Here is a 57,671-nt window from a genome sequence, read left to right as displayed (position 1 = left end):
ACCGGAAGGCGCGGTTCTCGCGTACCGTGTCGGCGCCGGGAATGAAGCCCGACAGATTCTTCAGCGACGATTTCGGTGAGGTCCCCGGCGTCCGCTCGGTGAACATCGGATCGATGTCGCCGCGGAACGGGATGAACTCGCCCAGCCGCATGCCTGCGAGACGTTCGGGGCTCGCCAGCCCGGAGTCGTCGGGCGTAGTCGCGTAGTGCCCGGTCTGGTAGTCGATCGGGACGCGGACAGCTGTACCGTCCACCGCGCAGCCGGCGAGCAGTGCGGCCGAGGCCACAGCGACCACGGGCATGAGGGCGGAGAGTCGATATCGCACGTGCAGAGCGTAGTACGTCGTGTTCCTCATGTATGTCGTTGAAGCGGCGTCCGCCGACGAGTTCGCGGCTTCGCAACCACGTCGATTGGAACCACCGCGATTTCATTCATCGACCTGTGGCACCTCGGCGCGCAGACTCCTTCCATGACCGCATCACCGTGCAGACGATGTCTGTGACTGTTTGACTGCTCGGCCGCCACGGCCGCCACCAGATCCACCACCAGGCCTTCAGGAGGTCTATTCCGTCATGCCCGAAATCAGTTCACAGCGGCTCGAAGCCGCCACCGCACCGTTGCAGTTCGCGTACTGGGTGCCCAATGTCAGCGGCGGCCTCGTCGTCTCCACGATCGAGCAGCGCACCGACTGGGGATACGACTACAACCGCAGACTCGCCGTCCTCGCCGAGAACAACGGATTCGACTACGCCCTGTCTCAAGTCCGCTACATCTCGTCGTACGGGGCGGCCTACCAGCACGAGTCGACGAGCTTCTCGCTGGCGCTGCTGCTGGCGACCGAGCGACTCAAGGTGATCGCGGCCGTCCACCCCGGACTCTGGCATCCCGGTGTCCTCGCCAAGTTCCTGGCGACCGCCGACCATCTGTCCGGTGGCCGCGCCGCCGTCAACGTCGTGTCGGGTTGGTTCAAGGACGAGTTCACCAAGCTCGGCGAGCCGTGGCTCGAACACGACGAACGCTACCGTCGCGCCGAAGAGTTCATCACGTACCTGCGCAACATCTGGACCGACGACCACGCCGAACTGTCCGGCGACTTCTACCGGCTCCATGACTTCGACCTCAAACCCAAGCCGGTCGACGTGCCGGGACGAGCGCACCCCGAGATCTTCCAGGGCGGCAACTCGACGGCTGCGCGCACGATGGCCGGTCGCGTCTCCGACTGGTACTTCAGCAACGGCAAAGACTTCGAGGGTCTCTCCGAGCAGGTACTCGACGTCAACACTGAAGCCGCGATCGCAGGCCGGACCGTCAGATTCGGGTTGAACGGCTTCCTCATCGGACGCGACTCCGAAGCCGAGGCGCGCGACGTGCTCCGCGAGATCGTCGACAAGGCCGACCGTGACGCCGTCGCCGGATTCGGCTCGGCCGTCAAACAGGCCGGCACCTCGACATCGGACGGCAAGGGAATGTGGGCGAGTTCCGAGTTCGCCGACCTCGTCCAATACAACGACGGATTCAAGACGGGACTGATCGGTACTCCAGAGCAGATAGCCGAGCGGATCGTCGCGTACAAGACGCGCGGCGTGAACCTCTTCCTCCTCGGATTCCTGCACTACCTGGAAGACGTCGAATACTTCGGCACCCGCATCCTGCCGCTCGTCCGCGAGCTCGAAGCCGACCTCACTTCCAGCGGACGTCTCGAAACCGAACTGGCCCGCAACGGGGTCCTGACCACCTGATTCGCGCTGGAACCGCTCTCACCTGCTCCGTGCGAGCAGCAGGACGAGTCCAGCCAACCCACGAAGCCCGCCCCACACCTTTCCGGGAAAGAGAACGATGACCATCACCAACGACACCCGCAGCACCGACCTGTTCGCCGACGCCCTCACACGCGCAGACATCGTCGCATCCGAGTTGCGCGCGACCGCGGCCGAGCGCGATCGCGCGAATGCCGATCCGACCGCGGAGATCGCGCTCCTGCGCGAGCACGACCTGCTCCAGGTCGGCGAGCCCGTCGAGTACGGCGGGTCGGGGCTCGACTACGCCCAGAGCCAGCAGATCACTCGTCGCATCGCCCGCGGCGACACGTCTATCGCACACCTGATCGGCTACCACTATGCGCAGCAGCGGATCCCCCACCTGTTCGGCACGCCCGACCAGGCTGAGGCGCTCTCCCGGCGTAACGCGGAGGAGAAGCTGTTCTGGGGCGGTGTGCAGAATCCGCGGGGCGCCGACGGCCTCGTTCTCACCAGAGTCGACGGTGAATACCGCCTCAACGGTCGTCGGACGTTCGCCTCCGGGGCGAGCGTCGCCGACTGGCTGTCGGTGACCGCGGCGTACGGCGACGCTCTCGTGTTCCTCACGCTCCCGACCGACCGTGCGGGATTCGCACCGCAAGGCGACTGGGACAACATCGGGCAACGCCTGACCGACTCGGGCGGCGTCGTCTTCGACGACGCCGTGGTCCACGCGAGCGAGATCCTCGGCGATCCCGACTCGCCGCCGACCTTCACCCCGTACGAGACTCTGGTGACACCGCACTGGCAACTCGCGTTCGTCAACTTCTACATCGGCACCGCCGAAGGAGCACTCGACGAAGCCCTCGACTGGACCCGGCTGAACGCCAGCGCCTGGGAGACGTCCGGGCTCGACCGTGCGGGCGACGACCCGTACATCCTCGAATTGGTCGGCGCGCTCCGCGCCGAGATCACCGGTGCGGCCCTCCTCGCCGACCGGGCAGGCGACGCACTGCAGGCCGCGCTCGACTTCGGTGACACGCTCTCGGCCGAGCAGCGCGCCGACACGGCGATCGCCATCGCCGAAGCCAAGTACGTCACCACCAAGGTGTCACTGGAGGCCGCGTCACGGCTGTTCGAGATCCAGGGGGCGCGAGCCACGACCTCCGCGTACGGCTTCGACCGGCACTGGCGCAATCTGCGCACCCACACCGTCCACGACCCGGTGGCCTACAAGGCGCGCGAGATCGGCGACTGGGTGCTCAACACCCGTGCGCCCCAGTTCACGCTGTACAGCTGACTCGTGACCGACACCATCACCGATCACGAGTCCGCGGCGGCCGCTGCCCGTGCATTCGCACCCGCTGTCGCCGCGGGTGCGAGTGCGCGGGACGCCGGACGTCGTCTCCCGTTCGACGAAGTCGCGGCATTGTCGGCGACCGGGCTCCTCGCCGTCACCGTGCCGACCGACTTCGGCGGCCCTGGACTGGGCGCACGCACACTCGCCGAGGTCGTCGCGATCGTAGCGGCCGCCGATCCGAGCCTCGCGCAGATCCCGCAGAGCCATTTCGTCTTCCTCGACTCGGCACGACGTGTCGGGTCGGACGTGTTGCAACGGCATCTGTTCACTCGGGTGCTCGACGGCGCGCGGATCGCGAACGCTCAGACCGAACGCGGCGGGAAGACGGTCGTCGACGATGCGACCACGTTGCGACGCCGGGACGGACGTCTGAGTCTGTCGGGGATCAAGTTCTACGCGACCGGGGCCGTGTTCGCCGACATCCTCGCCGTCCGCGCGCTCGGCCCCGATGGTGGTTCGGTGGTCGCGTACGTGCCCGCCGACGCGCCCGGTGTGACGATCGACGGCGACTGGGACGGCTTCGGACAGCGCACGACGAGCAGCGGGACCGTCGTGTTCGACGACGTCGACGTGGACGGCGACCTCGTTCTCGACTACACGCGGCTACTCGCGACGACCAGTACATACGGGACTCGCGCACAGCTCGTGCACGCGGCGATCGACGCCGGGATAGCGCGCGGAGCGCTCGACGCCGTTCCGGGCCTCGCACAGCGCGCGCGACCGTGGTTCGAAGCCGACGTCGAGCGCGCGGCCGACGATCCCCTGCTCGTGGCACAGGCGGGCGACCTCGAACTCGCGGTCCGCTCCGCCGAAGCGCTCCTGCGCGCCGCGGCGGAACGGATCGACGCCGCCGACGAGTCGTCGAGCGCGGACGCGATCGCCGAAGCGGCGCTCGCCACGGCGGCAGCGAAGGTCTCGGCGGGCCGCGCCGCCCGCCGTGCGGGCAGCGAACTGTTCGACTTCGGCGGCACGCGCACCGCATCGGACAAGGCGAACCTGACCCGGTTCTGGCGCGACGCCCGCACGCACACCCTGCACGACCCCGAGCGCTGGAAACTCCAGCATCTCGGGCACTGGGCGATCGGTCGGCGACGCCCACCGAGCCACGGAACACTCTGACCGTTCGAGCCGACCTCCTCGGTTCTCGACCTCTCCCCCGAAAAGGATCATCGACGAATGTCTGTAAAGCTCCACTGGTTCCTGCCGACGTACGGCGACTCGCGTTTCATCGTCGGCGGCGGCCACGGCCTGCCCGCCGGAATCGCGAGCGGCGACCGCGACGCGTCGATCGGCTATCTGTCGTCGATCGCACGGGCCGCCGAGGACTTCGGCTTCACCGCCGCACTCACGCCCGCGGGCGCATGGTGCCAGGACGCGTGGCTGACCACGGCCATGGTGGCACGCGAGACCGAGCGGCTCGGCTTCCTGGTGGCGTTTCGCCCGGGCCTCATCAGCCCTACGCTGGCCGCGCAGATGACGTCGACGTTCGCCAAGCACGCGCCGGGGCGCATCCTGCTGAATGTCGTGACCGGCGGCGAGCCCGTCGAGCAGCGCGCCTACGGCGACTACCTCGACAAGGCCGCACGCTACGCCCGCACCGATGACTTCTTGTCCATCGTGCGACGCCTGTGGGATGGGGAGACGGTCACCTACCGCGGCGAGCACATCACCGTCGAAGACGCGACGATCCCGACGCTCCCGTCCCCCGTGCCGCCGATCTATTTCGGCGGGTCGTCCGCGGAGGCCGGCCCGGTCGCGGCACGGCACAGCGACGTCTACCTCACCTGGGGTGAGCCGCCCGCCGCGGTCGCCACGAAGATCGACTGGATCCGGTCCCTCGCCGAGCAGCAGGGGCGGACGGTGCGCTTCGGCATCCGGCTGCACGTGATCGCCCGGGACACGTCCGAGCAGGCGTGGGCCGAGGCGGGACGTCTGCTGTCGGCGCTCGACGAGGACACGGTGGCGAGCGTGCAGTCCGTGTTGGGCCGCAGCGAGTCGACCGGCCAGGCTGCGATGCGCGCACTGCACGAGTCCCATCGCGCGGACGGGTCGTGGACGGATCCGCGGTCGCTCGAGGTGTATCCGGGACTGTGGTCGGGTGTCGGACTGGTTCGCGGCGGCGCGGGCACCGCGCTCGTCGGCTCCCACGCCGAGGTCGCCGACCTCATCGCCGAGTACACGGCATTGGGCATCGACGAGTTCGTGCTGTCCGGCTATCCGCATCTGGAGGAGCTGTACTGGTTCGGTGAAGGCGTCGTCCCCGAGCTCACGCGACGCGGCCTCTTCGACAATCCTCGTTCGTCTCTGTCGACGACAACCGGCAACCCGTTCGTCCCCGCAGGCCGCTGATCGCTGATCGCCGCCATTCGCCACATCACGAGAAGTCTGGAGACCATGACTGTCACAACTGATTTCACGACCGTCGGCGACCAAGCCGAGTTGCGTCGAGTGTTCGGACACTTCCCGTCCGGGCTGGTGGTGATCGCCGCACTCGGCCCGGACGGACCGGCCGGTCTGCTCGCGTCCTCGTTCACGTCGGTGTCCTTGGACCCCGCCCTGGTATCGGTGAACGTCGCCCGCACGTCGACGACGCTTCCGGTCCTCCGACGCGCCGACCACTGGGGCGTCACGGTGCTCGCGCACGATCAACGCAACGTCGCCGAACTTCTCCGACGCCCCGCGTCCGAGCGGTTCGACGGCATCGACTGGTCGGCTACCGACGACGGGGCCGTCCACCTCGACGACGCTGCCGCGGGCTTCCACACCCGCGTCGACCAGGTGGTCCCGGCAGGCGACCACGTGATCGCGCTGCTTGCGGTTCACGGCCACTTCACTGCGCCGAGCGTCGACCCGCTTGTCTTCCACCACAGCCGTTTCCGTCATCTGGAACAGGAGAACAACGCATGAGCACACCACGCATCGCCGTTCACGGAGCAGAGAGCGTCGCGGCGGATTGGATCGAACTCACCGACGGCGACGTCGACGCGCCGGTCACCCGGGTCCGCGCATCGAGCCTCGGCGAAGCCGCCCAGGCGACGGCGCGAGCATCCGGTCCGGTGTTCGTCGATCTCGACGTCCACCTCGCCGACACCGTGAGGGCCGCGTACGCCGAGTACGCGGCCGCACACCCCGGTTGGACGCCCGGCGCGCGGACCGGGACACTCGTCCACCCCGGAACCGTCGCGACCCTCGTGGGGCTGCTGCGCGACATCGCCGTCACGGGCGTCGCCGACGGCGTCACCTTGCGCGGACCGGATGCTTCCGTGCTGATCAGGCAGGTCATCGAAGACGTCGCTCCGATCCTGGGAGTCCGCGTGCACGATTGGCAGGTCGTCGCTGGCTGAGCACCCGATCGCCGGGGCATCGCTCGACGCCTGATCCGGTGATGCCGATCCGCCTGACTACTCCTCGACTCCGACTTCGGTCAGCCCTTCATCTACCGACGCCAGCAGTTCCCGCGCCTCCGGGCGACCGTCAAGAACACGCCCCACCCGTCGAGCGCACTTCCATCCTTCCTCGGTGCGGATCAGTTCCCAACGGTTCGCCGTTGCGCGCAGCACCGAGAAGCCGTCGTCGCCGTGGACCACCAGCATCGACTTCCCGGTCGCGACCGCGGTATCGCCGTCGATACGCACGCGTCCGGGCTCGACGATGTGCGCACACCCCTTCTGCACGAACCCCTGATGCATACCGCCGCGCACCATCGCGGAGATCTCAGCGTGCCCGCGCATGACTCCGGTGTCCACGTCGTAGACACCGTCAGAAGTCCAGATCTCCGCGACGGCGTCCGCACACCCCGCGTCGATGGCTGGACCGTATGCGGCCACGAGGTCCGTGATGGTCTGCCTGTCTTCCAGATAGGCGACGCGCGTGGCCAGTTCGGCGATCAAGCGTGTGGTGTCGGACAGTGTCAACTCGATGTCATTCATGCCTATAGTCGGCCAGATCCTGCGAATCCGACCGGCGGTTTTCCCGCTGCACGGGAATCATCGGCTACATGATCTCGGTGCGATGTGAGCATCGTCTCACCACGCACTTGAACGGCAGCGGCGCACAGCCCGCCACGATCGGAGAGACGAATGCCGAACACGGTTCTCGATTACATCAACGAGCACGCAGACGAATTCTTCGCGCAAGGCGCCGAAGCCGAGCGCATCGGACGACTCACTGACAAGACGGTTCGTCTCCTGAAGGAATCGGGAGCGATGAGGATGCTCCAGCCTGCCGACTACGGCGGCTACGAATACCACCCGCGAGAGTTCGCGGAGGCCGTGATGAGGTTGGCGTCGCTCGACCCGGCCGCGGGTTGGGTTCTCGGTGTCTGCGGCGTTCACCCGTGGCAGCTGGCCTACAACGATCGCCGAGTACAGGACGAGGTGTGGGGCGAGGACAGCAGCATCTGGATGGCCTCCCCGTACATGCCCGGCGGCATTCTCGTTCCGCAGGACGGTGGCGGTTACCGCTTCAGCGGATCCTGGCAGTTCTCGTCCGGCACAGACCACTGCGGCTGGGCTTTCCTCGGCGCGATGATGGGCGACCCCGACGGGAACATGGTGCACCCGCCGCAGATGGTCCACGTGATCATCCCGCGCGCGGACTACACCATCGTCGACGACTCCTGGAACGTCGTCGGACTCCGGGGCACCGGCAGCAAAGACCTGATCATCGAGGACTGTTACGTACCCGAGTACCGAGCGATGACCTGGGAGGACGTGTCCAGCGGTGACGGCCAGCGTCAGTCGGACCGAACACAGACGCTGTACCAGATGCCGTGGTCGAACATGTTTCCGCTCGGCATCACCTCGGCCACCGTCGGAATCTGCGAGGGCCTGCTGCGCCTGGCTTCGGATTACCAGGCGAACCGAATCGATGCCAACGGTGTCAACGTCAAACACGATCCCTACACCATGTTCGAACTCGGCGAGTACATGGCGGATCTGCGTGCGGCCCGCGGCGAGTTGATCGACAACGCCCAGTACTTCTGGGACATCACCGAGCGAGGCGAGGTCGCGTCGTTCGCTGATCGTGCCGCCGGCCGTGCCACCCAGGTGCGAGCGGCGTGGCGTGCCGCTCGAGCCGCGAACGAGATCTATGCCCGCTGCGGCGGCAACGCCCTCCGGATGGACCAGCCGATGCAGCGATTCTGGCGCGACAGCCAGGCCTGCATCCATCACGCGATTCACACGCCCAACACCGTCTACCACGCGGCGACGCTCAGCTCACTCGGCGCCGAAGCTCCCGGCCCACTGCGCAAGATGATCTGACTGTCGCGCAACCAGCCAGCCAACCACCAGCCAGCCAACCACCAGCAAAGGACGATCGATGACTCCCCGACTGTATGACTCCGATATCAAAGCGCTCGGCTACGTGGAGGTCCAGACCAACGACATGTCGCGTTGGCGCACGCTCGCCATGGACATCCTGGGCTTCGCGGAGGGATCGGGTCCCGACCCCGACTCGCTGTACCTTCGGCTCGACGAACGAGCCGCACGGATAGTCGTCCGCCCCGGTGACACCGACAAAGTGAGCGTCGTCGGCTGGGAGGTTCGCGACCGCGAAGCAATGGAGCGAGTTCGCACCGCAGTCGAGGCCGCCGGCGTCGACGTACAGGACCTGACCGCGGAGGAGTCCGACGCCCGTCGAGTCGAGGCCGCCATCACCTTCTCCGATCCCGCGGGCATTCCGCTCGAGGTGTTCTTCGGGGCGGTGCTGGACCACAGCCCAGTGGTCACTCCGTTCGGCGCACGCTTCGTCACCGGTGCCCAAGGGCTTGGCCACGTAGTGATTCCGGTGCCCGACCAGGGCAAAGCGTACGACTTCTACGTCCAGACACTGGGCTTCCTACCGCGCGGCGCGTTCCGGCTCGACACGCCGCCGGAAGTCGGGCCGATGCGGATCCGCTTCTTCGGAGTCAATCAGCGGCACCACAGTCTCGCGATGATGCCCGCACCCAAACAGGGGCCGGGCCTGATCCACGTGATGGTCGAGGTGGACGACCTCGACACCGTCGGGAGGGCGCAGGACCGCGTCATCGCCGAAGGAGCGTCGCTCTCGTCGACCTTGGGCAGGCACACCAACGACAAGATGCTCTCGTTCTATGTCCGTGCGCCAGGAGGGTGGGACATCGAGTTCGGCACCGACGGCATATTGGTCGACGAGGATACGTACACCACCGAAGAGATCACCGCAGACAGCTACTGGGGGCACGACTGGTCCGGCGGCGAACCCTTGGCAGTCGTCTCATGACGAGCCAACGCAACAGCTCATATCCCGATTTCACATGACCCCGAAGGCTGATGACATGACATCGATCGACAGTGACAAGTATGGGCCGTGGGCCGTGATCGCCGGCGGGTCCGAGGGGGTCGGCGCCGTCTTCGCCGACGAACTGGCCATGGCTGGACTGAATCTGGTGCTGATCGCACGGAAGGAAGATGCGCTCGAGGCGACCGCGGAACAGGCCCGTCGACACGGCACCGAGGTCCGCACCCTGGTCCAGGATCTACTCGCGCCCGACGCGGTGGCGAACATCGCGGCCGCGACCGCCGACCTCGAGGTCGGACTGCTGATCTTCAATGCAGGCGCCAACACCTACGGCAACGAGTTCGTCTTCGGCGACATGGAGCGGTTCCGCAGTGTGATGACGTTGAACATCGACCGTCAACTCGATCTGGTGCAGATGTTCGGGAGACCGATGGCCGAACGCGGTCATGGCGGCATCGTTCTGCTCGGCTCGGTCACCGGCTTCGTCGGCTCCGGACACCAGAGCATCTATTCGGCGGCTAAGGCGTTCAGCCGAGTATTCGCCGAAGGCCTGTGGTGGGAGCTGCGCGATTACGGCGTTGACGTCGTCGAACTCGTCCTCGGCGTCACGCGCACCCCGGCGATGGCGCGTGCCGGTCTGAACTTCGACGCGCCAGGGCTTCTGGTGTCCGAACCCGCCGATGTGGCGCGCGAAGGATTGGCGCACATCGGCGACGGGCCGGTGTGGGTGATCGACGCGGAGAAGGAGGGGGCAGTGGCCCGGTCGCAGTTCCCGCGTGATCAGTGTGTACGGGCAGAAGCTCACGCTGTGGCAGCCATGATGGGCCGATAAGTAGCGGCGAACGCGCCGACGACGGCTACCGTATCGAAGTCCGACGTTCCGTCGGATGACTTCGACCGTGATCTCGCTGGAGGCGGCATGAACGATGACCGAGAGTCCGAAACTCCACCGTCGATGCTCGATCGGATAGATCTGATACTCGACGCCGTCGAGGAAGCAGGCTTTCTCACCCTGTCCGGGGTGATGGAACGTACCGGGCTGGCCCGCTCGACGACACACCGGCTGCTGCTCCAGATGGAGCGCCGCAGGTGGCTCTTCCGCGTCGGCACCAACTACGAGCTCGGCGTGCGGTTGTTCGGCCTGGGTACCAGCGGACTGCGCACGCACTGGTTCTACCGGCGGGCCATGCCGACACTGAGTTGGTTGCAACTCCAGACCGGCTACATCGTGCACATGGCGTACCTCGACGGCGCCGACTGTGTGTACTGGGAGAAGCTTGGGTCGGGTCGGTTCCAGTGGGAAGTGCCCACCCGGATCGGTGCGCACCTTCCCGCGCACACCACAGCCGTCGGAAAGTCGCTCCTCGCAGTCCAGTCCGACGATTACCTTCACAGCATCGAGCCGTATGCGGAACTGACGCCGAACACCGTCACATCGACGACCGCTCTCCGCCAAGAGATCGACGAGATCCGCAAACGCGATTATGCGGTCGATCGTGGCGAGAGCATCCCGAATGTGGGCTGCTTCGGCACGACGGTCAGCGCAGCCAGCGACGACTCGTCGACCGCGCGCCGGACATCCGCCGCGATCTCCATATGCGTGCCGCTCGCCGAGCTAGACAACCGGCTCATCGCGATTCTGCTCGCCGCGAAGAAGCGGATCTCGCAGAACATGCGCGTCAACCCGATGATCGAGACCGCCGACGACGACTGAACTCGATCGCCGGTGATCGTGGTTCCCGCAGAACGGGAATCTGTTCCACGGGCTCCGACCGCGCTGGAAGTGTGAGGGGAAGCACACCGCCAAACGATATGGTGAGGAGTCCCCGTTGTGAAGAACAGTACGACCTCGACAGCCGTGCAGGTGACGACACGATGACCGCGGCGGGAGACCCGTTCGCGCCCGGACGTCTCGGTCCGGTGCGACTTCCGAATCGGATCATCAAGTCCGCAACATCCGAGGGACGTTCCCCGGAGGGACTGGTGACCGATTCGCTGATCGACTTCCACCTCGACTACATCCGCGGCGGCGTCGGGATGACGACCGTCGCCTACTGCTGCGTGACTGCGGAGGGAGCCTCGGCGCCCGGACAGATCCTGATGTCGGAGCGAGCGGCACCGGGCCTGGAGCGGCTGACTGCGGCGGTGCACGCCGACGGCGGTCTGATTTCCGCACAACTCGGGCACGCCGGTCCCGTCGCGTCGAAGAAGATCACCGGCGTCACCGCGACGGCGCCGAGCCGTATGGTGAATCCGACCTCGCTGGAGTACTGCCGGGCGATCAGCGTCAGCGAGATCGCGCGCGTCATCGAGGGCTTCCGCGACGCCGCGGTGTTGGCCGCCGACTGCGGGTTCGACGCCGTCGAACTCCATTTCGGACACAACTATCTGCCGAGTTCGTTTCTGAGCCCGCTGTTCAATCGGCGTACGGACTCGTACGGCGGCGGAATCGACGCCCGAAGTCGGCTCGTGCGGGAGATCGCGGCCGAAGTCCGCACGGCGGTCGGCGACTCGATCGCCGTCACCGCGAAGATCAGCATGGACGACGGGGTGCCCGGCGGCATCACCCTGGCCGAGTCGATCCGGACCGCGCAACTGCTCGACGCGGACGCGAACCTGGACGCGCTCGAATTGACGCAGGGGTCATCGGTGATGCACCAGATGTTCCTGTTCCGCGGCGATGTCCCAGTGCGCGACTTCGCGGCGGTGATGCCGCAGCCGTTCAAGGCCGGCGTCTATGCGTTCGGCCGGAAGATGCTCGGCGAGTACCCGTACTACGACCTGTACATGCTGGAATCGGCGCGCCAGTTCGTACCGGTCATGAACAACACTCGGCTGATCCTGCTCGGCGGGATCACCGAGTACGAGCACATGGTCACAGGTCTGAACGAGGGGTTCGACTTCGTCGCGATGGGGCGTGCACTGTTGCGCGAGCCCGACCTGGTGAACTCGATCCGCGCCGACCGCACGAAGCAGACGCTCTGCACGCACTGCAACCGGTGCATGTACACGGTCTACGGCCGAACTCACTGCGTCCTGGATCCGGAGTCAGCGTTCGGGCCGATCCCCTCGGCCGAGGCCACCGACCTCGGTGTTCCGACCGCGGCTCGGCGCGCGGCCGCGGTCGGCTCGACTGCGAAGGTGGTGAACCGTGCCTGAGCCGCGCGGAACGGAACTGTCCGGTGCGAGGGCGCTGGTGACCGGGGCCGGACAGGGAGTGGGACGCGGCATCGCATGCGCTCTCGCCTCGCGCGGGGCGGCCGTCGCCGTCGTCGGGCGGACCCCGGCGAAGGTGGAGGCAGTCGCCGATGAGGTCTGTGCCCGCGGCGGGCGGGCACAGGCGTTCCGGTGCGACGTCACCGATCCGGAGGATGCGGCGAGACTCGTCGACGACGTCGTCACCTCGTTCGGCGGTCTGTCGATTCTCGTCAACAACGCCCAGAGCACATACAACCGCCGGCTCCTCGATCTCACCGAGAACGAGTACCGACAGATCATGGACTCGGGTCCGCTCGCCACCTGGCGCATGATGGCGCTGTGTCACCCGCATCTGTCGGGTGACGGAGCGATCGTCAACCTCGGTTCGGCGGCTGGCGTCCGAGCCGACCCTTCGGGGTACGGCGTCTATGCAGCTGCCAAGGAGGCCATCCGGTCGCTGACGCGGGCCGCCGCGTGCGAATGGGCCGACGACGGGATCCGCGTAAACGCGATCCTGCCGCTCGCGATGTCGCCCGGCCTGGAACGGTGGGCGCAGGCGCGTCCGGCCGAAGCCGACGCGTACCTCGACACCGTCCCACTGCATCGCTTCGGTGATCCGGAGGACGATATCGGTGCAGCGGTCGCGTTCCTGTGCGGCGACCAGTCGAGCTACATCACCGGGCACTCGTTGCCGGTCGACGGAGGCCAGGTCCTGATGCGCTGACGGGTGCACCCAGACGATGTGTTCCGGCAGGTACGTCACCGCGGGTGCGGCGGATCAGTCGAAGACGACGCCTACGTCGCGGCCGACCTCGGTGAGTCGCGCCAGCTGGTCGCAGTAGTGCGCCGCGCTCTCCGCACGAACCGTGACAGTCGCGATGGTGGCGCCCGCATCACGAGTGGACGCCAGTGCGGCCATGCACGCCGACGGGTCGCCGAGCGGATCGAGGACCTCCCGTGCCTCCAGGACGAGGTCGAATCCCGGCGGTACCGTGTGACCGGCCAGCATAGCCGCCAGGCGTTCGTGCGACAGCCCAAACGGCACCCAGCCGTCTCCGAGAGTCAGCGCGCGTCGCAACGATCTCGTCGACCGGCCGCCGACCCACAACGGCACATCGGTTCGCAGTGCGTGCGGTTCGACGCGTATCCCGTCGAAGCGGAAGTGCGGGCCGGAGTAGACCGGGGCCGACCGGCCGAGCGAGGCCCTCAGCGCCGACATCGCATCGTCGGCGATCGCGCCCCGATCGTCGAACTCCGCCCCCAATAGGTCGAATTCTTCGCGGAGGCTGCCGACGCCGACACCGAGCACCAGACGCCCGCCGGTGACGAGGTCGAGCGTGCCGTAGCGTTTGGCGATCTCCAGCGGATGGTGGTAGCCGAGCACCAGCACCTGGGTGACGAACGTGATCCGGTCGGTCCGCGCCGCCAGGAACCCGAAGGTGGCGAGAGGATCCCAGTAGGTGCCGCCGCGCGATCGTGCGACGGCGTCCGGAACAGCGACATGCTCACAGCAGGTCAGATGGTGATAGCCGAGCCGGTCCGCGGCTGCGGCGATCACCGCCAGGTCGTCGACTCCGGCAGTGCGCTCCCACGGGCTCGAACCCCGCGGCTGAGCGACGACTGGTGTGAACAAGCCGATTCTCATCAGATCCTCACTACTCGGTGCGAGCCGTCTCTGCCGGCTCAGCTCTACACCAAGCCTCCGCTGCTCGACCGGCTCGCCGCTTCGTGTTCCCGCCAGACGGGAACGATTCGAGACACACGACTACCGCTCGCCACTGTGATTAGCAGCACATCAATTTGCAGCACAGCCCCGACATCGTGTGAGGAGACGCAGACACATGACGATCACAGAACCAGCGAACGCGACGGAAGACGTCCGAGAGATCGAGAACGGCCACAATCCGGAGCGATTCGCCCGCGGTTGGCACTGCCTGGGACTGGCCGACTCGTTCCGCGACGGCCGACCGCACGGCATCGACGCCTTCGGCGTCAAGCTCGTCGTCTGGGCGGATTCGACCGGCACCTTGAACATCCTGGACTCCTACTGCCGACACATGGGCGCCGACCTGTCGCAGGGGTCGGTCAAGGGCGACGAGATCGCGTGTCCGTTCCACGACTGGCGCTGGGGAGGCAAGGGCCGTTGCAAAGCGGTGCCGTACGCCAAACGCGTGCCACCCCTGGCCAAGACGAGGGCGTGGACGAGCATGGAGCGCAACGGACAGCTCTTCGTGTGGAACGACCCGGAGGGCGGTCCGCCTGAGGACTACATCCCGAGCATCGAGGCCTACGGTTCGGACGAGTGGACGGAGTGGAACTGGAACTCGGTGACCATCACCGGATCCCACTGTCGCGAGATCGTCGACAACGTCGTCGACATGGCGCACTTTTTCTACGTGCACCTGAACCAACCTCTTCATTTCCGAAACATCTTCGAAGATCAGGTCGCGACCCAGGAGATGTCGTTCAAGCCGCGCGCCGACATGGCGGGGATGGACTATGTGAACTTCGGTGAGGAGAGCGTCACCCAGTCGTACGCCTCCTACTACGGCCCGTCCTACATGATCAACCGCCTCGCGGCCCAGGACGGCCTGGAGGTGGTGCTCATCAACTGCCACTATCCGGTCCGTCCGGACTCGTTCGTCCTGCTGTACGGCGTCATCGTCAAACGCGCACCGGGGATGACCGCTGAGGAGGCCGATGCGTTGGCCGCCCAGTTTGGCCAGGGCACGATGGACACTTTCGAGCAGGACGTCGTCATCTGGAAGAACAAGGCGCGCATCGACAATCCGCTGCTCTGCGAGGACGACGGCCCGGTCTATCAACTGCGTCGCTGGTACGAACAGTTCTACGTGGACCGCGCCGACATCCGCGACGACATGATTCGTCGATTCGAGTTCGACGTCGACGTCACCAAGGCCAACGAGTTCTGGGACAGCGAAGTCGCCAAGAACCTCGAACTCGCGGCCGCGAAGGGGTGAGGCGCCGTGTTACATATCGCCTGCGACCAGTGCGGCACCGTGGTCCTCACCGAGAAGTACAGTCCGCGCCACACCAGTGTGCAATGGCTCGGCCATGCGCGTGAACAGTGCCCGCACTCCGCCGAAGCCGGGACGTCGGGCTGTTCGACGAACCGCAAGCGTCTCTGTCCGGCGCTGCACGCCACCATCGACGCCGCCGCGCGCGACGGCGCGTTGCCGATGACCAGACGCAGCGAACCGACTCCGGGAGTGCTCGGATGAGCGGCGGGACGGACAGCGTCACCGTCGAGGTCGACCTGCTCGTCGTCGGCTCCGGAACGGGTATGGCAGCGGCGCTCGCCGGCCATGATCTGGGGCTCGACGTCCTGATCGTCGAGAAGACCGACAAGATCGGCGGGTCCACCGCGTTGTCCGGTGGCGCGTTCTGGATCCCGGGAAACCCGGTGATCGCCACCGACGGCGGCGACGACTCGGTGGACCGTGCGCGCGAGTACCTATCCGACCTCGTCGGCGACATGGGTACAGCGGAACGATGGGAGAACTACCTGCGTTTCGGTCCCGCCACCGTCCGGCTGCTGCAGCGGCTGACACGTCTGGACTTCATGTGGTCCAAAGGTTACTCGGACTACCACGCCGAGCGCCCTGGCGGATCGGCGGTCGGACGCACCTGCGAATCGAAGCCCTTCGATGTCGCACTGCTCGGGCCCCACCGCGACGAACTGCGATCGGGCAGCATGGCCGCTCCGATCCCCATGCCGATCACCGGCGTCGACTACCGGCTCATCAACCTCATGGCCACACTTCCCCGACGCGGACTCGGCCGGGCCATACGTCGATTGTCGCAGGGGCTCTGCGGGAAGGCCTTCGGCCGCGAGTATGTGGCGGGCGGTCAGGCATTGGCGGCCGGACTGTACGACGCCGTGCTTCGCGCCGACATTCCCGTGTGGCGCAACACCCGCCTCGTGCGGCTGGTCACCGAGGGCGGCCGAGTGACCGGCGCCGTCGTCGATCGCAACGGGACCGAGGTCACCGTGACCGCGACGAGCGGCGTCATCCTGGCTGCAGGCGGCTTCGATCACGCGTCGGACCTTCGTCGGCGACATCAGCTGGGCGATCTGCCCGAACTGTCGCTCGGCTCCCCCGGCAACACCGGTGACGCTCTCGCCGCAGGCGCCGATGCGGGTGCAGGCCTGGATCTACTTGAGCAGGCCTGGTGGTTCCCGGCAGTCGCCCCGTTACCCGGTGGTGTACCCAAAGTGATGCTCGCCGAGCGTTCTCTACCTGGCTCACTGATGGTCGATCACGTAGGCGATCGGTTCATCGACGAGGCGACCGACTACATGAGCTTCGGGCAAGAAGTGCTCGCCCGGCAACACGCGAACCGACCGACCGGGCAGATGTGGATCGTGTTCGACCAGAGGTATCGCAACAGCTACGTCTTCGCAGGCGAACTCTTTCCCCGCGCCAGAATTCCCCAAGCATGGTTCGACGCCGGAATTGCATACGAGGCCACGACTATCACCGGACTCGCCGAGGCGACCGGGCTGTCACACCTGACCAGCACAGTCGATCGATTCAACGAGTTCGCGGAAGCAGGGATCGACGACGACTTCCGTCGCGGGGACAGTGCCTACGATCGCTACTACGGCGACCCCAGTAACCAACCCAACCCGTGCCTGCGGGCGTTGACACACGGCCCCTTCTTCGCCGTCAAGGTCGTCCTTTCCGATCTGGGGACCTGCGGTGGGTTGCGCGCGGACCACATGGCGCGAGTGGTCGCCGACGGCGGGGACGTCATCGACGGGCTCTACGCGATAGGCAACACTGCCGCGAACGCCTTCGGAGACCGCTACCCGGGAGCGGGAGCGACCATCGGCCAAGGCCTGGTCTACGGCTACATCGCCGCCCACCACGCCGCCGACCGTCTGAGCATGTCCGAACCCACTGAGCGGGAATCTCTCGCACCCGGCCGGGTAGCGGGGCGATCATCGAGTGACCTTTGACCATCACCAGCGATGCCTGGAGACCGACCATGGGAGCACGCATGCACAGCACCCTCACCACAGTTCCGACGCCTGAATCGACGACTGTCGCGCCGGCAACCCAGATCTCATCGGATCTGCTGCGAGAGGTCATGGGCCATTTCGCGACGGGTATCGCAGTCATCACCGCCTACGAAGGACGGGATCCCATCGGGCTCACTTGCCAAACAGTCGTATCGGTCTCGCTCGAGCCGCCGCTCGTGGCATTCTGTCCGGCCAAGACATCGACGAGTTGGCCACGGCTTCGACGCGGCGGAAATGTCTGCATCAACGTGCTCGCCGACCAGCAGGGAGACCTTTGCCGCCAGTTCGCACGATCGGGGGTCGACAAATTCGCCGGTGTCGACCACCGGCCGGCGCGCAATGGCGCACCGCTCATCGACTCCGCGCTCGCACATGTGGAGGCTACCGTCCAATCCGAGCACGACGCAGGCGACCACACCATCGTCGTGTGCCGGGTGACCGGCCTGTCTGCGAATGCAACAGGCGGCCCACTCCTCTTCTACCGCGGCGCCTTCGAGAATCTGCACGACCCGAGTCGGCGATCGGCTCGCGACACCACCGCATACCGAGCACAAGACGTCCCGAAGGAGGACTCGTGACCGCGACTCCGGTCTTTCCCGATTACGACGCGACTCTGCGTGAACTACCCACTCACAATGGCGTTCTCCGCTATCACGAGTACGGGGACGGCCCGCCGCTCGTGCTGCTCCACGGCTCGGGCCCGGGTGTGTCGGGCTGGCGCAACTTTCGCGGCAACATCAGTGTGTTCGGTGAGCATTTTCGATGCCTCGTTCTGGAGTTCCCCGGCTTCGGAGTCAGTGACGATTGGGGCGGACACCCGATGTCCACTGCATTGAGTGCGCTGGAGCTATTCGTCGACGAACTCGAGTTGGAGACGTTCGACGTGGTCGGCAACTCAATGGGTGGGGGCGTCGGCATCGGCTATGACCTCGCGCATCCCGGCCGGATCGGCAAACTGGTGACGATCGGCGGCATCGGTCGCAACATCTTCAGCGCCGGCCCGGGCGAAGGAATCAAGCTGCTGCAGGAGTTCGCCGAGAACCCGACACGAGAGGCGCTGACCCAGTGGCTGAACTCGATGGTCTACGACCCGGCGGTCGTGACCGAGCAGCTGATCGAGGAGCGCTGGCGACTCGCCGTCGATCCGATCGCGCTGGAGAGCGCGCGTCGAATGTACGGCCGGGTCGCGTTCACCGAGATGATGCGAGCGATGCACGAGTCGGACGCTCCCCCACAGTGGTCCATGCTTCACAAGGTGCGGGCCAAGACGCTCATCACGTGGGGACGAGACGATCGAGTCAGCCCGCTCGACATGGCGCTCATTCCCATGCGCCTCATCCCGAACGTCGAGCTCCACGTGTTCCCGAACTGCGGGCACTGGGCGATGATCGAAGCCAAGGCAGACTTCGAACGCACGGTCCGGTCATTTCTCCTCCAGAAGAATTGACCGGACCGCCCGTAGTCTTCGTCGGCAGTTCAGTCGATCCCTACTCGGCGAACGCGTCCAGCGGCGGGCAGCTGCACACCAGATTGCGGTCCCCGAACGCACCGTCGATCCGCCGTACCGCAGGCCACACCTTCACGCGCCCGCCCGCGGACGGCAGCCCCGTCGGGTACACCGCGGTGAGCCGGTCGTAGCCGTGAGTCCACTCCCCGACCAGGCATTCCGCTGTGTGCGGCGCACCGGCGAGCGGGTTGTCGTCGACGCTCCACGTACCATTGGCGACCTTGTCGATCTCACCTCGGATCGCGATCATCGCGTCGATGAACGCGTCGATCTCGGCTAGGTTCTCGCTCTCGGTCGGCTCAACCATCAGGGTGCCCGCCACCGGGAAGCTCATCGTCGGCGCATGGAACCCGTAGTCGGCCAGACGCTTGGCGACGTCGTCGACTGACACGCCCGTCTGCTTCGACAGATCACGCAGGTCGAGGATGCACTCGTGTCCGACCCAACCGTTCTCGCCCGAGTACAGCACGGGGTAGTGCGCACCGAGGCGCCGTGCGATGTAGTTGGCAGACGCGATCGCCGTCAACGACGCGGCGCGTAGACCCTGGGCGCCCATCATCGCGATGTACGCGTAGGTGATCGGCAGGATGGACGCCGACCCGTACGGCGCCGCCGAGATCGTGATGCCGGTCTGGTCGAGTTCCGACGCGAGCGGATGGCTCGGCAGGAACGGGGTGAGATGCTCGCGGACCGCGACAGGCCCCACCCCGGGTCCGCCGCCGCCGTGCGGGATGCAGAACGTCTTGTGCAGATTCAGATGCGACACGTCACCGCCGAACCGCCCGGGACGCGCCAGACCGACGAGCGCGTTCAGGTTCGCGCCGTCGACGTACACCTGACCGCCCGCCTCGTGGACGGCGTCGCAGATGTCGGTGACCTCGTGCTCGAACACGCCGTGCGTCGACGGATAGGTGATCATGATCGCGGCGAGTTCGTCACGGTGCTTGTCGATCTTGGCGCGCAGGTCGTCGGTGTCGACGTCACCCGAGTCCCGGCTGGCGACGACGACCACACGCAGGCCAGCCATGACGGCCGATGCCGCGTTGGTGCCGTGCGCGCTCGACGGGATCAAGCAGACGTCGCGGGCATCGTCGCCGCGCGACCGATGGTAGTTCCGGATCGCGAGCAGGCCCGCGTACTCGCCCTGCGAACCCGCGTTCGGCTGCAGACTCACCCGGTCGTAGCCGGTGACCGCGACGAGCCAGTCCTCCAAGGTGGTGATGAGCTCACGGATGCCTTCGGAGTCGCCGAGCGGCGCGAACGGGTGCAGCCCGCCGATCTCCGGCCAGGTGATCGGCTCCATCTCGGTGGCCGCGTTCAGCTTCATCGTGCACGAGCCGAGCGGGATCATGCTGCGATCGAGCGCGATGTCCTTGTCCGACAACGCGCGCAGGTACCGCAGCATCGCGGTCTCCGTCCGGTACGAGGTGAACGCCGGGTGCGTCAGGTACTCGCTGGTCCGGTTCTCGATCGATTCTGCGAACGACGTCGGAGCCGCGTCCTGTGCCCCGAATGCCCGCACGACGACCGCGACGTCGTCGGGGGTGGTCGTCTCGTCGCACGCGAGGCTCACCCGGTCGGCGTCGACCAGTCGGAGGTTGACGCCGTCGGCCTTGGCTGCCGCGACGACGTCCGCGGCGCGTCCGTCCACACGCACAGTGATCGTGTCGAAGAACGACGCGTTCTCGACCGTCAGTCCGGCGCCGGTGAGTCGGTCCGCGAGATCGGCCGCGGTGCCGTGGACCCGCTGCGCGATCGCCTTGAGTCCGTCCGGACCGTGGTACGACGCGTAGGTCGCCGCGATGATCGCCAGCAGCACCTGTGCGGTGCAGATGTTGCTGGTCGCCTTCTCCCGGCGGATGTGCTGTTCCCTGGTCTGCAATGCCAGCCGGTAGGCGAGGTTGCCGTCGGCGTCCTTCGAGACGCCGACGAGTCGGCCCGGAAGTTGACGCGTCACCTTGGTGTGCACGGCGAGGTAGCCCGCGTGCGGGCCGCCGAAGCCCATCGGGACACCGAACCGCTGGGTGGTGCCGAAGCACGCGTCGGCCCCGAGTTCGCCGGGGGCGGTGACGAGGGTCGCCGCCAACAGGTCCACACCCGCGGCGACGAGCGCGCCGCGCTCGTGGGCGGCGGCGATGATCGGACCCGCGTCGACGAGTGCCCCCGACGCGCCCGGCGTCTGCAAGATGACACCGAAGAACTCACCGTCGGGAAGGCCCGCGTCGTCGGCGCTCGGGTCCAGGCGCGCTTCGACGACCTCGATGCCGAGCGGCTCGGCCCGGGTGTCGATGACGGCGCGGGTCTGCGGGAAAAGATCGACGTCGACCACGACACGCGGCGACTTCGATTTGCCTGCACGACGGAGCAACGTCATCGCTTCAGCGGCGGCCGTGCCCTCGTCGAGCATCGACGCGTTGGCCACCTCCATGCCGGTCAGGTCGGCGACCATCGTCTGGAAATTGAGGAGCACTTCGAGGCGCCCCTGGCTAATCTCCGGCTGGTACGGCGTGTACGCCGTATACCAGGCCGGATTCTCGAGGATCGTGCGCTTGATGACAGCAGGTGTGTTCGTGTCGTAGTAGCCGAGGCCGATCATCGACCGCGCCACCACGTTCCGGTCGGCGAGTGCACGCATCGCGGCGGTCGCCGCGGCTTCGCTCAGCGGAGCGGGCAGCGCGTCCAGTCCGACGGCGAGCCCGTTGGCGTCCAGCCCGTCGGCGATCGTCGCGGGAACCACATCGGCAGCGAGCTCGTCCAACGACGAGACGCCCAGGACATCGAGAATGCGGGCCAGCTCGGCCGCGTCGGGGCCGAGGTGCCGTTGCGAGAACGGCGAGTCGGGGGCAAGATTCGGCAGGGACGTATCCGTCACGGGCAGGACCTAACTGTCTTCAGGTCCGAGCGCTGCGCCCGGACTGGGCCCTCCCCCTCTGTCCATGTCGCCGGGCGACGCCTGAGAGATTCGGCTGCGGGTGGCCGCGGCCTTTCACCGTGGGCGGACGGGCGGACCCGTCGCTTTCCAGAGACGCCGTCCATGCCACGGTCCGGGTGCCTGAGAGTTTGACGGAGAGGTGTTGCTCCTTCGGCGGCCGCCCGAGGTGATCGGACGACGCTCTCCCGTGGCCTAGCGACGCACGGCCAGGATACCAACACTCGGCGACGGGCCTCCGCCCACCGCGAGCCCACCCGAACATCGAGCCCATCCGAACGTCGAGCATGGCCCGCTCGGCGAGCGGTCGTCTCCGCACCCGCCGGCGCGGAGACGGTTAACCGGTCTTGCGGGTGCGATTCTTGCGGCGAGCAGCCAGTTCGTCTTCGGGCGAGGACTCGTTGACGCCACCGTCGGCGCGCTCGGCCGGGAAGTCGGCGATCGTGCCGGTGAGTTCACGCATGGCGCCGGAGACGGCGATGCCGAACACGCCCTGGCCCCCCTGCAGGAGGTCGACGACCTCTTCGGCCGACGTGCACTCGTAGACGGTGGTGCCGTCGGAGAAGAGGGTGATGCGCGCGAGGTCCTCGACTCCGCGACGGCGGAGGTGATCGACGGCGACTCTGATGTTCTGCAGCGAGATGCCGGTGTCGAGCAGGCGCTTCACGATCTTGAGGACGAGGATGTCCTTGAACGAGTACAGCCGCTGCGTGCCAGATCCGCCCGCACCACGGATCGACGGCACGACGAGTTGCGTGCGAGCCCAGTAATCGAGCTGGCGGTACGTGATGCCTGCGATCTGGCATGCGGTGGGGACCCGGTAGCCGACGAGTTCGTCGGGGACGGTGTCGTTGGGGAACAGACCCGGGGCGATGTCATCCAGACCGCCCTGAACGGGCTCGGTGACACCTTCGGTCCGAAGATCGGTCGGCTTGTCGCCCACGGTTACTCCCTCGCGCAACTGGACCCTGGCCGTGAGTCCTTCTGCAAGGGTACTCCCGCACACGGTCGATGTGTGTTGTACCGGAGCGAAACCGCTCCGGGGTCGAGTAAGAAACTATGAGGAATACGAGGCCCGATCAACGCAACACACCGTAAACCTCAACTTTAGGTTCAGCCGTACGCCAACGGTGATCCTGCGGTGACTATTCCGTTACCAAAGGGGCTGGTGTTACTCGTGTGACTGGAGTGGCGGCAGATGGCGGCATTAGTCGCCTTCTCGCTGGTCGCGCTCCGCGGCCGGCTCCGGCGCACCGAGCCCCGCCCGTCAGCCCGCAGCGGGACCGTCCGGGCCGAGGAAGTCTTCCGGAGAGATCTGGTCGAGGAACTCGCGGAACGCTTCGACTTCTTCTTCGCTCGACTCCTCCGCCCCGCCCTCGACGGACGCGTCGTCCTCGTCGGGGATCAACAGGCCCGCGTCGTCGAGCACGTCGTCGGCGGCGACGATGGGCGCACCCATCCGCATGGCGACAGCGATCGCGTCCGACGGCCGGGCTTCGACGACGACGTCCCCGTCGAAGACCATCTCCGCATAGAACGTGCCTTCGCGCATGTCGACGATCCGCACCTCGACGAGAGTCTGGTCGAACGCCTCGACGATCCGCTCGATCAGGTCGTGGGTGAGCGGGCGAGGCGGCTCGACGCCCCGCTGCTCGAGGGCGATCGACGCCGCTTCGCTCTGACCGATCCAGATCGGCAGATACCGGGAGCCCCTCACTTCGCGCAGCAGCAGGACAGGCTGGTTCTGCGGCGGCTCCACCCGGATGCCGACGATTCGCATCTCGCCCATGATCGTGTCTCCTTGAAAGTCGTTCCGTGAACGGTCAGTCGAGCGCGGAACGCACGGCAGCCTTCACGAGCTGCGTGTGCAGCGTCACCGACAGTGCGGCCATTTCACGGACGAGTTCTTCGGCTCGATCGCGCGCACCGGTCCCCTTGCCCTTGGCGATCGGTCCCGCGATCTGAGCGACGAGCCCGGCTTCACGGTCGGCGCTCACTTTGAACGCCCGCAGATGCCGAGTCTCGACACCGAAGTTCGCGAGCGCCGCAGCAGCCTCGACCAGACGCACCGCATCCTCGTCGAAGAACCCGCCCGGCCCCGCGGACAGCAGGCCGTTCCGCATGAGTTCGGCGATGAACGCCGAGTCGACGCCCGTCCGCTCGATGAGTGACTCCCGGGAGACACGGCCGCCACGCGAGGAGAAGTCCGTCGCCGGAGCGACCGCCGTCCGTGCCGACGAGAGCAGCCGAGCTCCGCCCGTCGTGTCCATCGCCTGCGCGTCGATCGCATCCAGCTGCTCGCGGATCACCTTGAGCGGAAGGTAGCGGTCCCGCTGCGCGGTGAGGACGAAACGCAGCCGCTCGCAGTCTGCGTCGCTGAACCGCCGGTAACCCGACGGCGCGCGGTCCGGTGTGACGAGCCCCTCCGCTTCGAGAAAGCGAATCTTGGAGATCGTCACGTCCGGAAAGTCTTCCGACAAGACCGCGAGAACGGCTCCGATGGACATAGTCCTGTCGCCGCGCGCGTCCGACCGTGCAGCCGAGGAGGTCACGATGCGGCGGTGCCGGCTTCCCCGGCGCGCGGGCCGGCCAGGAACACCAGTCGGAACTTGCCGATCTGGACCTCATCGCCGTTGGCGAGCGTCGCGGTGTCGACCGGCTCGCGGTTGACGTACGTACCGTTCAGGCTGCCGACGTCGACGACCTGGAAATCGTCTCCTTCACGGCGGAACTCGGCATGGCGACGGCTGACCGTCACATCGTCGAGGAAGATGTCGCTGTCGGGGTGGCGGCCGGACGAGGTCGCCGCCTGGTCGAGCAGGAAGCGCGAACCGGCGTTCGGTCCTCGCTTGACGATGAGCAGCGCGGTCCCGGGCGACAAGCGCTCGACACCGGTATCGCCTGGCTCAGCCGACGTCGCCGGCGCGTCGATCTCCTTGATGAACTCTTCCCGGAAGACCGAAGTCGTCTCCACAGGCGCCTCATAGCCGTTGTCGTTACCGGTCACCACATCTCCTTAACCACTGCGGTCGGCGCCCGGGATTCCGGGGTCGGCGACCACTTCGCCATTTCTCATATGCGTTCCAGATGCGCTTCGCCGCTGAAACGCACGTCGTACGGCAGGACGAACGTTCGCTCTCGAACCTACCGTCTTCTGCTCGATCGCCGCCCGGGTTGAGCGCGATTGAACGAACTACAAAATCATATCCGCCCCCGCCGACAAACGGCGGGCTCGTCGACGCTGACGTGACGGATCGTTAGCGAATCGTTCAGCTTCCGACCACGGCCGCATAGCCCGCGGCATCGAGCAGATCGGCGAGCAGCGCGTCGAGGTCGACACCGTCGGCGACGGTGATCTCGACGAGCCATCCGTCGTCGTACGGCGACGAGTTGACGAGTTCGGGCGCCCCCTCGAGCGCGTCGTTCGCCGCCGCGATCGTGCCGTCGAGCGGACCGAAGATGTCTGAGACCGATTTGGTCGATTCGACCTCTGCGAACGACTCCCCGGTCTCGACGACCGAGTCGGTGTCGGGAAGCTGTACGAACACGACGTCACCGAGTGCGTCCTGCGCGAAGTCGGTGATGCCGATGCGGACCGTCTTATCGCCGACCTTGGTCACCCACTCATGCTCGGCGGTGTACCGCAGGTTCTCCGGGATCTTGGTGTCGCTCACGGAATCTGCCTTTCTGGTTCGAGAGGAACGTCAACGCCAGCCGAAGGAGCCCCCCAACCGGATCGAGCTTCGATCATATCGCCCGGTCGGAGGTTCGCCCGCATCAGGCTGCCGAACGCCTGTCCACACGGGGCATCGTGCGGACCACGTCGATCGTCTGGACCCAGTAGAGGACGAGGGACCACACGTACATGGCCACGCCCCAGATCAGGAACGCCCACCCGATCGGGTAGGTGATCGTGCCGATCAGCCCGTCGATGTGCCCGGCGAGGAGCCACGGAAACGAGCTCATCAGGGCGAAGGTCGCAGCCTTGCCTACGTACAGAGTCGGGAGTGCGGTGACACCGCGGGCCGACAGCAAAGGCGCGGTCAGGAACAACAGGACGTCGCGCGCGATGATCACCCCGATCAGCCACCACGGCACGAAGTCTCTGATGCCGAAGCAGATCGGGACGACGATCACGTACAGCCGATCGGCCGCGGGGTCGAGGAGAGCCCCGAGCTTCGACGACTGGCCGAGCCAGCGGGCCAACTTCCCGTCGAGCCAGTCGGTCACTCCGGAGACGAACAGGACGACGAACGCCCATCCGGCCGACTCCTCCACGAGCAGCAGCCAGATGAAGACCGGGACCAACAGCAGGCGTGCGACAGACAGTGCATTCGGCACCGTCCAGATCGCATCGCTGCGCCCCGGCTCCGGTACGCCGGAGTGCCCTGAACCTTTCTCGTCGGGGTCGGGCCCGTCGGCCGAGCCCGAGGCGGACGTCACCGGAAGATGCCCACGATGCCCTGGATCGCCTGTGCACCCGCCGACGCGAAGTGGTTCTCGTGCACCAGGTAGGTCCAGGTCATCGTCGACCTGTGCATGTCGGCGTCCGCGAAGTCGATCCCGTCCGCGGTGATCGTGGCTGTCGTGAACGTCTCGCGCGACGCGGTCATCGCCTCGTCGACGAGCTTGGTGAACTCCGCGAAGATCAACTTGTGGAACTCTTCGAGGGGGCTCTGCTGACCGAGAGCGCGCAGATGGATGCTGGCCTGCACGTCGGCCACGTACGCGAGATGATCGGCCCACGCGCGGTCGAGGTGGTAGAGGACGATCTGTCGAGCGACGTCTTGCAGGACCGTGTCGTCGACTGTCTCGGCCAGTTCCTCGTACCGCTCGGCTTCGAGCTCCTTCAGATCACTGAGCGCCTGCTCGGTGGTCAGGATCGTCATGCGGCGTCGGACGATCGAGTTGCGCTGTTCGTTGACCTGCTTGTTGTAGTCCCACGTATTGGCGTGCAGTTGCAGCATGGCGCCCTCGGCGATGCGCTGCGACTGCTGCACGATCTCCACGCCGCGCGGCCCCGTCGAACCGTCGCTGTCGATCGGGCGGATGTCACGCAGGTGCGTCTGGTTCTTGGTGACGAGCGGGTCCTCCAGGCTGGAGAAGAACACCGAACGGCCGGGGTCGCCCTGCCGGCCTGCCCGGCCGCGGAGCTGATTGTCCAGCCGTTCGGTCTCGTAGCGTCCGGTGCCCACGACGCACAGACCGCCGAGCTCGACGACCTCCTCGCGTTCGTCGTCGTCGCCCTTCGAGCCACCGAGACGGATGTCGGTGCCGCGGCCGGCCATCTGCGTGGACACGGTGACCGCGCCCTTGCGTCCGGCCTCGGCGATGATCGCCGCCTCCTCCGGATCGTTCTTCGCGTTGAGGACCACCGACGGGACCCCTGCGCGGTCGAGGAAGTAGGCGAGCTCCTCGGACTGCGCGACGTCGTGCGTTCCGATGAGGACCGGCTGTCCGGTCTCGTGCGCATCGCGGACGTAGTCGACGACGGCTTCCATCTTGTTGGCCTTGTTGTCGAAGACCCGGTCCGGTTCGTCCTCACGCACGTTCGGCATGTTCGACGGGATCTGCGAGACGCCGAGGCCATAGAACTGGCGCAACTGTTCGCCCGCCGCGATCGCGGTGCCGGTCATGCCCGCCACTCGCGGATAACGGCCCATCAGCGCCTGCACCGTGATCGTGTCGATCACCTCACCGGACGCGGTCGGCTTGAGGCCTTCCTTGTACTCGACGGCCGCTTGGACGCCGTCGGGCCAGCGCTGCAGGCGTGCGACCCGCCCTCGGGCGGCGTTGATCAAGTGGACGCCGCCGTCGCGCACGATGTAGTGAACGTCGCGTTCGAGCAGGTAGTACGCGTACAGCGCGACATTGACATGGACGAGGGTCGTCCCGACGTGCTCGGCGTCGTAGAGGTCGATGCCGCCGAGCGTCTCCTCGACGAACCGGGCGCCCTCCTCGGTGAGCGACACGTTTTTTTCGTCGGTGTCGACGTCGTAGTGCTTGCTCTTGAGGTGCGAGACGACTTCGTGGATCGCGCTGTTGGGCGTGTCGGCCTCGGTCGAACCCGCCAGGATGAGCGGGACGAGCGCTTCGTCGACAAGCACCGAGTCGGCCTCGTCGACGATGACCACCTCAGGCGCGGGCGAGACCAGCTCATTCTCCTGGAGCGCGAGCTGATCGCGGAGCACGTCGAAGCCGATCTCGTTGACCGACGCGTAGGTGACGTCGCACGCGTACGCCGCCTGCCGTTCCTCGCGAGTCGAGTGCTCGGAGAGCGCGCCGACGGTGACGCCGAACAGCTCGTAGAGCGGCTTCATCCAGTCCGCGTCGCGACCTGCAAGATAGTCGTTCACCGAGACGACGTGCACGTGCTTGCCTTCGAGCGCGTAACCGATGGCCGCGATCGCACCCGCGAGGGTCTTGCCTTCGCCGGTCGCCATCTCAACGACGTCGCCGTCGAGCATCCGGAGCGCACCCTGCAATTGGACATCGAACGGAGTCATCGACACCGTGCGTCCGCCGGCCTCCCGGATCAGCGCGAGGAACCGCGCTCTACCCTCAGTCGTCTCAACCTCCAGATCGGCTGCGGCGTCGGCGAATTCGGCGTCAGTGAGGCCTTCAGCCCACTCTGCGTGTTCGTGCGACTGCTCGATCAGGGAGATGGACTGCGACTGATTGCGCGACGCCTGTGCGCCGAGCATGCGCCACATGGCGTTCGTGAGCTTTCCCACTAGCTACCTGTTCCTCACGTGAATTTCGTTGGCCGATCGTGATCTACCGTACGCGGCGAGCCATCCGGCCTGCCGGACCGACTGCACTACCGTGGCCGGTATGTCCCGCAGACGCCGCGCCAGCCCCCGCCGAACCGCACGCGTGCGCGTCGTCGCGACCGGAATGGTCCTCGCCGCCGCACTCGCCGCCTGCGATTCGGGCGACGAATCGGACCCCGACCCGACGCTGCTCACCGGCAAGACCTACGTGTCGACCGATACGACGGATGCCACGATCCCCGGCGGCGGACCACTGGTCCTCAGCTTCGGAGCACAGAACCGGATCAGCGCGAACGCCGGTTGCAACGGTCACGGCGGCACTGTCGAATTCGATGGCGACAAACTCACCGCGGGTCCACTGATGGGCACCATGATGGCCTGCCCGCCACCGCGCGACACCGTCGACAAGTGGGTGGCCGATCTGTTCGGCGGGCCGCTCACCTGGTCGCTGAAAGGCCGGACGCTGACGTTGTCACGGGGCAAGCTCGAAGTCACACTCGACCAACGGGTCGACCGCGCGGTCGCGGGCACGAACTGGCGCGTCAAATCGTTGATCTCCGATAAGGGCATCACGACCTCCCGCGCGCTGGAGTCCCTCGCACCGACCATCACCATCGGAGCCGACGGCACGCTGCGCGGCTTCACCGGATGCAACCAGATCAGCGGGGAGGCGACTGTCAGCAGATCGGGCGGCAGCGGATCGGGTGCGAGGCAGACCGTCGAGTTCAGTGAGGTCGCGACCACCCGGAAGGCCTGCGCGGGCGAATCCGGCGACATCGAGCGGGCGGTCCTCGCAGTACTGACCGGAGAGGCGACCGCGTCCGTCGACGGCGACCGCATGCGGCTGATGAACGTCGCCGACCCGTCGATCGGACTGGAACTGACGGTCCGACGCGACACCGGAAGCAAGTGACTGATCAGACACATTAGGCTTGTGCGCCATGGGTAAGAAGTCGGGCGGCGAACCGAAGCTCGCCAAGGACGTCTACGAGGCCGAACTGTTCCGTCTGCAGACCGAACTGGTCGCTTTACAGGAGTGGGTGCGCGAGACGGGTGCACGCGTCGTCGTCATCTTCGAGGGCCGCGACGCAGCAGGCAAGGGCGGAGCGATCAAGCGGATCACCGAGTTCCTGAGCCCGCGCGTGTGCCATGTGTCGGCGCTGCCCGCACCGACCGATCGGCAACGCGGCCAGTGGTATTACCAGCGGTACGTGGAGCATCTGCCGACGCGCGGCGAGATCGTCCTGTTCGACCGGTCCTGGTACAACCGGGCGGGTGTCGAGAAGGTCATGGGATTCTGCACACCAGAGGAGCACACGCGGTTCCTCCGGCAGACACCGATCTTCGAGCAGATGCTCATCGACGACGGCATCCTCCTGCGCAAGTACTGGTTCTCGGTGTCCGATGAAGAGCAGCTGCGACGGTTCCGGGCGCGCCGCGACGACCCTGTCCGCCAGTGGAAGCTGAGCCCGATGGACCTCGAATCGGTCTACCGTTGGGAAGACTATTCCCGCGCGAAGGACGAGATGATGGTCCACACGGACACCTCGTCGAGCCCCTGGTATGTCGTCGAGTCCGACCACAAGCGCAACGCGCGCCTCAACATGATCGCGCACCTGCTGTCGACGATCGAGTACGAGCACGTCGAACGCGAGCGCGTGAAGCTGCCCAAGCACCCCGTCGAGTCGGGCAACTACCATCGGCCGCCGCGGTCGCTGTCGAAGTTCGTTCCCGACCATGTGGCGTCGCTCCTCGGCGACACCGAGCACTGACCGGACCGTCAGGGAAGCGAACACGCCATGTCTGTTGTACCGTCCACGCTCGCCGACGTGCGCCGGATGAGCGGACGAGTCCGACGTCGCGTCGACTCGTCCGACGTCGTGTATCTCGTCACCACCTCGGGGTTCCCGAACTACGGTGACGAACTCATCACCGAGGCCTGGTTGCGGCATCTCGCGATCCGCCGCCCGATGGCCCGCGTGGTCGTCGACTCGCCGAGGCCCGGCCACGCAGCTCTCCTGTTGCGACACGCGAACAAACGCGCCGTGTTCGTCGACACCCTGTGGCAGTTCGTGCACTACGCGAACAGCGACGACCCGGCCGAGGTCGACCCGGATGCGCCGTGGGAGTGGGTGGCGAAGGCGGCCAGTCATCTCGGCGTGTCTCCGCGTGACGACGCGGGCGTCGACATGCTGCTGCAGGCAGGCACGATCCACCTCGTCGGCGGCGGATACATCAATGCGATGTGGCCGCACCACAGGTGGCTGATCCCGGCCATCGCCGCCGTGGCGGAGAAGACGGGGGCGCGGGCCGTCGCGACCGGCGCAGGACTCACACCGACGGTGGACGGTCCCGCACACGTCGCGATGCTCGACGCGGCCGCCCGGTTCGACGTCTTCGACGTGCGCGACGAACCGACCGCGGCGCTGCTCGCCGACGCGCCGGGCCTCGCGCGCACCGGCGACGACGCGTGGCTCTCACCTCGGATTCCGACATCGCAGTCGGCGACCGACGACGGCGTCGTGCTGTGCGCCCAGAGCGATCTGACCGAACGCTTCGCGTGGGACGGCCGGACCGGGGTCGACGCGCTGGCGTCGTTCGTCCGGACCGTTCTCGACGAATGGGACGTGCCCGGCTCCCAGGTGAGCGTCGTCGAATGCATTCCCGGACACGACTACACGATCCCGACGATGCTCTCCGACCGCCTCGACGGCGCCCGGATCATTCCGTTCCGCTCCGCATGGCACGACGGGCTCCCTCCAGGCGGCACGTGGCTCTCCACGCGCTACCACCCGCATATGCTCGCCGCCGCGGGCGGCGCATCGGGGGTCGCGATCTCGGCGAGTCCCGACTACTACGCGACCAAGCACCAGGCGCTCGTGGATGTCGGATCCCGATGGACGACGCTCGCCGGCACGATCACCGCGGTGCCCGACCGCCCAACGGCAGGCGGCTTCAGCGTCGACGAGGTCCGCGCGAACGTCGACTGCAAACGTGCTCTCGCACAGCGCCTCTACCCCGCCGGGCTTCGACTGATGTAACGTGAACGATCCATGTGGATCGGCATCCTAGAATTCGATTTCCTCCTCGGCGACGTTCACTCCCTCAAGGAGAAACGGTCGGTGATCCGACCGATCGTCGCCGAGATCCGTCGCAAGTACGATGTCTCCGTCGCCGAGACCGGTCACCGCGAGCTTCACCGTCGGGCAGGGGTCGGGGTCGCCGTGGTCAGCGCCGACGCGTCCCACGTCACCGAGGTCCTGGACGGGCTCGAGCGCCACGCGGCGTCGCGCCCGGAGGTCACCCTCCTGTCGGCACGGCGTCGTCTGGTGTCGTCGGAGGACATGTAGCCCCGTCCCGGGGCTGTTCTCCAGAGCCGTCCTCGGGCGCATACTCCTCGGCCGCCACGGCCGAGTACTCCGCGGACACCGCGCGATAGACCGGGGTCGTGAACGCTGCCAGTGCCGCGACGATCGTGACGACGCCCGCGATCGCGAAGATCAGCGCGAGTCCGCGCCCGGGGCCGGACCCGAACACCGGCTCGACCGCTGCCGCCCCTTCGCCGTCGGCCCATGGGATCACGATATGCTCAGCGACCGGCGCGACGAGGAACGCGGTGACCGGTGCCGCTGCGGCTTCGAAGGCTCCGGCGAATCCGAACACGCGGCCCTGCTGCGGCAGCGGGACGACGCGTTGGATGACGGTCTGCTCGGCCGCTTCGACGGCAGGCATGACCACCATGAACAGCCACACTCCGGCGACCAGCAACCAAGGCCACGCCCGAAGCCCGATCACGGCTCCGAGAACCCCGGTCACCATGACCGCGATCAGCATGGTGCGCATCGGGTTCGCCCCAAGCCCGAATCGGCCGATCAGTGCGCCGCCGACCATGAATCCCGTCGCCCCGAACGCGAACACGACGCCCCACATCTGGACGGAGAACAACTCCAGCCCGTACGGGTCGAGGAGTGCCATGTGAACGCCGCCGACGAAATTGTTGAACGTCGAGAACAGGATCAACGCGAAGAGCCCGGGCACCAGATGTACCGCCCGCAGCGCACCGCGAAGGTCGAAGGTTCCCTGCGCGTCGGACGCGGCAGGCTCCCGCTCCTCGGGCAGGGAGATCACCAGCAGGTCGACGAGACCGACCATCACGAGCACGAGCGCGATGACAATGGTCCAACCCATGCCGAAGAAGCCGATCGACAAGCCGGAGAACACGCTGGTCACCATGAACGACAGACCCTGGACGGCGCCCACCCATCCGTTGGCGTTCGCTCTGCGGTCCGCGTCGACCAGGATCGTGACCGTCGTCGACAACGCGACCGACCGCATGTTCTCGACGACCGCGCCCGCCAAGACGATCACCGCGAAGAGCCACAGCCACGGCGACGACAGCGTCGCCGACGCGTCGTTCGGCATCACAGCGAAGACGACGGCCGCGAGCGAGAACATGCCGAGGGTGAACGCCGCCGACCCGCGCATCACCGAAAGCTTCCGGAATCGGTCGACAAGCGTGCCGAAACCGATGCTCGACGCCGCGATGAACAGCATGTATCCGCCGCCGATCACGCCCGTCGCTATCACGTTGCGGGTCTCCAGATACAACCAGAACGTGAGGGCGAACCACAGGTAGCTGGTGGTGAGATTGGCGAGCGCAGTGTTGACCAGGATGTGTGCGAACGTGCGTCCGCGCACACGCGCAGATCGCACGGTCGGAGTACTCATATCCAGAACGTTAGGTCGCTTCGCCGGCGTCGTCGAATGAATTTCCCGGGTCGAATGATTTTCCAGGGTCGAATGAATTTCCCGGGTCGATTGAATTTCCCGCTGGTCCTCGGCCGCCGGGCCGATCGGATTACGCGGCTACCCGGACTCCGTTGAGAATCTTCTGCTTCGCGTCGAGATACGTCGCATCGTCCGGATTCGCGGTCTGGACCGTCACGAGCACGGTGGTCGACGTGGGTTCGCCCGGCACACTCACGACGAGCGATGTCGCGGTGCTGACGATCTGGTCCTGAGTCGGCGTCTGGAGTTGGTAGTCGACCAGCATGCTCGGATAGCCACACGTGCTCGCGGTGTCGTGCCGCGTCACGCTTCCCGCGACCGCCGACTTGTCGAGTCCCTGCATCTGGCGATCGAACTCGGCGTCGCCAGACATCGACGACTTCTCGATCGACACCACCACGTTCGCCGTGTATCCGTCGGTCGTCAGCGACGGATCGGCCACGGTGAGCCGGGCGACCTCGCTCTCGAAGTCAGAGATCCGAGTCCACCCGGAGAGCTCGGGGATACGGATCTCTGGCTCCCCCGCATTGGTGGTCGCCGAGAAGTACTCGCCCACACCTCCAGCGCACGACGACGAGGACGTCGACGACGACGCCGTGGAACTGTCGTCGCCGCCGCACCCCGCGACCAAGACCATCCCTGTCGTCGCCGCAGCGACGAGCGACGCGAACCGGGTGAATCTCATCTCTCTCCTACTGTCAACCGTGTTCGGCCACGCAGAACTCGTTTCCATCGGGGTCGGCGAGGGTGGTCCAGGTGACGCCCGGCATCGAACGCTCGGCGATGAGCGTCGCTCCCGCCGCCACGAGTCCCTCGACCGCCGCATTCATGTCGTCGACGCCGAAGTCCAGGTGGAGGCGGCTGCCCGAAGAGACCGATTCTACCTTCTGAAACGCGAGTCCGGGCCTTCCCTCGCCGAGGGAGACGATTACGAACCAGCCCTCGTTCTCGGCCAGGATCTCGCCGTCGAGCGCATCTGCCCACCAGCGGGCCAGCCTCAACGCATCAGGTGAATTGACAGTGACATTGAGCAGCGACTTCTTCACCGCCATGACCCTAGTGCGAGGCTAGAGGAACTGCCACGGTTTGACCTGAATCGGACACTTCACCGGTAGGTCAAAGCTGGCGCCTGCCGGAAATGTCAGCGCCCGAAGCCTGCGTCCCGCAATGCTTGCGCCATCGACCCGCCGGCCGGCGTTTCCTCGCGTCGGCGCCCCCGATCGTTCCGGTCTGCCGAGCCCCGACTGCCCGATCGCCTATTCCCCGAACGCTTGTCGCCGCCCGGCTTCTCACCATTGGGCTTCTCACCATTGGGCTTCTGACCGCTGTGCTTCGGACCGCTGTGTTTCTGACCGCTGTGCTTCTGCCCCCTGGGCTGATGCCTGTCACCCGGTTCGTCGTTCAGCCGCAGGGATAGCCCGATGCGCTGTCGGTCCACGTCGACCTCCATCACCTTCACCCCGACCACCTGCCCTGACCGGACGACGTCGTGCGGGTCGGATACGAACGAGTCGGACATCGCCGAGACGTGGACGAGCCCGTCCTGGTGCACGCCGACGTCGACGAACGCACCGAACGCCGCGACGTTCGTGACGACGCCTTCGAGCACCATCCCGGGCTTCAGGTCGGAGACCTTCTCGACACCGGACGCGAAGGTCGCCGTCTCGAATGCGGGGCGTGGGTCGCGGCCCGGCTTCTCCAGTTCGCCGATGATGTCGGTGACCGTCGGCACGCCGAACCGGTCGTCGGCGAACGCTTCCGGCGTCAGACCGCGCAGGGTCGCCGTATCCCCGATCAGGTCGTCGAGTCCGCGTCCCGCGCCGTCGAGGATCCGGCGGACCACCGGGTACGCCTCCGGGTGGACACCGGACGCGTCGAGCGGATCGCCGCCGCCGCGGATACGCAGGAAGCCCGCACACTGTTCGAACGCTTTCGGCCCGAGCCGGGGAACGTCGAGCAGCCCGCGCCGACTGTCGAACGCGCCGACCTGGTCGCGGTGCGCGACGATCGCGGTCGCGAGGCCAGGCGTCACACCGGACACCCGCGCCAGCAGCGGAGCCGACGCCGTGTTGAGGTCGACACCGACCGCATTGACCGCGTCTTCGACGACCGCGTCCAGGCTTCGCGCGAGTGTCGCGGGGGCCACATCGTGCTGGTACTGCCCGACACCGATCGACTTGGGATCGATCTTGACCAGTTCGGCGAGCGGATCCTGCAGACGGCGCGCGATGGACACCGCCCCGCGGATGGACACGTCCAGGTCGGGCAACTCCTGCGACGCGTACTCGGACGCCGAGTACACCGACGCCCCCGCCTCGCTGACCACTGCCTTCGCCGGAGGCTTCGCCCCTGCCTTCGCGATATCGGCGACGAGTTCAGCAGCGAGCGCATCGGTCTCGCGGGACGCGGTGCCGTTACCGATGGCGATCAGCTCCACATCGTGGCGAGCGACCATCGCGGCCAACTCGGCTTTCGCCCGATCCCACTTCTTCGCGGGCTGATGCGGGTAGACGGTGCCGGTGTCGACGACCTTGCCGGTCGCGTCGACCACGGCGACCTTCACCCCGGTGCGGAAGCCAGGGTCGAGACCGAGCGTGGACCGTGTCCCGGCGGGCGCCGCTAACAGCAGGTCCTTCAGGTTGGTCGCGAAGACGGCGACCGCCTGCTCCTCGGCACGCTGCCGCAGCCGCATCCGTGCCTCGATCGTCGCGGTGATCATCAGTTTGGTGCGCCACGCCCAGCGTACGGTCGCGCCGAGCCACGCGGTCGCTGCGCCCGGTCCCGAACGGTCGACGCCGAGGGTCTGCGCGACCAGCGTCTGGTACGGCTCGTCGTCACCGCCGTCGAACGTCAGGGTGAGGGCCTCCTCTTTCTCGCCGCGCAACACCGCGAGCACACGGTGCGACGGCATGGCATCGAGGGATTCGGAGAACTCGAAGTAGTCCCGGAATTTCTGCGCGGCCTGGTTCTGCTCGGCCCCGGTGCGTACCGCGGTGCAGACACGACCTTCCGCCCAGAAACGGGTGCGGACGGCGCCGACGAGTTCGGCGTCAACGGATGCGCGCTCGATCAGGATGTGCCGCGCACCGTCGAGTGCGCTCGCCGCGTCGGCGACGTCGCCGTTCACGTAGGCGACGGCAGCGTCTTCCGGGGTGAGCGACGGGTCGGCGAGCAGCGCGTCGGCGAGGGGCTCGAGACCGGCCTCGCGAGCGATCTGCGCCTTGGTGCGACGTTTCTGCTTGTACGGCAGGTAGATGTCTTCGACGCGGGCCTTGGTGTCCGCGGCCAGCAGGGACGCACGCAGCGTGTCGGTGAGCTTTCCCTGTTCGTCGATGGATGCAATGACCGCGGCACGCCGCTCGTCGAGTTCCCGCAGATACCGGAGTCGTTCGTCGAGCAGGCGCAGTTGCGCGTCGTCGAGGCTGCCGGTGGCCTCCTTGCGGTATCGCGCGATGAACGGAACGGTCGAACCGTCGTCGAGCAGGGCCACCGCGGCGGCGACGCGGCTCTCGCTCACTCCGAGCTCGTGGGCGATGCGGGCGTTGACGGACTCGACGGGCACAGTTGTGGTCACCGGATGCAGGCTACCGAAGTCACCCGTCGACCGGAGCGACGGGGAACCCGGCCAGCTATCGTCAACAGGTCATCGGGGCAGCGGGTCCCAGGATCAGCGGATGGGAGCAGCGCAGTGACCGACCTTCCTCTCGACGGCGTGACGGTCGTCGCACTGGAGCAGGCCGTCGCCGCGCCCCTGGCGACCCGGCACCTGGCCGACTTGGGCGCTCGCGTCATCAAGCTGGAGCGGATCGGCGAAGGCGACTTCGCGCGCAACTACGATCGCGCCGTCGACGGCATGGCCAGCCATTTCGTGTGGCTCAATCGCGGCAAGGAGTCGATCGCGCTCGACCTCAAGTCCCCCGACGGCGTCGCGGTCGCGCGCAGGCTCGTCGAGTCCGCAGACGTCTTCGTACAGAACTCGGCGCCCGGAGCAGCCGCCCGACTGGGCCTGGATCCCGACGCGCTGGCGGCTGCCGACCCGACATTGATCGCGGCGAGCATCACCGGGTACGGCGACGACGGCCCCTACCGGGACCGGAAGGCGTACGACCTCCTGATCCAAGCCGAGACGGGACTGGTCTCACTGACCGGGACGCCGGCCACCGCAAGCAAGACCGGGGTGCCGTCGTCGGACATCGCCGCGGGCCTCTACCTCGCGCAATCGATCCTCGCCGCCTTGTTCCGGCAGGCGCGGACCGGGCGCGGCGCGGTGCTCAACGTATCGATGTTCGACGCGACCGCTGAGTGGATCGGGCATCCCATGTACATCCAGATGCACACCGGCCGCCAGGTTGCGCGGCACGGTCTCGGGCACGCCAGCATCGTGCCGTACGACGCGTACCCGACGGCCGACGGCCGCCTGCTGATCGGCGTGCAGAACGATCGCGGCTGGCGGTCGCTGATGGCCGAGGTCCTCGGCCGACCCGACGTCGCCGACGATCCGCGGTTCGCGTCGAACACCGACCGGGTCGCGCACCGCACGGAATGCGACGACGCGGTCGCGGCGGAGACCGCCCGGTTCGCCGGGACCGACCTCGCCGCCCGTCTCGATGCGGCAGGAGTGCCGTCCGCGGTCGTCAACGACATCGCCGGGCTGGTGAACCATCCGCAGCTGTCCGCACGGGACCGTTGGCGCACCGTGCAGACACCCATCGGCCCGGTACAGGGACTTCTGCCGCCGATGGGGTTCGCCGACGTCGAACTCCCGATGGGCGACGTGCCTGCACTCGGCGCACACAGTCGGTCGCTACTCGCCGAACTCGGTTACGACGCGGCGGCGTCCGAGCGACTGGTCGCCGACGGCGTCATCGGGGCCGACGGCGTCATCGGGGCCTGAGGGGTCATCGGGGCCTGAGGGGTCATCGGGGCCTGAGGTCCGTCATCGCCTCGTCGAGCGATGACCGTCCGGACGACCAGCACGACGAGGACGATGGTCGCCGCCTGCAATAGCGCTCCGCCGACCATCGGGGCGCGCGGCCCGAAGTGATCGGCGAGCAGACCGAGCAGCGGCGATCCGATCGGTGTGCCACCCATGAGCAGCGTCATGTAGAGCGCCATGACCCGGCCGCGGACCTGCGCGTCGACGTTGGTCTGCACGTACATGTTGGTGGCGGTGAGCGTGATGAGCGCGGAGAGCCCGAGCAGCGGCAGGCAGACGGCGTAGACGTACGCGGTCGGCGCGAGCCCGGAGATGCCGAGGAAGACGGCGAACACCGACGCGGACGCCACCACGAACCGCAGGCTGGGTGCCGCCTTGCGGCGGGCAGCGAGCAGAGCACCCACCAGCGATCCGATGCCCATCACCGAACCGAGCACGCCGTACGCGGTGGCCCCGAGACCGAACTCGTTGCGCGCCATCAGGACGTTGGTCATCTGGAAGTTCATGCCCCACGTGCCGACCGCGAATCCGACACCGAGTGCGACGACCAGGTCGGATCGTTGCGTGACATATCGGAAACCTTCGCGCAGCTGGCCTTTCGCGCGCGGCAGCGGCTCGCTGCGGACGAGTCTCGCCTCGTCGAGGAGTGCCAGCGCGAGGAGGAACGCGAGATAGCTGACGCCGTTGGTGAGGATCGCCCAGCCGCTGCCGAACGCCGCGATGATCAGGCCTGCCACGCCGGGACCGATGAGACGGGCGGCGTTGAACGCCGAACTGTTGAGGCCGATCGCATTGGTGAGGCGTTCGGCGCCGACCATCTCCGAGACGAATGCTTGACGGGCCGGGACGTCAAGCGCCGACCCCATGCCGAACACGAACGCGAGCACGTACACGTGCACGGTCGCGGCCGACCCGGTCACGGCGAGCAGGCCGAGGATCAGCGACGAGACCGCCATCCACGACTGGGTGAACATCAAGAGTCTGCGCTTGTCGAAGCGGTCGGCGAGCAGGCCACCGACGGGCGAGAGCAGCAGCGCGGGCAAGAACTGGAGGGCTGTGGTGATACCGACGGCGACCGGCGAGTTTCCGGACAGTTGCAGTACCAGCCAGTCCTGGGCGACGCGCTGCACCCAGGTGCCGATGTTGGAGACGAACGCACCGGTCACATAGGTGCGGAAGTTCGGTTCAGCGAGAGACGCGAACATCGTCGGTCCGCTACTTCGCCGCCTCGTCACCCGTGTGCTCTCCCTCGCCGCCGAACCCGGTCGATCATCAGTCCAGACTGTGCAACCTCGCCGACTCGCGACATATTCCCGCCGCGTGCGGCCGCGGCGATTCACGAGATGGCGAGCGGTCTCGGCGCACACTCGGCGACCGGGCGACGGACGCGCGGGAGGCGATCAAGGTGTTGCTGGAGCCGTTCGCTTGATCGCCCTGGCACTCCAGCGCCCGTCCTGGTGTCCGACGGCGATCGGGTGCTCGAATGCGTCGCTGATGACGTCGGTGGTCACGACGTCGTGGACGAGTCCGGAAGCAACGACGGCGCCGTGGGCGATCACCATCGCGTGACTGGTCGTCTCGGGCAGTTCCTCGAGGTGGTGGGTCACCAGGATCGACGCGACCTCGGGCGATGTGTGCGCGAGAGAGTCGATGGTTTCGAGTAGCTGTTCGCGGGCGGCGACGTCGAGCCCCGTCGTCGGCTCGTCGAGCAGCAACAGCTCCGGTTCGGGGGCCAGCGCGCGCGCGACGAGTGCGCGGCCGCGCTCACCCTGCGACATGTCGGGCCACCGGTAGTCGATGCCGTCGGTCAGGCCGACTTCGGCGATCACCGCCCGGGCGCGGTCGAGCTGCGCCGCACTCGGCTCCCACCGCATCGCGGTGTCGATGGTGCCGGTGAACCCGGTGAGGACAATGTCGAGCACCGACAGCGGCGACCGCAACGGATGCCGAGGATTGACGTGTCCGATGTGCCGACGCAGTGCCTGCATGTCGACGCGGCCGAGTCGTCTACCGAGCACGTCGACCGTGCCGGTGGTCGGATGCGTCTGTGCCGCACAGAATCCCACGATCGTCGTCTTACCTGCACCGTTTGGTCCAAGCAATGTCCAATGCTCGCCCGAGCGAACGGTCAGATCGATCCCGTGCAGGATCTCCCGCCCGTTGCGGCGGAAGGTGACGGCGTCGAGCCGCAAGACGTCGTCGGTCATGCGAGTGTCTCCTTCAGATCGGTGAGGTGCGTACGGCTGGCCTGGGAGGCGGCGTCCGGTCTGCGGTCTGCCACGGCCTCGACTAGTTCTGCGTGCGCATCCTGGTCGGCTGCGCCGCCGTACTCGCCACGGATCGCGAGCATGTCGATCATCGCCTCTCGCATACGCGGTGTGGACAGGTCGAACAGGTCAGTGAGGATCTCATTCGCGGCGGCAACGACGATCGCGCGGTGGAAGTCGAGATCGGCATCGACGTATGCGGGCACCGATTCGACGGCGCCCGCGCGCGCGACGAGCGCTTTGCGGATCGCACGGAGTTGGGCGGGTGTCCGCCGCCGCGCTGCGAGAGACGCGGCTTCGGTCTCGACTGCGATACGCGCTTCGATGACCGTGATGATCGATGCACGACGCACCGTCTCCGCCCGATCCGGTGGCGCGTCGAGAGCCGCGACGAACACGCCTGCGCCCTGCCGGGTGGTCACCACTCCCCGACCGGCGAGCTGCCGAATGGCCTCACGCACAGTGGATCTGCCGACGCCCAACTGCGGCGCAAGTGTCGTCTCCCCGGGCAGCTTGGCGCCGAGCTTCCACTCTCCGTCGCGAATCCGATCGAGCAGCAGCGCGGCGGCCTGATCGGCCAGCGGCATCCTCTGCACACGCTCAACCATCGCCCAACCTCTCTACTTGTCTGAGCACTTCTGCTACAGCGTAGTGCCTCTCGCCCGGGGGCGGTGCTGAGATCAGTACGCTCACCAACCTGTTCCGGCAATGTGCCCTCACGGAGCGATGGGCCGACTGATCTCAACGGCACAAGGCCTCACGTGGTGAACAGCGTTGGGCGTGCCACTTCGACGACGCACCCGATCGTCAGAGTTCGTCGTCGGCATGCCTGTCGGAGGCGTCGTTGTAGGCCTTCAGTTCCTTCAACAGCCCTTCCGGGGTCCCGGGTGCGAGGTCGGCGAAGATCACTTCGAGCCGACGAGCACGCCTGAGTCCGTCATGCAGGTAGGCCGCGCGGCCCGCATCCGTCGGGCGATACAGGCGGCTGACCTGCCCCGGAACCTCGAATCGCTCGATGTAGCCGTGCTTCACGGCAGTGTTGACCTGCCGGTTCACCGTCGACTGCTCCAGGCACAGTTCGCCGGCCAGGTCACGTAGGGTCCGCGCCCGACCGTCGTCGAACAGCCAGAGGATAGAGAACGCGGACACATCGAGGACCGCACCCTCGTCGACTGTGTTACGGCGTCGACGAAGCCGAAGCAGCTCGTCGACGAGGCCCCGATACAACGGCGACGACAGAACGGGATCGTCCGATTCCGAGTGCACGCGATCGGCTCCTTTCGAGCGGGTTCGACGCCCTGTGATGCGACTCGCCGAGCGAGTATTCCACAGCGCCCGATTTTGATTATGCATCATACATATGTAGCGTCCATACGCACACGTCGTGCACCGTCTGACTCGTGCACCGTCTGACTACTGAAGGAATCACACCGAATGTCATCGGAAAACCACGCTGACGAGCCTATGACGCTTCCGACGCCGGACCGAACCACCGGCTCGCCGATGGTCACCGTCATCGTGCTCTGTCTCGGCGGCCTGGTCGCGTCACTCATGCAGACGCTGATCGTCCCGATCCAGCCGCAGCTGCCGGAGTTGCTGGGCACGTCCGTGAGCAACGCATCATGGATCATCACAGCCACCCTGCTCGGTGGCGCGGTTGCCATGCCGGTCGCGGGCCGCCTCGGCGACATGTTCGGCAAGCGCCGCATCCTCCTGTACAGCGCGTTGCTCCTCGCGATCGGCTCACTGATTCCGGCCGTGTCGTCGTCGCTGATTCCGGTGATCGCCGGCCGCGCCCTGCAGGGCCTGGCGATGGGCTTCATCCCGGTCGGCATCAGCTTGATGCGCGAGGTGACCCCACCCAAGATGACGGCGTTCGCAGTGTCGGCGATGAGCGCGACGCTGGGTGTCGGCGGGGCCATCGGCATGCCACTGTCGGCGTTCATCGCGGAGTCGTTCGACTGGCACATGCTGTTCTGGGTCTCGGTGGTGTTGGCTCTGGTCGTCGTCGCGCTGGTGTTCTTCGCCGTCCCCGCCGTGCAGGACGCCGTCGGCGGACGATTCGACTTCACCGGAGCGATCGGTCTGGCCATCGGCCTGTCGAGCGCACTGGTCGCCGTCACGAAGGGCAACGACTGGGGCTGGACTTCGGGCACGACGCTCGGCTTCCTCCTCGGCGGTTTCGCTGTCCTGATCCTCTGGGGCCTCTTCGAACTCCGCACCGCGAGCCCGCTCGTTGACCTGCGGACCTCGGCTCGCCCGTCGGTCCTGCTGACGAACATCGCCGCGGTCGCGATCGGCTTCGGCATGATGGCGCAGGCCGTCGTCATCCCGATGCTCATGGAACTCCCTGAGGAGGTCGGGGGCATGGGTCAGTCGATCCTGCACGCGGGCCTGTGGATGGCGCCCGGCGGCTTGATGATGATGGTGTTCGCGCCGGTCTCGGGCTACCTGATGAACTCGATCGGGGCCAAGTTCACACTCGCGATCGGCGCCACGGTCCTCGGCCTCGGCTACCTGTGCGGGTTCGTCCTGATGAACGCACCGTGGCAGCTCGCACTCGCCTCGCTCGTCGCCTCCGCCGGTGTCGGAATCGGCTACGCCGCGATGCCGACCCTCATCATGGGCTCCGTCCCGATCACCGAGGCGGGTGCGGCGGTCGGTCTCAACGGCCTCATGCGTTCGGTCGGCACGACGACCTCGTCGGCCATCATGGCGGTGATCATGACGAGCGCGACCGTCAGCCACGGCGGCATCGCGGTCCCGTCGCATTCGGCGTTCGAGACATGCTTCCTCGTCGGCGCGATCGCCGCGTTCGTCGGTGTCGCCATCACTCTGCTGATCCCGGCGGTCAAGAAGAAGTCGGAGCGCGGCGCCGTCGAGACGGCCGTCCCCGCACAATCGGCGTCGACGCGCTGAGGGCACGCTCCCTACAACCCGAGAATCTCTACAATGCAGCCGGGGCGGTTCCCTTTCCGAATGGGGAACCGCCCAGTTGCTCCCGGCCGTGCGGGGTGGTCCAGTTCGCGAGATCGGGCCCCTTCGGGACGATGCCGGACGGATTGATGTCCCGGTGGACCTCGTAGTAGTGGCTCTTGATGTGCGCGAAGTTCGTCGAATCGCCGAACCCCGGCGTCTGATACAGGTCGCGGGCGTACGCCCACAGCACCGGCATCTCCGACAGCTTCTCCCGATTGCACTTGAAGTGCCCGTGGTAGACCGGATCGAAGCGCGCGAGCGTCGTGTACAGGCGGACGTCGGCTTCGGTGATGGTGTCGCCGACGAGGTAGCGCTGGTCTTTGAGTCGTTCGCTGAGCCAGTCCAAGCGGGCGAACAACTGGTCGTACGCGGCGTCGTACGACTCCTGGGACCCGGCGAAGCCGCAGCGGTAGACCCCGTTGTTCACGTCGCGATAGACGTGGGCGTTCACTTCGTCGATCTCAGCGCGCAAGTCGGCGGGATACAGGTCGGGGGCTCCGGCCCGATGAAAGTCGACCCACTCCTGTTCGAAGTCGAGGGTGATCTGCGGGAAGTTGTTCGTCACGACCGCGCCGGACGGGACGTCGACGATCGCCGGAACGGTGATGCCCTTCTCGTATCCGGGAATCCGAGCGAAATACGCCTCCTGCAGATGCGAGATGCCCAGCACCGGGTCCACTGCGCCGGGGTCGAGGTCGAACGTCCACGACCGCTTGTCGTGGGTCGGTCCGCACACTCCCATGCTGATCGCGCCCTCCAGCCCCAGCAGCCGGCGGACGATGATGGTCCGGTTGGCCCACGGACACGCGTAGGAGACGACGAGCCGATACCGGCCTGCCTCGACCGGGTAGCCGTCGGCGCCGTCACGGGTGATCCGTGTCTCGATGTAGCGGGTATCGCGTTCGTACGGTTGGTTCGGTTTCACATAGCTGTCGTTCTCGCTGCTGCCGTGTGCGCTCACTGCTACCTCCTGCGTGTCGTGGTGTGTTGCTGCTCGCGTCAGATGGCTTCGAATGCTTTGCCGAGTTCGACGTCGACCTCGATGAGTCGCGCCTGTTTGATCTCCGGTTTGTCGACTTCGTCTGCGACGAAGCGGGCGATGACCCGTCGGATCTCGTCGTCGACCTGCGCCAGGTTGCGAATGATCGATCCGCGCATGTTGTAGGAGGAGACGTCGACGATCACGTCGCGAGGCTTGGGCGGTTGTACTTCGATCCGCAGTTGCAGCGGTTCGGCGCAGCGCACCGTGAGTGGCAACGTCACGAGGCCTTCGACGTCGTACCGGATCCGGTCGACCTTCAAGTCGACGAGGAGCGCGATTCGTAACGGCAGTTTGACGGTGAACGTGATCATGTCGCCGACCGTCCGCAGAATCTCGGGTTCGGCGATCTCGACGTCCGCGCGGACTTTCGCCACTCCGGCCGGGCCCACGACCATCGGGCCGACCTGGAACTGTTCGCCCGCAACCGCCGCGAACGCCGTCCCGATCCGCGTCTCGGTGACGGCGACTTCGAAGAACCGTCGGCCGAACTCCTCATAAGTCAGATATCGGCGCCCGTCGTCGGTCATCGACCCGACGGTCGCAGCCCCCTCGTTGTCTGCCACGCATCCATCGTGACCCACTGGAGTCGAATCGGCTAGTGACACACCGAACTCGGCACTAGCGCCGATGGCTCGCGTCGGGGATTCTCGGCGGGCACGGGGTGCCCGGGAAGGTTAGGAACTCGAAGTGCCACCATTCGTTGTCGAACGAGCGGCACAGGCCGTACCGGTTGCCGTTGCGCTGCAGCCATGCGGCGCCTGCGCGCGGCCCGACGTCGATCGCGTGACCCGTGACGTGGGTGGACTCGTGCGGCGGCAACACCCACCGGCGGGCCTGCGCGGCGCTGCCGAAGTCCCGGATCCCCTGCTGCCACAACTGGTTCTGCTCGGCGCGGGACCGTTTGCCCGATGTGATGTGCATGGGGACGCCCGCCCGCTGCGCGTCACGACGTGCGAGCGTGTAGGCGACGGCGAGTTCCGGAGCCAGTCCGCCAGTGCCCGCTGCCATCGGCGCGCCGAGGATGCGAGCGGGCGGCGCGGCGACCGCCTGCCCTGCCGCGACACTTCCCGCGGCCAGCGAGACCACGACTGCCATGACCGCCACGACGACTGTCCGAATCCGCATGGACTGAGACTACTCGGTCGTCAGGACGACGAGCGCTCGTGTCGATCGGGTCATCGCCACGTATCGGTCGACAGCTCCGGCGACGTCGGAGCCGAACTGGTGTGGGTCCGCGAGCACGACGAGGTCGAACTCCAGGCCCTTCGCGAGAGCCGGGGTCAGGGACGCCACGCGCGGCCCGGCTTCGAATCCGGGCGCGCCGACGACGCAGACCGTGCCGTCGGCGTGCTCGCGCAGCCAGTCGTCGACCGTCGATCGGAGATCGACGAGGTCGCCGCAGGTCACTGGGATCCCGCTCGACCGGACCGACGTCGGGACGTTCGCGTCGGGCAGCGCCTGCCGGATGACCGGCGACGCCACTCTCATGATCTCTTCCGGGGTGCGGTAGTTGACGGTGAGCGTGCTCAGCCGGGGTTCCCCCGCGCCGACGCGCTGCAGTCGCTGCGTCCAACTCTCGGTGAAGCCGTCCCGAGCCTGCGCGCGATCGCCGACCACCGTGAAGCTGCGCGATGGGCAACGATCGACGAGCATCCGCCATTGCGCGTCCGTCAACTCCTGTGCCTCGTCCACGACGATGTGGGCGAAGGGTCCGGCGAACGCGTCCGGCTCCGGGTGCTCGGCTCCCGCATCATCGACGATGACACCGCGGATGTCTTCGGCCCGCAGCATCGACACGAGGGCCTCACCGTCATCCGATGACGCGATGAGGTCGTCGACGACGGTGTCCATCGTGCGTTTGCGCTCAGCTGCGGCGGCTCGGTTGCGGGCCTCGCGGCGGGCGGAACCGGAATCGCCGAGGCGTCTGCGCGCCGCGTCCAGGAGCGGCAGGTCGGCGTCGGTCCACGCTGTCGCATCCGAGCGTTGCAACGCCGCGACCTGGGCGTCGGTGAGATGCGGGGCACAGTGTCGGAGGTACGCGGGGACGGTCCACAGGTCCGACACGAGGTCGTCTGCTTCGATCATCGGCCACACTTTGCCGAATGCGGCGGCGAGTTCCCGGTCGGCCGCCAGCGCGGCGCGCATCTGTCCGGAGTCGTCGCCCTCACCGTCCGCGACGATGTCGAGGAGGGCTTCCCACACGTCCGTGCGCGCTTCGTTGTGCGGCACCCCCGGCTCGGCCGCGCCGAGGGCGTCGGCCCAGTCGGTGACGCTCACCCACACGTCGCCGTACTCGGTCTCGATGTGTGTGCCCTCGCTCGGCGGTTCCTCGTAGAAGCGCACGGCGGGCTCGATCGCCGCGACCATGTCCACGGTCGCCTTGAGCGCGGCCAGCTGCGGATCGGGTTCGCAGGCCGCATGCTGTCCTTCGGCCACCATGTCGGCGAGCGTGCAGGTGGCGACTCCTTCCTCGCCGAGGCTCGGGAGCACGTCGGCGATATACGCGAGGTAGGGCCGGTGCGGTCCGACGAACAGGATGCGTCCCCGACCGCCCTGCAACCGCGGGTCGGCGTACACGAGGTACGCGGCGCGGTGCAGTGCGACGACGGTCTTTCCGGTGCCCGGTCCCCCGTCGACCACCAGGGGGCCGCGTGACGGCGCACGGATCGCTGCGTCCTGATCGCCCGCAATGGTTCCGAGCACAGATGTCATCGTCGACGAGCGGCTCGCCGCCAGCCCGGCGAGGAACGACGACTGCGCGTCGAGGGCGCCCACCGGTGCGTCGTCGCCGACGCCGAACCACTCGTCCCAGTAGTCGACGACCACGCTGTAGTGCCCCTCGTGGTTGGGCGACCACCGGTAGTGACGACGGCTCACCAGCCCCTGCGGGTCGGCGAGGGTCGCGGCGAAGAAGGGGGCGGCGTCTGGGGTCCGCCAGTCGACGAGGAGCGTCGTGCCGTCGGCGTCGGCCACGCCGATCCGACCGATGTACGTCGACTCCCCGTCGGTCGTGGTGATCCGCCCGAGGATCAGGTCGGTGCCGAGGCGGGACAGCCGGCGCAGGCGCCTCTCGAGGCGACGCACTTCCAGGTCGCGTTCCACGCCGCCCGCCCCACGCAGATCCGTCGTCCTGCGGACGGCGTCGAGTTCGGCCGTCGTCTCGGCGGTCTGCTCGTCGACTCGGCGTCGTACGGCGGCGAACGCCGACTCGTCGCAGCCGATCACTGCGGGGTCGGACTTCGACGGGGAAGCGGCGGAGAGGTTGAAGACAGTGCTGGTCACAGGTCCCTTTCGCGGTGCGGAGGCACCATTGTGCACCCGCCGCGGGCCCTTGCCGCAAGGCCCCGTCCCCCCGTTATAGTGAAAGGGGAAGACGATCAGTGCTTGCGGAGACGTAGTCGCCAGTAGACGAATGCCGCCAGCACCACTCCGATCGCCGCGAGCGCACCATACGAGATCGCCGCGTGGATCGTCGACGGCTCCCACAACGGATACATAATCGGATCGTCACGTGCCGTGCGATCCACCGGGTTCACCTGGGACACGTCGGGTGCGATGTACGGGACGTTGACCGCCTGCGCGGCGTTCGCGAAAGCCCAGTAGGTCGGCAGCAGCCACGTGAACGGCTGGACGACGGCCGAGCTGATCGCGATGACGCCGCCGGACAGGACCAACTGCACCATGATCACGATGACCAGCGGCGGCATCGTCTGTTCGCTGGAGCGGACCGCTGCCGAGATCGCGAGACCGACGAGCACGCCGACCCACGCGACGGTGGCGACGGCGAGGAACAACGTCACCGCGGGCGGGAGCATCGGATAGGCGGTGCCCGGCTCGGTCGACGCATCGGCGGTCGGCATCGCGCGCAACCCGTAGGTGAGGCCGACCATGACTGCCGTCTGCAGAGTCGCCACCACGCAGAACACGACGACCTTGGCCGCGAGATATGCCGCGGGCCGCAAGCCGACGGCACGCTCGCGTTCGAAGATGCTGCGTTCAGCGACCAGGTCGCGCACGGCGAGCGCGGTGCCCATGAACGCGGCACCGATCACCAGCACGGTGAGGATCTGGAGTGCTTCGCCCACATCGCTCGGCGCGGGCCCTTTCATGTCGGGGCGGGTGAACCCTTTGTCACCTGGGACCACCAGGACGAGCAGTCCGAGCACCACCGGCATCAGGACGAGCACCGCCAGGTACCCGCGGTCGGCGAGGATCAGCCGCACCTGTCGTCGTCCGATGGTGCTCAGTTGACGAACGATGCTGGCGTGCACGGCTTTCGGCGGCTGCCCCGACGGGGCTCGAGCCGGCGGCGGAGCGCTGTGCGGATGTCGCGTCCGATACCTGACCCACGCCCGGTCCGGTTGTTCGGCGACCTGAGCGAAGATCTCGGCCCAGTCGGTTGTGCCCATTTCGGCGGCGACGTCTCCCGGCGCTCCGCAGAACGCGGTCTTCCCGCCCGGCGCCAACAGCAGCACCTGGTCGCAGAGACTGAGGTAGGTCAGCGAGTGGGTGACCACCAGGACCACACGGCCGGCGTCGGCCAGCCTGCGCAACGTCCGCATCACCTGCTGGTCGAGTGCCGGATCCAGGCCCGACGTCGGCTCGTCGAGGATCAGCAGCGACGGGCCGGTCAGCAGCTCCATCGCGACGGATGCACGTTTGCGCTGACCACCGGACAGTTTGTCCACGCGCGTGTCGACGTGCTCGGCCAGTTGGAGTTCGGAGAGGACGCCGTCGATCACCTCGTCGCGGTCGGCCGTCGACAAGTCCTTCGGCAGCCGCAGTTCCGCCGCGTACCGCAGAGCCTGACGCAGCGTCAGTTTGTGGTGCAGCACATCGTCCTGGGGAACCATGCCGATTCGGGAGCGCAGCGCCTCGTACTCGCTATGGACGTTGCGCCCCTCGAAGTCGACGACGCCGACCGTCGGACTGGTCAGGCCCGCGGCGATCTTCGAGACGGTCGACTTGCCCGCTCCGGACGGACCGATGATGGCGGTGAGGGTGCCGGGCGCTGCGTTGAATGAGATGTCGTTCAACAGCGTCTTGTCGTCGACCGTGAAGCCGATGCCGCTGACGTCGAGACCGCCCGAGACCTGAGCCTGCGGGCGACCACGGGTCAGGGTCCCGTGCGCCACCACGAAGTCCGAGTTGCCGATCGTGACGACGTCGTTCTCCGACAGTCGCTGCGACGCGACGCGATGGCCGTTGACGAACGTGCCGTTGACGCTGCGCAGGTCGTCGAGCAGCAAGCCCTGCGCCGTCGACGTCAGACGTGCGTGGTGGCGGGACGCGAGAACATCGCTGACGACGATGTCGTTGTCCGGGGTGCGACCGATCGTCTTCACACCGCTGACCGGGATCTGTTCGCGGCCCCGGAGATCGCCGGGCACCTCGTACACGGCCGACGCGTTCTGGTGCAACGCCGCCAGGTGCGGCGCGTCGGGCAGAGCGCCGAACCGAGGCGGTGCCTGCCGGTAGCCGCCGGGTGGCGCCTGCGCGGGAGTCGGAGCCGTTCTCGGCGCCCGCCCAGGTCGGTGGTTCTGCACCGGCGGCTGTCCCTGAACCGACTGCTGCACCTGAACCGGCGGCGTCCCCGAGGCAGGCGGCGCAGGCGTGTGATTGACCACCTCGACGAGTGGCCCCGTCCCACCGTCGCCCAACCGGATTCGCAACTGTCGGTCGACGCGTACCGATTGTGACCGGACGCCGTCGACGTAGAAGCCGTTGGTGCTGCCCCGGTCGACGATCCACCACGCGCCGTCGACGAACTCGAACGCCAGATGGGTGCGCGAGACCAGTGGGTGGTTGACCACCACGTCGTTCTCCGGGGTGCGGCCGAGCGACGCCGGCGCGCTGCGCAGAATCTGCGGGCGCGCCTGCGCCACCTGCACCGTCAGCGGCGTGATCAGCGGTGGAGTCATCGGCGGTGGACTCATCGGCGGTGAACTCATTCGGAACCTTCTCGTCGTGCGGATCCGGCGGCGGCTGTGCGCTCCTGCACACCGACCTCGAGTTTGATCAGGGTGTCGGCGGCGTCGAAGTATCGGTCGTCGTGCGTGATGACGATGACCGTTTTCCCGCGCGCGGCCAGATCGGCGAGGATCACCCGATAGAACCGGTCCCGGAACTGGGGTTCCTGGTCGGCGGCCCACTCGTCGAACAGGTAGATGGGACGGTCCTCGAGCATCGCGGTGACCAAGGCCAGCCGTTTGCGCTGCCCCTGGGACAACGCGACCGTCGACAGTCGTCCGTCGCGGACCGTTACCTTGTCGGCGATTCCGAGCATCTCCAGATACCGCTGGACCTCGTCATCGAGTCCGGGCCGGTCGAATCCCAAATACTCGTCGAACAAGTGGAAGTCGGTGAAGATCGCCGACGTGTTCTGCCGGAACCATTCGACGTTCTCGTGGTCGATGCGTTCGCCGTCCAACGTGATCGTGCCCTGCTGGGGAATGTAGAGTCCGGCGATCAGCTTGGCGAGAGTCGACTTCCCGCTGCCGTTGCCGCCGACGATGAACGTGATCTCTCCCGGCCGGAAGACCGCGTCGATCGGCCCCAGATGGAAGCCGGTCGGCGGCGGCCCAGCGGGCCCGGGCGCACCCGGGCCGCGTCCGTCGGGCGGCGGCGGTCCCTTCCTTCCCGGCGGCGGTCCCGCGGGTCCACGACGTCCGGGGCGTTGCGGCAGGCGTCCGTCGGGCACCCCTTCGGACCGCCCTCCCGCCGCCCAGTTGACGTCCGGGCGCGCGCTGTCGCCGTCCAGTTCCGGATGTCCGGGCGGCTCCGGATGTCCGGGCTCGCGATGTCCGGGCGGCGGGGGGCCGGTCTGGCCCTGTTCGGTGAGGTAGGTATAGGCGACGCCGGACAGCGTGAGTTCGGCGGGAGCGGCGAGCGGGCGCTCGACATATGGGAGCGACTCCTCGTCGTGCAGGGCCTCCATCGAGAACTCGAGCGAGGTGATCTTGGAGAGTGCGACGTCGCCGCGCAGCAGATCCGGGATTCGGCTCATGAAGTTCTGCATCGGCATCGCCAGGAACGTCGTGACGATCACGTAGCCGACCATCGTCTCTTGCGGGAGGTCGAGCCAGAATGCGACGCCGAACAGGATCACGGCCATGGTGGCCAGTTGCAGCACCTGGCCGATGTTCTGGCCGAACGAGAACTTGACGCCTGCTTCGATGTTCTTGCTGCGGAGTTCACTCGCGGTCCCGAGGAGCCGACGATCCATGAAGTCGCGTCGTCGGGCACGGTGCCCTTTGAGTTCCTTGATGCCGACGCTCACTGCGTGGAACGAGTTGAGCAGGTCGTCCTCGTTCTCGCGCGCCGACCGGAAGATGCCGCGCACGTGCTTGAGGAACGATTCGACAACGCCGATCGCGATGAGTGTCGCACCGACCTGGATCGCGAACAGCGGTGTCGACAACACTGCGAGATAGGTCAGACAGCCGACGATGGTCGCCACATCCACGCACATGCTGGGGATCGCCGAGACGGCCATCGACAGTGATCGGACGTCCTCGGTGAGGGTGGCGAGCAGTCGGTGTGTGCCGAGACGTTCGAGATGTTCCAGCGGGGCGGAGACGACGCCTGCGCTCAGTTTGGCGCGTAGCCGGTAGATCGCGTCCTGCGCGAGCCGGATCAACAGGATCTGGGACGCGAGCCCGGTCACGATCACGACGGCGACGGTGAACGCGAACCGCTGCCACGACGGGTCGGTGTCGGCGCCGGGCGGCGCGACCGCAGCGTTTATCTGGGTGACGAGATAGGCGTTCGCGCCGCCCCCGATCAAGCCCATGACCACGGCGGCGGCGATACCGGTCCAGGAGACCGAGATCAGGAATCGCAGAAGCTTCATGGCGTACGGACCTTCACTATCGGACCAGGTCGAACAGTATGCCTTCGAGCGTCACCCCAGGCGCAAAGGAGAACGCCACACCGGTCGACGGCGTCGATCGGTCGTCGCCGGACGCCTCGGCGATGAGCTTCTCGAGCACGAAGACCAGCGCGACGCTGAGCATGTTGCCGTACTCGGCGAGCACGTCCCAGCTCGCGCGGGATCGGCCTTCGGCGATGCCGAGCGACCGCGCCGACTGCTCGAGGATCGCCGGCCCGCCGGGGTGGATCGCCCACAGCGCGATGTCGTCGCGCACCAGGCCCGCACGTCCGATCGCCTCGTCGATGGCCGGGCCGACCCCGCGGTAGATGTAATCCGGCAGGGTCTGCGCCAGTTCGCAGGTGATGCCGTCGTCGTTGATGCCGAGCACGATCCCGTCCTCGGTGTCGGCGAACAGGTGGCTGAACGTGTCCCGAACCACGACGTGGCCGGCCGGAAGTTCGCGCCCGACCTCGCTCGCGCCGACGACCATCGCGCCGCAACCGTCGCCGAAGAGACTGTGCGTGATGACGTCGACGACGTCGTCGCCGAAGGCCGCGTTGACCGAGCTGAGTTCCAGACAGATCACGAGCGCGTCGCGGTCGGGGTGCGCCCGGACGTAGTCCGTCGCGGTGCGCAGGCCGTTGACGGCTGCGGCGCACCCCATGAAGTTGATGACGACGCGGCTCACCGTCGGCGCGAGGCCCAACCGTTTGATGACGGCGACGTCGACGCCCGGAGCGATGAACCCCGTGCTGCTGACGAAAACGACGAGCCCGACGTCGGCCGCCGGGTCATCAAGGTCGGCGACCGCGCGAGAGGCGACGTCGACGGCCAGCGGGACTGCGTGCTCGAAGTACATGTTCATCCGCTCACGGACGGTGCCCGACCGCTTACTGAAGTCACCGAACTCGGGAGTCGTCGGATCGACGGCCAGGTGGCGGCTCGTGATCCGAGTCTTCTCGTACACCCGGTGGATCCGTTCGCGCTGTTCGGGATCGTCGACGATCTCCGCCGCGCGGCGGGCGGCGTCTCGCTGGTCGAAGACGGTGTGCGGCGCTCCGGTCGCGAGCGATGAGATCACGGCGACCGTGGTCGGGGGCGACGGCCGTTCGTCGGCCATCAAGCCCCCGAGAGGTGCCGCGCTGAAGCCCCCGACAGGTACGGCACTCGACCGGTTCTGCGAGTCGACGGAGAGTGTCATGACGGTCCTTTCTGGCTGACGAACGTCTGCTTCATAAGCATGTCCGTTTGCGGTCTCGGAGAGAACATTTCATCGATCAGGCGAATGATCGCCTCACACCGTCCCGATCCCCGTGAATCCCTTCACCGAGTAGTCAGCGCAGGTCTTGAGTGCGGTCAACGAGAAGTGCTCTCGGACGAACCCCCAGTCGTTCTCCTCCGCGGTCCGCGAACGGGCGCCGAGATAGGTCTTGACCTGTTTCGGGAACCGATCGGTGACGAAGCTCTTCGCCGGAAGCCACTCGACTCCGAACCGCGCGGCCTCTTCCCGCAGGACGTCCTCGGTGACGATGTTCGAGAAGCCGCTGCGTTGGAACGGGAGGACGTGGTGCACGCGGTGCGAACTCAAACCCGCCGACAGGAAGCAGTCGACGTACCTGTTGCCGATCACCTTCAAGTCGTAGGCCTGTTCCACCTGGTTGACCGCCCAGTCGTCGGCGTCAACGTCGATCTCGTCGGTGTCCGCGTCGAAATCGTGGCTGGCGACGACGAGGAACGTCGAGATCCACAGGGTCGCCACGAATTGCAGTACCCACGCCAACACGTCGCCGGCGATGATGAAGACCACGAGTTCGCCGAGCAGCAGGATCCGCATGCCGAACGCTCCGACGAAATGCGGCAGGCCGCCGCGCCACGAGCCGTACATGTCGGCGATGCCGACCTGCCGAGTCAGTTTGCAGATCTCCAGCAGGCGGACCGTCATACCGGTGACCGTGTGCCCGAACTTGTGCAGGGTGTGGATCGGAATCCGGTACAGCCGCGGAAGATCCATCATGAACGTGAAGACGTTCTTCTTGATGTCGACCTGACTCTGGGTGTGCGGATGGTGCAGCAGCGCGTGACCGTCGGCCGTCACGAACGACAGCGCGACATAGTTCATGTCGAACGCGTTCACCGCGAGTTTGTTCGCACCCTTCTGCGCGCGATGAATCGCGTAGTGGCCGATGCCGGCCATCGCACTGCGCAACACGACCATCGCGACGACGAATGCGGCGAGCGGCATCCAGGACGTGTCGTAGAGTCGCAGCCCCATCACTGCGAAGTACGCGATGAACAGGGTGACCGCGACGGCGTCGAAGATCCGGTCCATGCGTTTGATGCGGGCGGCGAGCTCGGGTTCGGCGAGACGCTTCTTCACCGCGTGCAGCAGATCGGTGCGCTTGCTGAAATCGTAGTGCGGCGTGTCGCGCCAACTGTCGAATCCCTCGGTGAAGAGAAAGGCCGGCGCATTCGCTTTAGGGTGAACGTCTTCGATTACCGCCTCACGGTCGAGGGAAAATCGTTCGATCAGACGACCGACCTTCTCGGGGTCTTTGTGATAAGAGCCGATGATCGACGTGATATCGCGGTTCTTGGTGCGGCCGATGAAGAACTCGCCGCCCGGATGCTTGGAGATCCACTCGGACAAGTCATAGGCCTTGCCGTTGTAGACCCACACGTCAGAGAGTTGCGGACCGCCGTCGGGCGCAGATTTCCGCCCGAGATCCGGGCCGGGGGAATCATCGGGGAGATCACTCGTCTCACCTGTTTGAACACCTTCCGATGACATTGCTCTCTCCTCTTTGTGGCACGCTCGGTGAGCTGCCTGATGCGATCGACTCTCGCACGCGGAAGCGACCCCGTCACCGGTATTCATTCAAACGATAGAGATACGCGTCGAACTCATTCCGACCTCGTCGACCGTGAGGTATTGTACCGATTTGTGAAATCAGACTCATCCCCGGCCTCGTCCAGAGTGAAGCGTTGGGCTGCTCCGGCAGTCGCGACCATGGCCATCTGCGCCGTGGTACTGACAGGCTGTTCGTCCGAGACCAAGAGCGACGAACCGACGAACTCCGCCCCTCCGACATCCGAGGGCCCGCGTTCGGGCGACGCGCCGAAGGTCGACCTGACCGACGCCGCGGCACTCCTCGACCAGGCGTCCAAGACCACCCGGCTGACCTCGGCGGTCCACATGGCGCTGACGGTCGACCCGGAGTTCAAGGGCCTCCCGGTGGAAGATTTGAACGCCGATGTCGTCGTCACACCCGAACCCGCGGCCAAGGGCGACGGCAAGTTCCGCTTGACCGACGAGTACAAGGAAGCCGAATTCGTCATCGTCGGCGGCACCCTCTACATCAAAGAGGCAGGCAAATCCGAGTGGGAGACGTCCCCGGCAGGCGAGCGCTCGTACGACCCGTCGGTCGTACTGTCCGAAGACAAGGGCTTGGCGAACGTGCTCGCGAAGTTCAAGAACCCGAAGGTGGCGGGAACCGAAGAACGCAACGGCGTGGAGTCGGTCAAGATCACCGGAACGCTCGACTCCGCCGACTTCGAAGCGATCTTCCCGACGCAGGGCCCGGGAGCGCTCCAGGGCGAGCATCCGGCGACCGCGTACATCGCGGCCGCCGCGCCCTACAACCTCGTCGAACTGTCGATCAACACCAAAGACGGCGATATCACGCTGACCACGTCGAAGTGGGACGAGACGGTAGCGATCACCAAACCCGACGGCGCCTGAGCGCCCGTCACGATCACCGTGTGCGCCGGTTCCCGCAGAGCGGGGCCGGCGTTCACGTGTCAGGCGATAGCTCCTTGCGGTACAACGACTTTCCGTCCGCGTCACACAGGTCGACGGTCAACGTTCCGGTGGCGGACGAGATCGTGACCTTGCCGAAGTGCTGGAACCCTTCGGCCGGTGAGACGTCCGACTCGTCCGGTGCGTGGGCGAATTCGTACTTCGCGCCGAACGTGCCATCGAGTGGGCTCTCCGGGAACGCGCCGGCGTGCAGCGGGCCGGACACGAACTCCCAGAACGGCGAGAAGTCGGAGAACCCGGCTCGGTTCGGGTCGTACGAGATGGCCGCCGTGTAGTGGACGTCCGCGGTCAGGTAGACGATGCCCGGCACGTCTTTGGTCTCGGACAGGATGTGGGAGAACGCGATCTCACGACCGCGGGGAGCCGCCGGATCGCCCTGCGCGACGGCCTCCATCGAGGGGCGCGCGCCCGGCCGGTCGCTGTTCGTGTCGGGCACGACGATGCTGAGGGGCAGATCGTTGGCGACGACCTTCCAGGTGGCCGTCGAGCGCTTCAGCCCGTCGATGAGCCACTGCGTCTGCGCGGCGCCGAGGACCCCGCCGTCGTCGCGGGTCTTCCAGGCATCCGGATTGGCGTCCTTGTAGGTCCGCATGTCCAGGACGAACACGTCCAGGAGCGGGCCGTACGGGACTTTCCGATACAGCGTGCCGCCGTCACCGAGCGTGGCGGGCTGCCATTCGGTCCACGCCCGTCGGGCTCGGTCGGCTAGGACGTCGACACTCATCTCGGTGTAGCCCTCACGCTTCTGACCGGTGAGGTTCTCGCCGGGATACCAGTTGTTGATCACCTCGTGGTCGTCCCACGCGATGATCTGCGCTACCGCCGACGCGAACCGTCGGTAATGCTTGTCGCTGAGGTTGTACGCGTAGTTGCCGCGGAATTCGTCGAGAGTTTGGGCAGGCCTGCTCTTGGCGTCGGTCGTGATGTTCCGGTAGGTCGCACCGTCGTTCTGCTTCTTGGTCTCCTCGACCGGTCCGTCGGCGTAGATCGCGTCGCCCGAGTGCAGGAAGAAGTCGGGTCGAGCATCGGCGATCGCCCCGAAGATCGTCATGCCGTCCAGATCCGGGTTGATCCCCCATCCCTGACCGACGACATCGCCCGACCATGCGAAGGTGATGTCAGACGCCGATATCGGCGCGGTGACGAGAACACCGG

The 57,671-nt window shown here is 66.8% G+C and carries 51 protein-coding genes, 1 pseudogene and 1 riboswitch (2 of these 53 only partly in view); of the genes and pseudogenes, 24 read left to right on the top strand and 28 right to left on the bottom strand.

Annotated elements, in window-relative coordinates; all coding sequences use genetic code 11:
• Nucleotides 1–325 carry the 5' end (the start) of a DUF7373 family lipoprotein gene (locus tag L5G28_RS09760; protein WP_237001370.1) on the bottom strand. It extends 836 nt beyond the left edge of the window, so the window shows 325 of its 1,161 coding nt (coding positions 1–325); its start codon is at nt 323–325; its stop codon lies beyond the left edge, outside the window.
• 247 nt (nt 326–572) lie between these two features.
• Between L5G28_RS09760 and sfnG the strand changes: the two genes are divergently transcribed.
• The 6 genes from sfnG (at nt 573) to L5G28_RS09730 (ending at nt 6,440) form a co-directional block, all read left to right on the top strand.
• Complete coding sequence (gene sfnG / locus L5G28_RS09755; RefSeq protein WP_237001369.1) at nt 573–1,739, top strand: dimethylsulfone monooxygenase SfnG; 1,167 nt, start codon at nt 573–575, stop codon at nt 1,737–1,739.
• 97 nt (nt 1,740–1,836) lie between these two features.
• Entirely contained in the window at nt 1,837–3,036 is a 1,200-nt protein-coding gene (locus L5G28_RS09750) for an acyl-CoA dehydrogenase family protein (protein ID WP_237001368.1), read from the top strand.
• A 3-nt stretch (nt 3,037–3,039) separates the two neighbouring features.
• Nucleotides 3,040–4,215 carry an SfnB family sulfur acquisition oxidoreductase gene (locus L5G28_RS09745; protein ID WP_237001367.1) on the top strand — a complete coding sequence of 392 codons (1,176 nt, stop codon included), beginning with the start codon at nt 3,040–3,042 and terminating at the stop codon, nt 4,213–4,215.
• A 57-nt stretch (nt 4,216–4,272) separates the two neighbouring features.
• On the top strand, nt 4,273–5,445 hold the full coding sequence (locus L5G28_RS09740) for an LLM class flavin-dependent oxidoreductase (RefSeq protein WP_237001366.1): 1,173 nt from the start codon (nt 4,273–4,275) through the stop codon (nt 5,443–5,445).
• 45 nt (nt 5,446–5,490) lie between these two features.
• Nucleotides 5,491–6,003, top strand: a complete 513-nt coding sequence (locus L5G28_RS09735; protein ID WP_237001365.1) for a flavin reductase family protein — start codon at nt 5,491–5,493, stop codon at nt 6,001–6,003.
• Nucleotides 6,000–6,440, top strand: a complete 441-nt coding sequence (locus L5G28_RS09730) for a hypothetical protein (protein WP_237001364.1) — start codon at nt 6,000–6,002, stop codon at nt 6,438–6,440. Before L5G28_RS09735 ends, L5G28_RS09730 begins: the two co-directional genes overlap by 4 nt.
• A gap of 57 nt (nt 6,441–6,497) precedes the next feature.
• Here L5G28_RS09730 and L5G28_RS09725 read toward each other — a convergent pair whose 3' ends face one another.
• A complete protein-coding gene (locus L5G28_RS09725) occupies nt 6,498–7,004 on the bottom strand; it encodes a nuclear transport factor 2 family protein (RefSeq protein WP_372477211.1) in 507 nt (168 codons plus the stop codon).
• Nucleotides 7,005–7,175: 171 nt separating this feature from the next.
• On the opposite strand from L5G28_RS09725, the gene L5G28_RS09720 reads away from it, so the two are divergent.
• From L5G28_RS09720 to L5G28_RS09695, 6 genes are all read left to right on the top strand, one after another.
• Nucleotides 7,176–8,360: an acyl-CoA dehydrogenase family protein gene (locus L5G28_RS09720; RefSeq protein WP_237001362.1), complete on the top strand. Its 1,185-nt coding sequence runs from the start codon at nt 7,176–7,178 to the stop codon at nt 8,358–8,360.
• Between the two features lie 58 nt (nt 8,361–8,418).
• Nucleotides 8,419–9,342 carry a biphenyl-2,3-diol 1,2-dioxygenase gene (bphC, locus tag L5G28_RS09715; protein WP_237001361.1) on the top strand — a complete coding sequence of 308 codons (924 nt, stop codon included), beginning with the start codon at nt 8,419–8,421 and terminating at the stop codon, nt 9,340–9,342.
• Nucleotides 9,343–9,397: 55 nt separating this feature from the next.
• Nucleotides 9,398–10,192 (top strand): SDR family NAD(P)-dependent oxidoreductase, encoded by a 795-nt coding sequence (locus L5G28_RS09710; protein ID WP_237001360.1) that lies wholly within the window; start codon nt 9,398–9,400, stop codon nt 10,190–10,192.
• An 87-nt stretch (nt 10,193–10,279) separates the two neighbouring features.
• A complete protein-coding gene (locus L5G28_RS09705; RefSeq protein WP_237001359.1) occupies nt 10,280–11,074 on the top strand; it encodes an IclR family transcriptional regulator in 795 nt (264 codons plus the stop codon).
• A gap of 161 nt (nt 11,075–11,235) precedes the next feature.
• Nucleotides 11,236–12,519, top strand: coding sequence for an NADH:flavin oxidoreductase (locus tag L5G28_RS09700; RefSeq protein ID WP_237001358.1), 1,284 nt, complete (start codon nt 11,236–11,238; stop codon nt 12,517–12,519).
• The gene (locus tag L5G28_RS09695; RefSeq protein ID WP_237001357.1) at nt 12,512–13,282 is read left to right on the top strand and encodes an SDR family NAD(P)-dependent oxidoreductase; all 771 of its coding nucleotides are present in this window, start codon (nt 12,512–12,514) and stop codon (nt 13,280–13,282) included. Before L5G28_RS09700 ends, L5G28_RS09695 begins: the two co-directional genes overlap by 8 nt.
• A 54-nt stretch (nt 13,283–13,336) precedes the next feature.
• Here L5G28_RS09695 and L5G28_RS09690 read toward each other — a convergent pair whose 3' ends face one another.
• Nucleotides 13,337–14,203: a TIGR03619 family F420-dependent LLM class oxidoreductase gene (locus L5G28_RS09690; protein ID WP_237001356.1), complete on the bottom strand. Its 867-nt coding sequence runs from the start codon at nt 14,201–14,203 to the stop codon at nt 13,337–13,339.
• A 196-nt stretch (nt 14,204–14,399) separates the two neighbouring features.
• On the opposite strand from L5G28_RS09690, the gene L5G28_RS09685 reads away from it, so the two are divergent.
• From L5G28_RS09685 to L5G28_RS09665, 5 genes and pseudogenes are all read left to right on the top strand, one after another.
• Nucleotides 14,400–15,539: a 3-ketosteroid-9-alpha-monooxygenase, oxygenase component gene (locus tag L5G28_RS09685; RefSeq protein WP_237001355.1), complete on the top strand. Its 1,140-nt coding sequence runs from the start codon at nt 14,400–14,402 to the stop codon at nt 15,537–15,539.
• Nucleotides 15,540–15,545: 6 nt separating this feature from the next.
• Nucleotides 15,546–15,800: a hypothetical protein gene (locus L5G28_RS09680; RefSeq protein WP_237001354.1), complete on the top strand. Its 255-nt coding sequence runs from the start codon at nt 15,546–15,548 to the stop codon at nt 15,798–15,800.
• A pseudogene (locus L5G28_RS09675) lies at nt 15,797–17,464 on the top strand (3-ketosteroid-delta-1-dehydrogenase); the annotation flags it as partial. The gene L5G28_RS09680 and the pseudogene L5G28_RS09675, both read left to right, overlap by 4 nt.
• Before the next feature lie 107 nt (nt 17,465–17,571).
• The gene (locus L5G28_RS09670) at nt 17,572–18,183 is read left to right on the top strand and encodes a flavin reductase family protein (protein ID WP_372477205.1); all 612 of its coding nucleotides are present in this window, start codon (nt 17,572–17,574) and stop codon (nt 18,181–18,183) included.
• On the top strand, nt 18,180–19,052 hold the full coding sequence (locus L5G28_RS09665; RefSeq protein ID WP_237001353.1) for an alpha/beta fold hydrolase: 873 nt from the start codon (nt 18,180–18,182) through the stop codon (nt 19,050–19,052). Before L5G28_RS09670 ends, L5G28_RS09665 begins: the two co-directional genes overlap by 4 nt.
• A gap of 40 nt (nt 19,053–19,092) precedes the next feature.
• Here the strand turns inward: L5G28_RS09665 and gcvP are convergent, their stop codons facing one another.
• The 8 genes from gcvP to secA2 form a co-directional block, all read right to left on the bottom strand.
• Nucleotides 19,093–21,990 carry an aminomethyl-transferring glycine dehydrogenase gene (gene gcvP, locus L5G28_RS09660; protein ID WP_237001557.1) on the bottom strand — a complete coding sequence of 966 codons (2,898 nt, stop codon included), beginning with the start codon at nt 21,988–21,990 and terminating at the stop codon, nt 19,093–19,095.
• A gap of 152 nt (nt 21,991–22,142) precedes the next feature.
• A riboswitch (glycine riboswitch) is annotated at nt 22,143–22,242 on the bottom strand.
• Nucleotides 22,243–22,378: 136 nt separating this feature from the next.
• Nucleotides 22,379–22,984 carry a MerR family transcriptional regulator gene (locus L5G28_RS09655; protein WP_308191535.1) on the bottom strand — a complete coding sequence of 202 codons (606 nt, stop codon included), beginning with the start codon at nt 22,982–22,984 and terminating at the stop codon, nt 22,379–22,381.
• Between the two features lie 324 nt (nt 22,985–23,308).
• Nucleotides 23,309–23,830, bottom strand: coding sequence for a bifunctional nuclease family protein (locus L5G28_RS09650; protein WP_237001352.1), 522 nt, complete (start codon nt 23,828–23,830; stop codon nt 23,309–23,311).
• A 34-nt stretch (nt 23,831–23,864) separates the two neighbouring features.
• The gene (gene ftsR, locus L5G28_RS09645) at nt 23,865–24,548 is read right to left on the bottom strand and encodes a transcriptional regulator FtsR (protein ID WP_236997170.1); all 684 of its coding nucleotides are present in this window, start codon (nt 24,546–24,548) and stop codon (nt 23,865–23,867) included.
• 41 nt (nt 24,549–24,589) lie between these two features.
• A complete protein-coding gene (garA, locus tag L5G28_RS09640) occupies nt 24,590–25,048 on the bottom strand; it encodes a glycogen accumulation regulator GarA (protein WP_236996946.1) in 459 nt (152 codons plus the stop codon).
• 262 nt (nt 25,049–25,310) lie between these two features.
• Nucleotides 25,311–25,715 (bottom strand): glycine cleavage system protein GcvH, encoded by a 405-nt coding sequence (gene gcvH / locus L5G28_RS09635; RefSeq protein WP_236996945.1) that lies wholly within the window; start codon nt 25,713–25,715, stop codon nt 25,311–25,313.
• A 103-nt stretch (nt 25,716–25,818) separates the two neighbouring features.
• A complete protein-coding gene (locus L5G28_RS09630; RefSeq protein ID WP_236997169.1) occupies nt 25,819–26,391 on the bottom strand; it encodes a CDP-alcohol phosphatidyltransferase family protein in 573 nt (190 codons plus the stop codon).
• An 89-nt stretch (nt 26,392–26,480) separates the two neighbouring features.
• Nucleotides 26,481–28,775, bottom strand: a complete 2,295-nt coding sequence (gene secA2 / locus L5G28_RS09625; RefSeq protein ID WP_237001351.1) for an accessory Sec system translocase SecA2 — start codon at nt 28,773–28,775, stop codon at nt 26,481–26,483.
• 100 nt (nt 28,776–28,875) lie between these two features.
• Here secA2 and L5G28_RS09620 point away from each other — a divergent pair, with 100 nt between their 5' ends.
• Genes L5G28_RS09620 through L5G28_RS09605 form a run of 4 tightly spaced genes read left to right on the top strand, consistent with a single transcriptional unit; the run spans nt 28,876 to nt 32,164 of the window.
• Nucleotides 28,876–29,727 (top strand): META domain-containing protein, encoded by an 852-nt coding sequence (locus L5G28_RS09620; RefSeq protein ID WP_237001350.1) that lies wholly within the window; start codon nt 28,876–28,878, stop codon nt 29,725–29,727.
• 28 nt (nt 29,728–29,755) lie between these two features.
• Nucleotides 29,756–30,586, top strand: a complete 831-nt coding sequence (gene ppk2, locus L5G28_RS09615) for a polyphosphate kinase 2 (protein WP_237001349.1) — start codon at nt 29,756–29,758, stop codon at nt 30,584–30,586.
• A 27-nt stretch (nt 30,587–30,613) separates the two neighbouring features.
• On the top strand, nt 30,614–31,855 hold the full coding sequence (locus tag L5G28_RS09610; protein ID WP_237001348.1) for a polysaccharide pyruvyl transferase family protein: 1,242 nt from the start codon (nt 30,614–30,616) through the stop codon (nt 31,853–31,855).
• Nucleotides 31,856–31,867: 12 nt separating this feature from the next.
• A complete protein-coding gene (locus tag L5G28_RS09605) occupies nt 31,868–32,164 on the top strand; it encodes a DUF503 domain-containing protein (protein ID WP_237001347.1) in 297 nt (98 codons plus the stop codon).
• Here the strand turns inward: L5G28_RS09605 and L5G28_RS09600 are convergent.
• The 4 genes from L5G28_RS09600 to L5G28_RS09585 all read right to left on the bottom strand — a co-directional run bounded on the left by L5G28_RS09600 (nt 32,115) and on the right by L5G28_RS09585 (nt 37,176).
• On the bottom strand, nt 32,115–33,542 hold the full coding sequence (locus L5G28_RS09600; protein ID WP_237001346.1) for an MFS transporter: 1,428 nt from the start codon (nt 33,540–33,542) through the stop codon (nt 32,115–32,117). The two genes, L5G28_RS09605 and L5G28_RS09600, sit on opposite strands and share 50 nt — an antisense overlap.
• 130 nt (nt 33,543–33,672) lie before the next feature.
• On the bottom strand, nt 33,673–34,287 hold the full coding sequence (locus L5G28_RS09595; RefSeq protein ID WP_237001345.1) for a hypothetical protein: 615 nt from the start codon (nt 34,285–34,287) through the stop codon (nt 33,673–33,675).
• A 13-nt stretch (nt 34,288–34,300) separates the two neighbouring features.
• The gene (locus L5G28_RS09590; protein ID WP_265742505.1) at nt 34,301–34,654 is read right to left on the bottom strand and encodes a VOC family protein; all 354 of its coding nucleotides are present in this window, start codon (nt 34,652–34,654) and stop codon (nt 34,301–34,303) included.
• 89 nt (nt 34,655–34,743) lie between these two features.
• The gene (locus L5G28_RS09585) at nt 34,744–37,176 is read right to left on the bottom strand and encodes a Tex family protein (RefSeq protein ID WP_237001344.1); all 2,433 of its coding nucleotides are present in this window, start codon (nt 37,174–37,176) and stop codon (nt 34,744–34,746) included.
• A 114-nt stretch (nt 37,177–37,290) separates the two neighbouring features.
• On the opposite strand from L5G28_RS09585, the gene L5G28_RS09580 reads away from it, so the two are divergent.
• Nucleotides 37,291–38,496 (top strand): CaiB/BaiF CoA transferase family protein, encoded by a 1,206-nt coding sequence (locus L5G28_RS09580; protein ID WP_237001343.1) that lies wholly within the window; start codon nt 37,291–37,293, stop codon nt 38,494–38,496.
• Here the strand turns inward: L5G28_RS09580 and L5G28_RS09575 are convergent.
• The 4 genes from L5G28_RS09575 to L5G28_RS09560 form a co-directional block, all read right to left on the bottom strand.
• Nucleotides 38,424–39,743 carry an MFS transporter gene (locus tag L5G28_RS09575; RefSeq protein ID WP_372477204.1) on the bottom strand — a complete coding sequence of 440 codons (1,320 nt, stop codon included), beginning with the start codon at nt 39,741–39,743 and terminating at the stop codon, nt 38,424–38,426. The genes L5G28_RS09580 and L5G28_RS09575 overlap by 73 nt on opposite strands.
• 195 nt (nt 39,744–39,938) lie before the next feature.
• Nucleotides 39,939–40,745: an ABC transporter ATP-binding protein gene (locus L5G28_RS09570; RefSeq protein ID WP_237001341.1), complete on the bottom strand. Its 807-nt coding sequence runs from the start codon at nt 40,743–40,745 to the stop codon at nt 39,939–39,941.
• Nucleotides 40,742–41,413: a FadR/GntR family transcriptional regulator gene (locus tag L5G28_RS09565; protein ID WP_237001340.1), complete on the bottom strand. Its 672-nt coding sequence runs from the start codon at nt 41,411–41,413 to the stop codon at nt 40,742–40,744. Before L5G28_RS09565 ends, L5G28_RS09570 begins: the two co-directional genes overlap by 4 nt.
• A 199-nt stretch (nt 41,414–41,612) precedes the next feature.
• Nucleotides 41,613–42,071 (bottom strand): winged helix DNA-binding protein, encoded by a 459-nt coding sequence (locus tag L5G28_RS09560; protein ID WP_237001339.1) that lies wholly within the window; start codon nt 42,069–42,071, stop codon nt 41,613–41,615.
• Between the two features lie 198 nt (nt 42,072–42,269).
• On the opposite strand from L5G28_RS09560, the gene L5G28_RS09555 reads away from it, so the two are divergent.
• Nucleotides 42,270–43,724 (top strand): MFS transporter, encoded by a 1,455-nt coding sequence (locus tag L5G28_RS09555; protein WP_237001338.1) that lies wholly within the window; start codon nt 42,270–42,272, stop codon nt 43,722–43,724.
• A 28-nt stretch (nt 43,725–43,752) separates the two neighbouring features.
• On the opposite strand, the gene L5G28_RS09550 is transcribed toward L5G28_RS09555, so the two are convergent.
• From L5G28_RS09550 to L5G28_RS09515, 8 genes are all read right to left on the bottom strand, one after another.
• A complete protein-coding gene (locus tag L5G28_RS09550; RefSeq protein WP_237001337.1) occupies nt 43,753–44,745 on the bottom strand; it encodes a glutathione S-transferase family protein in 993 nt (330 codons plus the stop codon).
• A 38-nt stretch (nt 44,746–44,783) separates the two neighbouring features.
• Entirely contained in the window at nt 44,784–45,353 is a 570-nt protein-coding gene (locus L5G28_RS09545; protein ID WP_237001556.1) for a hypothetical protein, read from the bottom strand.
• A 91-nt stretch (nt 45,354–45,444) separates the two neighbouring features.
• Entirely contained in the window at nt 45,445–45,951 is a 507-nt protein-coding gene (locus L5G28_RS09540) for a M15 family metallopeptidase (protein ID WP_237001336.1), read from the bottom strand.
• A 9-nt stretch (nt 45,952–45,960) separates the two neighbouring features.
• On the bottom strand, nt 45,961–48,108 hold the full coding sequence (gene helR / locus L5G28_RS09535) for an RNA polymerase recycling motor ATPase HelR (RefSeq protein ID WP_237001335.1): 2,148 nt from the start codon (nt 48,106–48,108) through the stop codon (nt 45,961–45,963).
• A 95-nt stretch (nt 48,109–48,203) separates the two neighbouring features.
• Entirely contained in the window at nt 48,204–50,747 is a 2,544-nt protein-coding gene (locus L5G28_RS09530; RefSeq protein ID WP_372477210.1) for an FHA domain-containing protein, read from the bottom strand.
• Between the two features lie 26 nt (nt 50,748–50,773).
• Nucleotides 50,774–52,678 (bottom strand): ATP-binding cassette domain-containing protein, encoded by a 1,905-nt coding sequence (locus L5G28_RS09525; protein WP_237001333.1) that lies wholly within the window; start codon nt 52,676–52,678, stop codon nt 50,774–50,776.
• A 16-nt stretch (nt 52,679–52,694) separates the two neighbouring features.
• The gene (locus tag L5G28_RS09520; RefSeq protein ID WP_237001555.1) at nt 52,695–53,819 is read right to left on the bottom strand and encodes a type III polyketide synthase; all 1,125 of its coding nucleotides are present in this window, start codon (nt 53,817–53,819) and stop codon (nt 52,695–52,697) included.
• A 174-nt stretch (nt 53,820–53,993) separates the two neighbouring features.
• Nucleotides 53,994–55,487, bottom strand: coding sequence for a fatty acid desaturase (locus L5G28_RS09515; RefSeq protein ID WP_237001332.1), 1,494 nt, complete (start codon nt 55,485–55,487; stop codon nt 53,994–53,996).
• A 219-nt stretch (nt 55,488–55,706) separates the two neighbouring features.
• Here L5G28_RS09515 and L5G28_RS09510 point away from each other — a divergent pair, with 219 nt between their 5' ends.
• Nucleotides 55,707–56,438 carry an LppX_LprAFG lipoprotein gene (locus tag L5G28_RS09510; RefSeq protein WP_237001331.1) on the top strand — a complete coding sequence of 244 codons (732 nt, stop codon included), beginning with the start codon at nt 55,707–55,709 and terminating at the stop codon, nt 56,436–56,438.
• Between the two features lie 52 nt (nt 56,439–56,490).
• Here the strand turns inward: L5G28_RS09510 and L5G28_RS09505 are convergent, their stop codons facing one another.
• Nucleotides 56,491–57,671, bottom strand: the 3' portion of a protein-coding gene (locus tag L5G28_RS09505; RefSeq protein WP_237001554.1) for an alkaline phosphatase D family protein. The gene runs 334 nt beyond the window's last position; 1,181 of the gene's 1,515 nt are visible here — the last part of the coding sequence; its start codon lies beyond the right edge, outside the window; its stop codon occupies nt 56,491–56,493.

The organism is Gordonia liuliyuniae (assembly GCF_021739025.1).
GTDB classification, from domain to species: Bacteria; Actinomycetota; Actinomycetes; order Mycobacteriales; family Mycobacteriaceae; genus Gordonia; species Gordonia liuliyuniae.
The sequence above is the reverse complement of the archived record's forward strand: the minus strand, read 5'-3'. Positions and strand labels throughout refer to the sequence as shown.

Bases quoted from the DNA above. Each gene is read 5' to 3' on its own strand.
- sfnG (WP_237001369.1), top strand. From the start codon at position 573: ATGCCCGAAATCAGTTCACAGCGGCTCGAAGCCGCCACCGCACCGTTG.
- L5G28_RS09750 (WP_237001368.1), top strand. From the start codon at position 1,837: ATGACCATCACCAACGACACCCGCAGCACCGACCTGTTCGCCGACGCC.
- L5G28_RS09740 (WP_237001366.1), top strand. From the start codon at position 4,273: ATGTCTGTAAAGCTCCACTGGTTCCTGCCGACGTACGGCGACTCGCGT.
- L5G28_RS09735 (WP_237001365.1), top strand. From the start codon at position 5,491: ATGACTGTCACAACTGATTTCACGACCGTCGGCGACCAAGCCGAGTTG.
- L5G28_RS09730 (WP_237001364.1), top strand. From the start codon at position 6,000: ATGAGCACACCACGCATCGCCGTTCACGGAGCAGAGAGCGTCGCGGCG.
- L5G28_RS09720 (WP_237001362.1), top strand. From the start codon at position 7,176: ATGCCGAACACGGTTCTCGATTACATCAACGAGCACGCAGACGAATTC.
- bphC (WP_237001361.1), top strand. From the start codon at position 8,419: ATGACTCCCCGACTGTATGACTCCGATATCAAAGCGCTCGGCTACGTG.
- L5G28_RS09710 (WP_237001360.1), top strand. From the start codon at position 9,398: ATGACATCGATCGACAGTGACAAGTATGGGCCGTGGGCCGTGATCGCC.
- L5G28_RS09705 (WP_237001359.1), top strand. From the start codon at position 10,280: ATGAACGATGACCGAGAGTCCGAAACTCCACCGTCGATGCTCGATCGG.
- L5G28_RS09700 (WP_237001358.1), top strand. From the start codon at position 11,236: ATGACCGCGGCGGGAGACCCGTTCGCGCCCGGACGTCTCGGTCCGGTG.
- L5G28_RS09690 (WP_237001356.1), bottom strand. From the start codon at position 14,203: ATGAGAATCGGCTTGTTCACACCAGTCGTCGCTCAGCCGCGGGGTTCG.
- L5G28_RS09685 (WP_237001355.1), top strand. From the start codon at position 14,400: ATGACGATCACAGAACCAGCGAACGCGACGGAAGACGTCCGAGAGATC.
- L5G28_RS09670 (WP_372477205.1), top strand. From the start codon at position 17,572: ATGGGAGCACGCATGCACAGCACCCTCACCACAGTTCCGACGCCTGAA.
- L5G28_RS09650 (WP_237001352.1), bottom strand. From the start codon at position 23,830: ATGGGCGAGATGCGAATCGTCGGCATCCGGGTGGAGCCGCCGCAGAAC.
- ftsR (WP_236997170.1), bottom strand. From the start codon at position 24,548: ATGTCCATCGGAGCCGTTCTCGCGGTCTTGTCGGAAGACTTTCCGGAC.
- L5G28_RS09620 (WP_237001350.1), top strand. From the start codon at position 28,876: ATGTCCCGCAGACGCCGCGCCAGCCCCCGCCGAACCGCACGCGTGCGC.
- ppk2 (WP_237001349.1), top strand. From the start codon at position 29,756: ATGGGTAAGAAGTCGGGCGGCGAACCGAAGCTCGCCAAGGACGTCTAC.
- L5G28_RS09610 (WP_237001348.1), top strand. From the start codon at position 30,614: ATGTCTGTTGTACCGTCCACGCTCGCCGACGTGCGCCGGATGAGCGGA.
- L5G28_RS09605 (WP_237001347.1), top strand. From the start codon at position 31,868: ATGTGGATCGGCATCCTAGAATTCGATTTCCTCCTCGGCGACGTTCAC.
- L5G28_RS09600 (WP_237001346.1), bottom strand. From the start codon at position 33,542: ATGAGTACTCCGACCGTGCGATCTGCGCGTGTGCGCGGACGCACGTTC.
- L5G28_RS09595 (WP_237001345.1), bottom strand. From the start codon at position 34,287: ATGAGATTCACCCGGTTCGCGTCGCTCGTCGCTGCGGCGACGACAGGG.
- L5G28_RS09590 (WP_265742505.1), bottom strand. From the start codon at position 34,654: ATGGCGGTGAAGAAGTCGCTGCTCAATGTCACTGTCAATTCACCTGAT.
- L5G28_RS09575 (WP_372477204.1), bottom strand. From the start codon at position 39,743: ATGTTCGCGTCTCTCGCTGAACCGAACTTCCGCACCTATGTGACCGGT.
- L5G28_RS09570 (WP_237001341.1), bottom strand. From the start codon at position 40,745: ATGACCGACGACGTCTTGCGGCTCGACGCCGTCACCTTCCGCCGCAAC.
- L5G28_RS09565 (WP_237001340.1), bottom strand. From the start codon at position 41,413: ATGGTTGAGCGTGTGCAGAGGATGCCGCTGGCCGATCAGGCCGCCGCG.
- L5G28_RS09555 (WP_237001338.1), top strand. From the start codon at position 42,270: ATGACGCTTCCGACGCCGGACCGAACCACCGGCTCGCCGATGGTCACC.
- L5G28_RS09545 (WP_237001556.1), bottom strand. From the start codon at position 45,353: ATGACCGACGACGGGCGCCGATATCTGACTTATGAGGAGTTCGGCCGA.
- L5G28_RS09540 (WP_237001336.1), bottom strand. From the start codon at position 45,951: ATGCGGATTCGGACAGTCGTCGTGGCGGTCATGGCAGTCGTGGTCTCG.
- L5G28_RS09530 (WP_372477210.1), bottom strand. From the start codon at position 50,747: ATGACTCCACCGCTGATCACGCCGCTGACGGTGCAGGTGGCGCAGGCG.
- L5G28_RS09525 (WP_237001333.1), bottom strand. From the start codon at position 52,678: ATGAAGCTTCTGCGATTCCTGATCTCGGTCTCCTGGACCGGTATCGCC.
- L5G28_RS09520 (WP_237001555.1), bottom strand. From the start codon at position 53,819: ATGGCCGACGAACGGCCGTCGCCCCCGACCACGGTCGCCGTGATCTCA.
- L5G28_RS09515 (WP_237001332.1), bottom strand. From the start codon at position 55,487: ATGTCATCGGAAGGTGTTCAAACAGGTGAGACGAGTGATCTCCCCGAT.
- L5G28_RS09510 (WP_237001331.1), top strand. From the start codon at position 55,707: ATGGCCATCTGCGCCGTGGTACTGACAGGCTGTTCGTCCGAGACCAAG.